The organism is Nonomuraea basaltis, from assembly GCF_005893125.1.
In the GTDB taxonomy this organism is placed as follows: Bacteria; Actinomycetota; Actinomycetes; order Streptosporangiales; family Streptosporangiaceae; genus Nonomuraea; species Nonomuraea basaltis.
Window position 1 is genome coordinate 1 of record NZ_VCJS01000105.1, and the last position, 44,233, is coordinate 44,233.

The window sequence follows — 44,233 nt, forward strand, 5'->3', positions numbered from 1 at the left end:
GACCGGATGCTCCTGGGGGTGAGGGACCCCGTCCCCGCATTCCCGGACCACGCACCCGATGCGTGCCGCCCGGATGCGGCGAGCACACGGGCGACCAGAACGCTCAACACCGTTCGGAGCGTTCGGCCGGGCATGAGCAACTCATGCTCAGTCCCTAGAAACGGTTGGACGGGATGGTGCTCGGGCTTGTAGCTTGCAGTTGATCGTGACACCGCCCGAGGAGGTGAGACCCATGAACGCTATGTCGATGTGGGTGCTCCCCCTTCCCGTCACGGTCGGGCGATTGAGGTAGGTGTCGCCGGGAGCGCCTCGCCAACAAGGCACTCCCGAAAGGCAACACCTATGCACTCTCAGCAGGTCACCGCCGAGCCGCCATTGAACGACAGGGTCGAGCGTGACTCCACGGTGGGCGACGTCCCCGGAGTTCACTGGTCGCCGGCCTCCGGCGCCGATCGCGCGCCCCTCATCTTCGATGTGATCATTGCCGGGTGCGGGCCGACCGGTGCGATGCTGGCCGCCGAACTGCGGCTGCACGATGTGCGGGTACTCGTTCTGGAGAAGGAAACCGAGCCCAAGTCGTTCGTCCGCATAGTCGGTCTGCATATTCGCAGTCTCGAGCTGATGGCGATGCGCGGACTGCTGGACCGCATTCTCCAGCATGGAAGACAGCGTCCGGCCGGCGGTTTCTTCGCCGCCATCCCCAAACCCGCGCCCAAGGGCCTGGATTCCGCGCACGCCTATCTGCTGGGCATCCCGCAGCCGGTCATCGAACATCTGCTCGAAGAACATGCGATCGAACTGGGTGCGCAGGTCCGGCGCGGTTGCGCGGTCGCCGGTCTCGAGCAGGACGACGAGGGTGTGACCGTCGAGCTGGCCGACGGGGAACAGCTGCGTTCGCGCTACCTCGTCGGCTGTGACGGCGGGCGCAGTACGGTGCGCAAACTGCTCGGCGTCGGCTTCCCCGGCGAGCCCTCACGGACCGAGACGCTGATGGGCGAGATGGAAGTGGGCGTGCCGCTGGTGGAGATCACCGCCAAGGTGACCGAAATCCGCGAGACCCATCAGCCGTTCTGGCTCCGGCCCTTCGGCGAAGAGGTCTACAGCGTCGTAGTCCCCGCCGCGGGAGTCAGCGACCGCGCGGAACCGCCCACCCTCGAGGATTTCAAACAACAGCTGCGCACCATCGCCGGAACCGATTTCGGCGTGCACTCCCCGCGCTGGTTGTCCCGCTTCGGGGATGCCACCCGGCTGGCCGAACGTTATCGGGTCGGGCGGGTGCTGCTGGCCGGCGATGCGGCACACATCCATCCACCCATCGGCGGACAGGGCCTCAACCTGGGCGTTCAGGACGCATTCAACCTCGGCTGGAAACTGGCCGCACAGATCCGCGGCTGGGCCCCGGAAACACTGCTGGACACCTACCAGGCCGAACGTCATCCGGTCGCCGAGGACGTGCTGGACAACACCCGCGCCCAGATGGAACTGCTGTCCACCGAACCGGGCCCGCAGGCCGTGCGCAGGCTGCTCACCGAACTGATGGACTTCGACGAGGTGAACCGCTATCTGATCGAGAAGATCACCGCGATCGGCATCCGCTACGACTTCGGCGAAGGCCCCGACCTGCTCGGCCGCCGCCTGCGCGACATCGACGTGAAACAGGGCCACCTCTACGGTCTGCTGCATCGCGGCCGCGGCCTGCTGCTGGACCGCACCGAACGCCTGACCGTCGGCGGCTGGTCAGACCGGGTCGATTACCTCGCCGATCCCACTGCGGTACTGGATGTTCCGTGCGTCCTGCTACGCCCCGACGGCCACGTCGCCTGGATCGGCGACGATCAGCAGGACCTGGACGACCACCTCTCCCGCTGGTTCGGCAAGCCCGCCAACTGATTTCGCCTGAGCAACCGAAAAGGCCGTCCTCGCTGCCCGCGCTGGTCGCCGTCCAGCGCGGGCGGTCGTCCTCGATAGCGCCCTTCAGCTTCGGCGGAAGCCGGCCAGTCGGGGAACCGTTACCTAATTACCAACGAATTTAGCGATCTCATCTGGGGAAAGACTGGGTACCGTTACCCAAATCTAGCCTTGACACCCCTTCACGTAACGCCTACGTTAACCGCATCGGGGAGTCGCTTAAAACGATTCAACAGCCCTGGAGTGGTGTGTGAAGACCTCCCACCGCACGCTTGCGACGGCCGTGGCCGTGCTCGCGATGGCGGCCCTTACCTCCTGCGGCTCCGGCTCGGAGCCCGCTGCTGACGGCACTGTCACCTTGTCCTTCATGACAGGCAGCGATCAGTCGACCGTGGACACGTCCAAGGCGCTGGCCAACGCGTTCATGAAGGCCAACCCCACCATCAAGATCGAGATGGAGCACCAGCCGGGAGGCAGCGAGGGCGACAACGTCGTCAAGACGCGGCTGTCCACCGGCGAGATGACGGACGTGTTCTGGTACAACTCCGGCTCGTTGCTGCAGGCGCTCAACCCGAGCCAGACCATGGTCGATCTCACCGGCGACCCCGTCCTGGCCAACGTGCAGCCCGACTACCTGCCCGTGGTCACGCAAGGCGGCAAGGTGTTCGGCGTGCCCGCCACCACGCTCGGTGGCGGCGGCATCCTGTACAACCGCAAGGTCTACGACAAGCTGGGCCTGGAGATCCCCAAGACCTGGGCCGAGTTCATGGCCAACAACGACAAGATCAAAGCGGCCGGGACCACGCCGGTGATCAGCACGTTCAAGGACACGTGGACGTCGCAGATCTTCGTGCTCGCCGATTACTACAACGTTCAGGCGGTGGCACCGACCTTCGCCCAGGACTACACCGCCGGCAAGGCGAAGTTCGCCACCACGCCCGCCGCGCAGGGCGGGTTCCAGCACCTGGCCGATGTGCACGCCAAGGACTACCTCAACAAGGGCTTCGGCTCGGCCACGCTCGACCAGGGCCTGAAGATGCTGGTGGAGGGCAAGGGCGCCCACTACGCGATGATCAGCGCACTGTTGCCGCCGCTGCTGGCGACCTACCCGCAGACGGCCACCGACGTCGGCTTCTTCGGCATCCCCGGCACCGACCCCGCCAAGAGCGGCGCCACCGTCTGGGAGCCCCCCGCCATCTACATCGCCAAGACCACCGAACACCTGGACGCGGCCAAGAAGTTCCTCGCCTTCGTCGCCTCGCCCGCGGGCACAGAGGCCGTGACCGCAGCGGTGCGGCCGTCGGGACCGTATCGCGTCAAGGGGTCCAAGCTGCCCGAAGACGCCATCCAGGTCGCCAAGGACCTGCAGGGCTACATCGACAAGGGCGCCACCGCACCCGCGCTGGAGTTCCTGTCGCCCATCAAGGGCCCGTCCCTGGAGCAGATCACCGTCGCCGTCGGCTCCGGGCTGACCCCGCCCGCCGAGGGCGCCGCCCAGTACGACAAGGACGTGGAGAAGCAGGCCAAGCAGCTGGGGCTCGCGGGGTGGTGACCAAGCAGCATGCCGGGCCCCACACGGGGCCCGGCGCGCCGCCGGAGCAGCGGCACGCCCGCCCGACGGCCAAGCGCACGTCGGCCTACCCGTACGCGCTGTACCTGCCGGCCGCCGTCGTGTACCTGGTGATCTTCCTGGTGCCGACGGTGATGGCCTTCTACTTCGCGCTGACCCGCTGGACCCTGTTCGACAGCACCTTCGTGGGCCTGCAGAACTTCCGCGACTTCCTCGCCGAGCAGAACCTGCGCATCGGCTTTCAGAACACGATCATCTACGCCGTGGTCACCAGCGGGCTGAAGGTCGTCCTCGGGTTGCTGCTGGGCGTGCTGCTCACCTCCAGGCTGCGGCTGCGCGGCTTCCTGCGGTCCGTGGTGTTCTTCCCGGTGCTGGTGTCCACGGTCGCGGTCGGCTTCACCTTCAGCGCGCTGCTGCGGCCGGACACCGGCCTGGTCAACAAGGCGCTCGCCCTGGTCGGGATCGACGGCCCCGACTGGCTCGGCGACGCGAACACGGCGCTGCTGTCGGTGGCGCTGGTGGACGTGTGGAAGGGCGTGGGACTGGCCACCGTCATCTACATCGCCGGCATCATGTCGATTCCCCGTGACTACTACCAGGCGGTCGCGGTCGACGGGGGCACCGCCTGGCACCGCTTCCGGCACGTCACGCTGCCGCTGAGCTGGCCGGCGACCTACTCGGTGATCATCTTGTCCTTCATCGGCGGGCTGCGCTCGTTCGACCTGATCTGGACGATGACCCGCGGCGGGCCCGGCTTCACCAGCGACACCATCGCCTCGATCATCTACAAGCAGTACCAGGCCGGCTTCTTCGGCCTGTCCACCGCCGGCAACGTGCTGCTGTTCCTGGTCGTCACCGCCATCGTCGTCCCGCTCAACTACTTCCTCGGCAAGAGGCAGGTCGCCGTATGAGAGCGCTCAAGAGGTTCGGCGCGGAGGGCGTCGCGCTGGTGGTGGCCACCGCGATCTTCCTGGTGCCGTTCTCGTTCATGCTGCTGACCGCGGTCAAGGATCAGGCGCAGTCCGCGGACCTGGACTTCGCCTGGCCGGGCGACTGGCGGCTGGTGGAGAACATCGTCGAGGTCGTCGAGGCGCGCGACTACGTGCTGCTGCGCGCCTTCGTCAACTCCACCGTCCTCACCGTCGTGTCGGTCGCGCTGATCGTCGTGTTCGCCGCGATGGCCGCGTTCGTGCTGCAGCGCCGGGCCGGGAGGATCGGCAAGCTCGCCGACTTCCTCGTGCTGTCCGGGCTGATCATCCCGCCCGCGATCGTGCCGACCATCTGGCTGCTGCAGGGGCTCGGCCTGTTCAAGACGCTGCCCGGGCTGATCCTGGTCGAGGTCGCGTTCGGGCTGTCGTACGCGGTGCTGCTGTTCCGCGCGTTCATCGCAGCCATCCCCCGCGAACTGGACGAGGCAGCCCAGATCGACGGCTGCACCGGGCTCACCCTCTTCTTCCGCGTCATCTTCCCGCTGCTGCGGCCGGTCACCATCACCGTCGTCCTGACCACGTCGGTGGCCGTCTTCAACGACTTCGTCAACCCGCTCTACTTCCTGCCCGGCGACGACAACGCCACCGTGCAGGTCACCCTCTACAGCTTCCAGAGCCAGTACAACACCCAGTGGAACCTGCTGTTCATGGACATCGTCCTGATCACGATCCCGCCGCTGCTGGCCTTCGTCTTCTTCAACCGCAAGATCGTCGCCGGCATGACCGCCGGCGCCATCAAGGGATGACATGACCTTCCTGAACGTCGAACCGGTCACCTTCGAACATCATCGGGACCCTCTCGGCATCGGCGAGCATGCCCCGCGCCTGTCATGGATCACTCTGACCGACATTCCGGGCTGGCTGCAGCGGGCGTACGAGATCGAGCTCAGCGACGGAACCTCCACCGGCCTCGTCGAGTCGGGGGAGTCGGTGCTCGTCGCCTGGCCGGGCGGACCACTGGGATCGCGCGAGCGGCGCGGCGCGCGAGTGCGCGTGTACGGCGCCGACGGCTCGGCCGGCGACTGGAGCGCGTGGTCCTGGGCCGAAACGGGACTGCTCGACCCGGCCGATTGGCAGGCGAGGGCGGCGGCGCCACCGTGGGACCTGCTCGCCGATTCCGACGGCCCGGCGCCGCTGCTGCGCCGCGACTTCACCCTTCGCGGCCCCGTCGAGCGCGCTCGCCTGTACATCACCGCCCACGGCACGTACGAGGCCGAGATCAACGGCCAGGTCGTCGGCGACGACGTGCTCGCCCCCGGCTGGACCAGCTACCACCACCGCCTGCGCTACCGCACCCACGACGTCACCGGCCTGCTGCGTGAGGGCCCCAACACGATCGGCGCCACCCTCGCCGACGGCTGGTACCGCGGCCGCATCGGCTTCGCCGGCGGCAGGTCCGCCGTCTACGGCGACCGTATCTCCCTGATCGCCCAGCTGGAGATCACCTACTCCGACGGCACGACGGACATGGTCGTCACCGACGGCGCCTGGCGCTGCGCGCCCGGTCCGGTCACGGCCGCGAGTCTCTACGACGGCGAAACCCATGACGCCCGCCTGCTCCCCGACGGCTGGTCACGGCCCGGCTTCAGCGCTCCCACCTGGCTGCCCGCCGAGGTCCTCCATCACGATGCCGCCCTTCTGGTCTCCCCGACCGGGCCGCCCGTACGCCGCACCGAACTCCTTCACCCGGTGAGCGTCCTCACCGGCCCGAACGGCGAGACCATCCTCGACTTCGGGCAGAACATCGCCGGACGGCTGCGCATCCGCGTCCAGGGTCCGGCCGGGCACACCATCTCGCTGCGTCACGCCGAAGTCCTGGACAATGGCGCCCTGGCGCTACGACCCCTGCGCCACGCCGCGGCGCACGACCGCTACATCCTTCGCGGCGACGCCGAGCCCGAAACCTGGGAGCCGCGCTTCACGGTCCACGGCTTCCGCTACGCGCAGATCGACGGATGGCCCGGCGAACTGGACCCGGCCGACGTGCAGGCCGTCGTCTGCAACACCGACATGCGGCCCATCGGCGACTTCAACTGCTCCGACCCGCTGCTCAACCGCCTGCACGACAACGTCCGCTGGAGCATGCGCGGCAACTACGTCGACCTGCCCACCGACTGCCCGCAGCGCGACGAGCGCCTCGGCTGGACCGGCGACCTCCAGGTCTTCGCCCCCACCGCGGCCTTCCTGTACGACTGCGCAGGACCGTTGACGTCCTGGCTCGCCGACCTCAGCGCCGAGCACCGCCGCCACGGCACCGTCCCCGTCTTCGTGCCCTGGATCGCGCTCGAGCCGATCCCCGACATACTGCCGACGGCCGCCTGGGGCGACGCGGCGGTCGTGGTGCCCTGGACGATCTACCAGCGCACCGGCGACCTCGGTCTGCTGCGCGCCCAGTACCCGAGCATGAGCACCTGGGTGGACCAGATCGCCGGCCTGGCCGGCGAGAGCTTCCTGTGGGACACCGGCCCCCAGCTCGGCGACTGGCTCGACCCGGCCGCCCCGCCCGAACGGCCCTTCGAGGCGCAGACCGACCCGGCTCTGGTCGCCACCGCCTACCTGGCGTACTCCGCCGGGCTGGTCGCCGACACCGCCGAACTGCTCGGCCGCACCGCCGACGTCGCCCGCTACCGGGAGCTGACCGAACGCGTCCGGGCCGCCTTCGACACCGCGTACGCGACCTGCGACGGCAAGGTGAGCAGCGACTCGCAGACCGCCTACGCCCTCGCTCTGCGATTCGGGCTCCTCGACGGCGCGGAACGTCGCGCCCATGCCGGCGAACGCCTGGCCGAGCTGGTGCGGGCGAACGGTCACCGCATCGGCACCGGCTTCGTCGGCACCCCGCTCATCTGCGACGCGCTCACCGACGCCGGCGCCATCGAGGACGCCTACCGGCTGCTGCTGCAGACCGAGTGCCCGTCCTGGCTGTACGCGGTCACCATGGGCGCCACCACGATCTGGGAACGCTGGGACAGCATGCTGCCTGACGGCACGGTCAACCCCGGCGAGATGACCTCCTTCAACCACTACGCGCTCGGCGCCGTCGCCGACTGGATGCACCGCACCATCGCCGGCCTGGCCCCGGCCGCCCCGGGTTATCGCCGGCTCGTCATCCGCCCCTGCCCTGGTGGCGGCCTCACCCACGCCCGCGCCGCGCTCGACACCCCGTACGGACGGGCCGAGGTCAGCTGGAAACGAACCGGCGACCAGCTGACGCTCGTCGTGGTGCTGCCCGCGAACACCACCGCCGCCGTCCATCTGCCCACCGAACCGGACACCGCCGTCGAGGTGGGGGCGGGACGTCATGTCTTCCAGTGCGTGCCAGGAAAGGCGGCCCGGTGATCAAGAATCACGACTTTCAGCACAACGGGCGGACGCTGCGCTCCACGCTGCACATTCCCGACGCCGGAGGCGCAGCCCGCCGCCCCACGGTGGTGTTCGTCCACGGGTTCTCCAACAACCGGATGGAGAACCGCTCGTTCGTCCTGATGTCGCGGCTGCTGGAGGCCGCCGGCGTCGCATCCGTCCGGTTCGACCTGTCCGGGCACGGGGAGAGCGACGGCGACTTCTTCGACGTCACCATCACCGGCGAGATCGCCGAAACCCGGTCCGTCGTGCGGGCCGTGCGCTCCTTCGACTTCGCCGACCCCGACCGTATCGGCCTGGCCGGGATGAGCATGGGCGGTGTCGTCGCGGGCATCGTGGCCGCCGAAGAGCCGGGAATCCGAGCCGTGTGCCTATGGTCGCCGGCCGCCGTAGCCCCCTTCGAAGTGGGCGCCGGCTATCTCAAGGGCCGCGACATCGCCGCCGAGATCAGCGAGAAGGGCTACTTCGACGCCGACAGCCATCGGATGAGCAAGGCCCTGGTCGACGACATCGCCAACCTCGACGTCTACAGCCGGTCCTGCACGTATGGCGGGCCCGTGCGCATCATCCACGGCGACAAGGACGACATCGCCCCGCTCGCCTACGCCCGCCGCTACCTCGATCACTACGACGGCAACGCGGAACTGGAAGTCGTCGAAGGCGCCGACCACGGCTGGGCCACCGTCCCCCACCGCACCCGGCTGCACCAGTCCACCTTGCAGTTCCTCCGTGACAACCTGGAGCCCTCCGCATGAGCTGGTGGCCAAGCTGGACCTGGACACCAAGACCCGGATCCCGGCTGGTCAGGACACCTGGACGTGGCGATGCCGGTCCCGTGCAGACCATCACCAAGGCTTGAATTCGCCCTTGGTTAGCCTTCGAAATGCCCGGACAGCGTACTCAAGCAACTCCACTCCGCCTGACCGAGGCCCCACCCCGAGGCGCGCCGCTTCGGCTGTGTCCGGTCGTGCGGCGAGTCGGAGCAGCGCGCCCTGGGGGCTCAGAACGTGGAAGGAAGGGCGGGAAGCGACCCGGACGAGCCGGTGATCGCGGGGAGCACGGCCCATCAGGTCGCCGAGAAAGTCAAGGATGTGTCGGCGTTGGGGAAACACCCAAGTAGCCCACGGGGCTCCCACCGCCGGGTCGCCCACTGAAGGGATACCAGTATGAGGATGCGATTCACGCCCGCCAAGAGCCTTCAGGCTGCAGGATCCTCAACGCTCCGCTCAGCTCTGGCGCTCAACCTGATGTGGATCGGGCGGCTCAAGTTCGAAGACTACGAGGTCGACAATATCCGCTCCCTGGTCACCTCAAATCCGCTGTTCTCGCCGCTCGTCAACAAGCTGGGCGAAAAGAGACTGGCAAGGCTCATCGGCGTGACCGAGATCGCGGTGGGTTCACTGATCGCAGCGAAGCCGCTCAGCCCCCGGGCCTCGGCACTCGGCAGCCTCGGAGCTGTCGGAATATTCGCCACCACACTCAGTTTCCTGGCCATGACGCCAGGGGTCTGGCAGGAAAACCATGGGGCTCCGAAGCTCTCCATGGTGGGACAGTTCCTGGTTAAAGACAGCGTGCTTCTGGGGGCCTCCTTGGTAACCCTCGCCGAGTCATTGCAAGCCGCCCAGCGCCGATAGTCCAGCTATCCCTGGCATCGGAGCGGGGGCAGGAGCATAGGAACGAACAATGGCCTTGTACAGCCGTGATCGCGGCCAACCGCTGCTGCCTGCAGTAGCGCGATCGCAACCGATGAAGAATCCCGCATCAGGTGCCCCGGACCTCGAGCTCAGCACCGGGCAGCGCCGATCAGGCCCGCCGGGGCGGCAGGCTGGGGCAGTCGCAGCACCTGCGTGACACCCCAAGCCCTGGAGGAGTAACCGCCGGATGAGGTGCGCCACGCACTGAGCAGGCCACGATGCCATCAGGGTGCGGCACCGGGTCAGCGTCTGCGGCCCGCTGAGCGACCACCGGAGTCTTTGATGTCGTACGACAACCTGCTGATCGTGCTGGCGGTAGCCGCCGGCGTCCCGTTCCTCCTCGCCACGATGCCCCGCCTACCCGTACCCGGCGCGGTCCTTGAGATCGTGGCAGGTGTCGTCCTTGGCCCGGCAGTGTTGAACGTGGTAGCGGCGGACACCGCCGTCCAATCATTGTCGATCATCGGCCTGGGCTTCCTTCTGTTCCTGGCCGGACTTGAGATCGACATCCAACAACTGCGCGGGCCGCGGGCGCGACTGGTCGGCGTCGGTCTCGTCGGCACGGTCGCGCTGGCCGCAATCGTCGGCTTGTTGCTGCACCTAGCGGGGCTGGCCGAGAGCCCGGTGCTGATCGGCACTGCTCTGGTGGCCACGTCACTTGGGTTGCTGGTTCCCATCTTGAAGGACGTCGGCGCGATCGATCGGCCGGTTGGCCGGCTGACCATCGGCGGAGCCTCGGCCGGTGAGATCAGCGCTGTCGTGCTGCTCTCGCTGTTCTTCTCCGAGCATTCGCCGGGCCTGGGCTCCAAGGTGCTGCTGCTCCTCAGCCTTGCCGGGCTGGCGGTACTCATTGTGGTGGCGTCAATGCAGGCGGGGCGCTCCATGTCGCTGTCCCGGGCCGTGGAGAAGCTGGCGGACACAAGTGCGCAAGTCCGGGTCCGCTTGTCGATGCTCCTGGTCGTCGGAATGTCTGCGGTGGCCCTGCATCTCGGGTTCGAGGCCATCCTCGGTGCCTTCGTCGCGGGAGCCGTGCTCCGGTTGATCGACCCCGACGCGGGACAGACCCACCCGCAGTTTCACATCAAACTCGAGGGCCTGGGCTACGGATTCCTCGTCCCGGTGTTCTTCGTGACGAGCGGCATCCAGTTCAATCTCGGCGCCCTGTTCGCCGACGCTGGGACGATGTTGCGGGTGCCGATGTTCCTGGCCGCGCTTCTCCTGGTTCGCGGACTTCCCGCACTGGCCTACCGCGCTGCCGGTCTCTCGCGCGCGGAGGTCATGGCCAGCGGACTCCTGCAGGCCACATCGCTGCCGGTCATCGTGGCCGCGGTAACGATCGGCCTGAAGCTGGACGCCATCAGTCCGGAAAACGCCGCCGCGCTGGTGGCAGCGGGCCTCCTGTCGGTGGTCGTGTTCCCCTTGATGGCCTTGCGGCTGCTGGGCAGTTCCCACCATCCCCGCCGGCGGCGCCCGATCAAGTCGCCCAGCGCAGGGCATTGACGTGCCTGGTGTTCCCGCGCCGCCTACAGCCGCCCACGCCGAACATGACCATGTGCGACGCGGACCGGACGCACGGAGTTGAAGACTCCTCACCTCACCGAGATCAGGCGGTGGCCGTACTGGCTCCCTGCCTTCACGGCACAGATCACGAAGTGGGAGGGGCGGGGGACTGGCACGGCCTCTCAGCCCTCGTCGGCACGGGGAATCATCTCTGGGGAGGGCGTACTAGTCGAGGCGGGAGACCTGGTAGTGGGTGATGTACCAGCCCGCGCCGGTACGCTTCACCAGCACGCCGAGGTAGACGCTCAGGGTGGGGCGGTCGGTGAACGAGAAGTCGACGGCCAGGTAACCGAGTACGAGGTCGTCGGCGGGGGCTCTGGTCTCCAGGATGCGGTACGCGGCCGTCAGGCCGAGTGGCTGGGAGTCGTAGTAGGCGGCGATGTCCGGTCTTCCGACGCTGTAGGGGTGTAGCCCCTGGAAGATCGCGTCCTCGGTGAACTGGGCTGCGACCTGCTGCGGTTCGTGGGCGTCGACGGCGGCCTTCCACCGGTCGAGGACATCGCTGAGGATGGCTTCCCTGTCGGTGTTGCCGTCCAACACGGTTCTCCTGTTGACGAGATCGAGGTTGGAGTCAGTGGCCGGCGCTCATGCCGCCGTCGACGTGCAGGATCTCTCCGGTGACAAAGGGGGCGTTCTCCAGGTAGACGACCGCCTCCACGATGTCGCTCGGCTCGCCCAGCCGGCGCACCGGTTGCAGCGCCGCGAGGGCCTCATGGGTCTCCTCGGGATGCATGGGGGTCCTGATGGTGCCCGGTGCGACGGCGTTGACGCGGATGCCGCGCGTGGCGTACTCGATGGCGAGGGACTTGGTGGCGGACTGCAGGCCGCCCTTGGTCAACGAGGCCAGTACGGACGGGACCCGCGAGTCGGCGTTGTCAACCAGGCTGGTGGTGACGTTGACGACGTGGCCGCCGCCCTGCGCGAGCATGCGCTCGATGGCGAGCTGGGTGATGCGGAAGAAGCCGGTGAGGTTCACTCCGGTCACGGCGGCGTAGTCGTCGAGGGTGTAGTCGGTGAACGGCTTGGCGACGAAGATGCCCGCGTTGTTGACGATGGTGTCCACCCGGCCGAACCGCTCGATGCCGGCGGCCATCACACGTTCGGCGGTGGCGGGGTCGGCGATCTCGCCCTGGACGGTGAGAACGCTCGGGTCGTCGGAGGGTGGGATGGCACGTGAGGTGGCGACGACGGCGTAGCCCAGGTTGCGATACGCCTTGACGAGGCCGGCGCCGATGCCCTTCGAGGCGCCGGTGATGAGGGCGACCTTCTGGTGCTGAGTGCTCATGATGACCTTCCCCAGGAGGGTGGTGGATCTCGACCGGCCCGATAACTAGAGAACCAGTCGTCTATTTGCATGTGACCGTCGGCCGCTCATCGCTTCATTGCGCGGACCGGATCGCCGCGAGGAGGTCGGTCGTCGTCACGATGGCGTGTGCGTAGGTCGGCCCATTCAGCTCGTGAGCCGCATGCAGCATCTCCGCGGTGAAAGCCGCGGTCGCGTCCCGGACGAGGGTCACGTGGTATCCGAGCTCCATGGCGTACCTGCCGGTCGACTCGATGCAGGTATTGGCGAGCACGCCGACGACGATGACATGCGTGATGCCGTGCTGCCGGAGCAGCAGGTCAAGATCAGTATTGGCGAACCCGCTCTGAGCCCAATGCTCCTTGACGACGACGTCGCCGTCATCGGGGACGAGATCGGGGTGCCATTCACCGCCCCAGCTGCCTTTTGCGAAGGAGTGGCGCTCCTGGATCCCGTGCTGGGTGGGATTGGGATGGCTCCAGTCGTCGTAGTCCCCGGGTTGCCACTGTCGATGCGGAACGACGAACACCCGGATCCCCGTCTCCCGTGCCGCGGTGACCATCGCGCGTAGGTGGTCGAGGAGCCCCACGCGCTGGGCGACCTCCTTCAACCGAGGCCAGATCTTCCCGCCCTCGGACAAGAAGTCGTTATAGGGATCGACCAGCAGGACACCGGTCCGGCTGATCTCATAGGTGGTCATCACGCAGTCGGTTCCGTGTCGGGATTGTTCACCGCAGCCGACTCGCTGCGTGCGGCGACGTTTCCATCGGCGTGTTCCTGCTCACGCCGATGGACGTACCCCGGCCCGGGCCAGCGCAGGGGAGTGCGTCAAAGTCTTGGCAAGGTCTTTGTCCGCCTCGCCATCGTCCAACAGGCGGAGGTCGAGACGCTGCTGACCCGCCCGATGCCGGCCTTGCGCGCGCACCCTGTGGCTGCTGCTGAATGAGAGCGCCCGCCCGGCGACGCTGACCTACCTGATCCGGGGCCCAGGCCGATGGGCCGGTTCTGGCGCCTGCCCGCCGAACAACCTGCAACGGATCTACGTGCCGACTCCGGCATCATCCCGGAAGACGTCGCACGGACGGAAGAGGGCCTCGCCGGCGGAAGGTGCGATCGAACGTGCTCTCGGGTTTCCGGTTGGAATGGCCGATCACGGACGATCTCGTCACGCTGCGTGCGGGCGGGCGTGCCGGCCTGTGGCACCGGCGCCGGCTTGACCGACGGGCGGCTGACCGATCTGGTGATCGCGGCGGGCGGAGCCGCCACAAGGTGCTGGAACACGGTGGAGGCGGCACGACGCTTGGAGCCGGCCGTTCCTGCCACCCCGCCGACCAGGCGCTGGTGGTATATACGGGTGATGAACGAGCCGGACGCTGAAGTGGTTCAGCCTGCGATGCTCGAACGTCGAGTGGATCCAGCCCGTTACGGGGGTGTGGTCCGGCCGGACAAGACCGTGCGGTGGGCGGCGGACGAGCTCAAGCAGGTCAGGCAGATGCGTGGGCGATCCCCGGATACGTGGCCCACGCCGACCGCCTTACCCGAGTCGCTGGACCAACTCGCCAAGTGGCTGACCGAGCTGGGATGGGACGATCTCACCTGCCTGGCTCGCCGGGAAGAACTGGCGGTCTATCGGACATTGTCGGCCGTCCAACCGGGCTTGTTCGCTGACCAGATCGTCCACGCCTTGGCCGCGTTACGCCACAGCCTCATGGAGTGCAGGCGGTATGAGGAAGCACTCGAGGTTGTCGAGGAGCTCCTGCGGCTGTCGGATACCAGCCGATCTGCACAGGCAGAGGCCCCGGATGCGCGCTACTGGCGGACGCTGCTCCTCGCCAAGCTCGGCCGCGACCAGGAGGCGGTGGAGTCCGCGGCCGAGGCGGTGACCGAGACCCGCGGACGGCTACAGCACGCTGGAGCCACATCGGCGAGCCTCGAGCTCATCCACGCACTGACGGCCTATGCGGATCGCCTGGACAAGGTCGGCCGCGTCGCCGAAGCCGCCGAGGTGAGCGCCGAGGTCATGGCGGCTTGGTGGCAACAGGCCGACTCGACGGTTCAATTCCTCCAGACGCTGGACCTGTGCAGCGAACGGCTCGTCCGGAGCGGGCAGACCGAACAGGCGCACGCGTGCATCGTCGAGGCGATGGGAAAGATGCGGCGCCGTAAGCGTGACACTTACCAGGCAAGGGCCTGGCACAACCTCGGGGTCCGCCTGATCGCGCTGGGGGCGCCGGAAGCAGCGCTGACCGCCTGCGAGGAAGCGGTACAGCTCTACCGCGACAGCGCGCGCGCTCATCAGGAGTGGCACCGGGAGCTGGAGGCGGAGGACGACTGGGACGACGATCAACGCTACTCCGAGGCGTACCTGCTCAAGCGGCGACGCGAGGAGCTGAAGTCCTCGCGGAAGGAGGTCCGTCGAGCCCAGCAGGACCTGCACGACGCCCTGCTCACCTTGAGCGCCTGCCTGCAGCAGCTCGACCACATCGACGAGGCGGCGGCGGCCGGCTCCGAAGCTGCCACACTCCGCGACTAGGGCTTCAGAAGCAGGTCAGCCAGTCGTTGATGATGGCGATCTGAACGGTGGCCTCATAGCGGACGGCGAGCTTGTCGTACCTGGTCGCGACGGCGCGGTAGCGTTTGATCGGATAATTTCGCATCCTGTTCGGCAGCGCGCGGATTCCCCTCTCCAAGCTCGTGATGGCTGAACGATGTGTGCGCCGCGGCAACTGATCAGGCTCCTTTCCCGGAGCTGGTCTCCGCGGACGGGTCGCGTATCGGTGCCAGGAGGATGAGGCGGCTGCCGACTGCTGCGGCGGCGAGGCTGGCAACGGTGCAGACGAGGTAGACGTTGGGTGAAGTCGGACACGGTCGGCGGAAGCGTGTACCAGCGAACACGATCCAACGGGCGAGGACACTCAGGGTGGCAAGGTGCTCCTACGCCTGCCAGGGTGTCCGTACCTGCGTGTTCGGCTCTTCGGCCCCGGCACGCGGATGTCACGGCGTCCCGGCGGCGCTTTCTAGGAGGTTCTTAAGTACGGCGAGGTTCTGGGCGACGGCTTGTCTGACGTTGGCGGTCGCGAGGGCGGAGACGACGCGCAGCAGTCCGCGGCCTTCCAGCCGTATCTCGTTGGTCAGTCTGGTGGCTCCTTCGTTGGGCTCGAGCGTGTAGGTGGAGGTGCCCTCCAGGTCGCCGAAGCCGCCGGTGACGGCCAGCAGCCGGTCGGGTTCGTAGCGGGAGATCTCAAGGGTCTCCTGCATGGGTCTGGGCAGCGTGCGCGTCTGGAGGTAGACGGTTCCCTGGGCGGGCGAGCCGGGCGAGACCTTCTGGGTCTCGGCGATGGCGTAGTTCCAGCGGGGCAGGTTCTCCAGGTCCGCCAGATACTTGAACACCTCGCCCGCCGGACGGTTGATCACTAGGTCATTGTGGAACCGCATGGTGACACATCCTGTTCTCCGGGGAGCTGGCCCGGCTCCATGAGCGGACTCTTGGATTGGGTTTGTGGCAGAGATGGCGGACTCGGGTGCCAAGGGGTTCAGCGGCTGCCTGCCCGTGAGACTCTGACGTCGCCATAGGGATCTGCGCACATACGGACCTGACCGTAATTAGGTTATTGATCTATGTCAATCGCCACGGTCGGCGCGGGCAAAGCCTACGACCGCATCATCGGCCTGGTCCTGCAGGAGATCGCCGTGGACCGCTGCATCACCAAGGCACCGGGAGGCGGTGAGTGCGGCGGGGTGGGCCGAGGATGGTAGTGATCTCGGCGATGGCTTCCACAGCGGCAGGCCGGCTCTGGGACGTCGACACCGGCGTGTGGACCACCGGGAGCTTGCCCCGGTCGGTGAGAGATTCGGTTTTGCCAAACGAGATCAGCCGCGCCACGGTGGCGCTGTGGCCGACCGCTTACCGGTTCAAGCGCGGTCACCGCATCCGCGTCCAGGTCTCCAGCGGGGCCTTCCCCCGCTACGCTCGTAAACCCGGCACCGGCGAACCCCACGCCACCGCCACCACCCTGAAGGCGGCCGACCAAGACGTCTACCACGACCACGCACATCCTTCCGCGGTGCTCCTGCCGGTGCGTGCTGCATCGTGAACGGAAGTTCAACGTCAGTGTCGATGTTCCGCGATGGCGAGTGCTGGGGCTGGAGGAGACGGCGGACGGCACCGTGGAGCCGGCGTCGTGGTCGGCGGCCACGCTACGCCGGACTGGACAGCGACGAGCAGTTCGATGATGGATGAATATCGGAGGCGGATCATGATCGGTTGGCTGTCTTTGGCGGGCGGTGTGCTGCTCGTCGGCATGGGGGCACTGTGGACCCTGCAGGGACTCGGTGTCGTCGGTGGAAGCGTGATGAGCGGCGCGACGCAGTGGGCCGTGATCGGCCCGATCGTCGCGGTGCTCGGGATCTGGCTGGTGGTTCGTGGGGTGCGGCGGGTGCGTGCCGGCAACCGACGCAGGGAGGGCGGCAGCAGCCGATGAGCGATCGGCGGCGGGCGGCCGAGGCGGACGGGCTTCGTCGAGGTGCCGATGCGGGCGGTTACGGACTCATCGTGATGGTGATCTGGTCCGGTGCTGCGTCCAGGAGGATCAGGAATCCTGCTATCCCGACGATCCAGCGCAGTGTTGTGCGGGATCCAGAGGAGAGCTTGTTCTGCCACCGTTCAAACCGTTCACGCATTCGTTCGCCCAGGGCCGCCCATGCGACAAAGAGCAGGATACCTGGGATCACCATGATGGTCACGTACACGGCGAGGAGCGGCGACCATTGGACGGCGGGCGGGTTGGCCGAGGTCATGATGCCGATCGCGCCGAAGTACGGCACGGCGGTGGCGAACTCGAACAGCCAGGTCCCCAGCCCCAACAGCAGCATCGAGCGCATGGTGAAGGACCGAGCCCGGATGGATGCACGTTCGGGGTTCTTGTCGGGGATGAAGTAGCTCCCCGCGATGAGCGCTGCGCCGAGGACGGCCTGTCCCCAGGCCCACACGGTGTCATCGACAATTGGCACGACAGCGCCCAGGCCGAGCATGAGCAGTACGCCCAAGGCGAAGTACGCGATCGCGACCGATCCGAGGTACACGCCAAGCAGCGCGCCCACGCGGTGCGGCCTGGCCAGCAGCAGATAGAGAGCTATCCCGATCACGGTGGGACTCAGCGTATCGAGCAGGGCCAGTCCGAGCACCGCGCCGATCGTCTCGATCGACAAAGCTGTCTCCTTCCGGGAGCCGACAAGCCGTAACAACACGCCCGTGTTAGTTAAAATAGCACATGCGTGTTAACATATGAACGTGCCACGACTCGTTGATCATGACCAGCGCCGGGCCGAGCTCGGCGAGGCCGCCATCCGGGTGATCCTCCGCGAAGGCCTTGCCGGCGTGACCGTCCGCGGAGTCGCCGCCGAAGCCGGCTGGTCCACCGGGTCCCTGCGGCATTACTTCCGCAATCAGCACGAATTGCAGGCCTACGTCGTACAAGCCACCACCGACACCCTCCGCCGACGGGTCCTCCCACGCGTTCAGCGGCCCCGCACTGCAAGTTCGGTGGTCGAAGGGATCGCCACGATCGTGGAGGAGATGCTGCCGCTCGATGCCGGGCGGCTCGAGGAATACGCGCTGTGGTCAGCGGTCGTGGAATGGGAACGTCAACACCCTCCAGAAGGAGGCTCTGTGACGTGGAACGACCAACGGGCGCTGTACCGCCAATGCATCGCCTCCCTGCGCGGATTCGAGGCGACCCGCGAACCGAGCCAGGCCACGCTCGCGCACCCTGATGCCCAGGTCGAGCTCTGGGCGGCGCTCCTGCACACGTTCGTCGACGGACTCGCCGCCCAGATCACGAACACACCCGGCGAAGTATCCGCCGACACTGCCGCACAACTGCTGCGTTCACTGCTGCAAGCCGTACCTCGTGCACGGGCAGATCAATGTGCGCACCAACCGCGAGCGGAAAGCGCAGCGCAGGCTGCACAGGTTCAACGATGTCGGGATTGACGGGTTAAACATGTGTCCAGGTGTTCCGAGCCCGAACAACTTCGCCCCCGGGGAGCTCAAGAAGTACTGACTTTCGACAGGGGTTCCGGTTGACGATCGGCGGATGACCCACCCGGTCCGCCCCCGACATGCTCGCCGCCATGAACACGTACTTTCCAGGACGGTGGATCGGCGGCGCGACGCTCGTGCTGGGGCCGGTCGTCATGTGCGCCGGATACCTGCTGCGCTACCTGAGCACGATCACCGCCCTCACCCCACAGCAGCAGGCGTGGGCCGAGGCGCAGCCGTTCGCCGCCTACGGCCAGCTCCTCGCCTACACCTCGGAGCCCGCCCTGCTCACCCTCTCCTACGCGGTCTTCGCCCTGGGGGCGGTGCTGCTCTTCCCCGCCTTCGTCGCTCTGGCCCAGCGGGTCGGTGGCGGCCTCGCCTTCTGGGGCGCCACCCTGCTGGTCGCCGGGCTCTTCTCCCGCCTGTACTCCGCCGGCGCCGACCAGACCGCCTTCCAGCTCACCGAGGTCATCGGCCTGGACCAGGCGACGAATGCGATCATGAACGAGTACGTGGACATTTCCTACGGCCCGTGGCGGGGGAAGGTCTGGGCCTCGGTCGGCCAGTACGCGGGCTCGCTCCTGCTGGCCGTCGCCGCCTGGCGCTCGGGCGTCTTCGGCACCGCCCGGGCCTTGATGCTGCTCCTGGCGGGAGGCACCTGGATGGGCGTACTCAAGGCCGCCTCGATCCCCGATGCGCTGGTCACCGCCCTGCTCTGCGTGGCCCTGGTCCCGCTGGGCGTGCGGATGCTGCGGGACCGGCTGCCGGTTCCGGCCGGGCGTCCGAGGGTGCTGAGCTGGTGAGCTTCATGGGGGCGCGGACTGGGCCGAACGCGGCCACAGATGGGTCCCGCCCTTTCGAGCCACAACTGCGCGCTCAGCTGACGGCAGCGCCGAACCACTTGGGCAGCTGGCTGAGCAGCTTCTGCTGGTCTTCGCCGACCCACGCCACGTGGCCGTCCGGCCGCACCAGCGCCGCGGGCACGTCCAGTTCCTCGCTGTCGTCGACGACGTGGTCGACCCGGTCTGCCCAGCCCGCCACCGAGAGCCGGCCGGTCTGGTCGAGCAGCAGCCCGCGACCCCCGTGCATCAGCTCGTAGAGGCGACCCCGCTTCAGCTCCACGTCCCGCATCCGCCGGCCGAGCAGTTCATGCCCCTCGCCGAAGTCGTAGCGCACCCCGATCGCAGTGATCTTCTCGATCAGGTACCGGTTCACCTCCTCGAAGTCCATCAGTTCCGACACCACTTGGCGCAGTGCCTGGGGACCCGGCTCGGTGGACATCAGCACGGTTTGCGCGCGGGTGTTGTCCAGCACGTCGGCGGCCACCGGGTGCCGTTCGGTGTGGTAGCTGTCCAGCAGCCCTTCCGGTGCCCAGCCGTTGACCTCGGCGGCCAGTTTCCAGCCCAGGTTGAACGCGTCCTGGATGCCGAGGTTGAGCCCCTGCCCGCCCAGCGGGGGGTGAACATGCGCCGCGTCGCCGGCCAGCAGCACCCGGCCGACCCGGTAGCGCTCGGCCAGCCGGGTGGCGTCGCCGAACCGGGACAGCCAGCGCGGTGAGTGCACGCCGAAGTCGGTGCCCGCGAAGGCCCGCAGCTGCTGCTTGAACTCCTCGAGGGTCGGCGGAACCGTGCGGTCCTCGGCCACCCCCTCGGCGGGCACGACGACGCGGTACACTCCGTCCCCGAGAGGCCCGGCGCCGAACTGCAGCTGGGTCTTGCGGACTTCCGCGACGATGGCGGCGACCGTCGCCGGATCCTCGGTCACCTCCATCTCGCCCAGCAGCGTCTCCACCTTGGCGGGCTCACCGGGGAAGCCGACGCCGAGCAGCTTGCGCACCGTGCTGCGGCCGCCGTCGCAACCGACGAGGTAGCGCGAGCGCAACTGCGTGCCGCCGGCCAGCTCGACGGTCACCCCGTCCTCATCCTGGCTCAGCCCGACCAGCTCGCAGCCACGCCGGATCTCGACGCCGACCTCGGCGGCGTGCTCGGCCAGCAGGCGCTCGGTGATGGTCTGCGGGATACCGAGGATGTACGAGTGTGCGGTGTCCAGCCGGTCCGGCCACGGCTTGAGGATGCCGGCGAAGTAGCCGCCAATCTTGTACTGCTTGCCGTGCGCGAGGAACCGCTCCAGCAGACCGCGCTGGTCCATCACCTCGATGCTGCGCACGTGCAGGCCGAGCGCGCGGACATACCTGGTCGGCTCCGCCTCCTTCTCCAGCACGAGCGCGTGCACGCCGTGCAGCCGTAACTCGCTGGCCAGCATCAAGCCGGTCGGTCCGCCGCCGGCAACGATCACGTCAATCATGAAACCCCCATTCAACAAGCGACAAACGCACACGTACTTCGCGAACCCCTGATTGCCGCAGGGTCTGGCCTCGGCGGACGATTCTGCAGCACGACCCGGGTCTTGCCGCAAGCCCCCCGGTGCGCTATATGTTGAGAGTGGCAAGGAGTGGGTAATCTCCTTGCCTTTGTCTTTTGCCGTCCGCTGTGGATGCGACGGTGACCTTGCCAGCGCCCGCGAGCTGATCACCCACGCGGTCGAGGTCACGGAACGAGTCAGCGGGAACGCCGACCACCGCGTTCAACGCCACCGGCGTTGCCCTCTACCAGGTGAGCATCTCCCAGGTCCTCGGCGACAACGGCACGGCGATTGAACACGCCCGGACCGTCGCCCCAGGCGACATCCCGACCGCCGAACGCCGTGGCCGCTACCAGACGTCCAGCGCCCTTGGCACGTGCGTATCCGCAACGCTCTGGATCGCATCCATGCCGGCCTCGGGCAAGCTGGCCGATCACCTCGGCACGTCGGACAACCAAGGGCAGTGTCTCCTAGGTGGGGTCAATGACCTGGCGGCTCCTCACAACTTAGGGAATCTGGGAGTCCCACCAGGCGAGCACTCGTGTCCCGAACAGCGTCAGCCACTTCGATGGCTCCCCCGCCGGCGCGTCGACCTCGAACCACACCCGCCCGGGGTGCCGGCGGGCCTGGAGCCAGGTGCCGTCCGGCTGCCTGGCGGCACGGATGAGCTCGATCGCGTCAGCCATGCGCGGGTCCGGCGTAGCGCCGTCCAGCAGTGAAACCTGGCGAAAGTACTCGGCTGCGTTGAGCACGTTGTAGAACCCGCGGAGCGGGTAGGCGAAACGGTCCACCCACGGTGCCACCGGTTCGCCCGTCGAGAGACGGCGGAAAAGCCCGCGCTGCAGGAGGTACTCCTCGCCTGAGCGCCGGGCAGCGCGCGTCGCGTCCGTGCCTCCGGTCGCGACGTCGTAGGCGAGCAGCCCCTTGAGGGAGTTGAGCGTCGAGTGGAACGACGATCGCGTTGAGCCCTCGATCCACTCGCAGTTCCAACCGCCGTCGGGCAGTCGATGCTCGAGGAGCCAGTCGACGATGCCGGTGATGTCGGCGCCGAGCCACAGACCGTTCGCGACCGTCCAGGCGTTGATGCAGCAGTCGACCTCGCCACCCCAGTACGGCAGGTTCTCGTACTCCCAGCGGCTGTTCTCGGCGAGAAGCTCGGCCGTGCGGCGTTCGCGCAGGACCGCGGACTCGAGGCCCCACTCCCGCAACGAGTTGAGCGTCCACGTTGTCGCCGTCCAGGGCTGCCCGGCATCCTCTGCCGCTTCAGGACCGTGAAAGTCGAAATCGGCGGGGAAGAACGCGCCGCCCGCCCACTGGCCATCAGGGCCCTGGAGCGCGAGGAGGCGCGCCCCGAAGCCCTCAGCCGCGATCCTTGCCCGCGTTGCTCCCCAAACCTCGGGCGGATCGCGCACAAGATCGCGCTCGACCTGCCAGCGCAATGCCGGATCAGAGTCGCGGAGCCACGCGATCAAGACCTTGGTCACCATGGCGCGACTTTAGCCCGGAGATTCCACGGGCGGCAGTGGGGTAGACGCGGAAAGTGCTCCTGATCTGGAGATGATGTGATCAAGCGCCATGACGGATCGAGGTCCGGCTCCAGAAGATGGAGTGCGGTGACCAGGAGGGGGACCGCGGCAGTCAGGGTGAGAGCGAGGTGAGCCGCGGGTTGTCGCAACATTGTCACGGCGGGTTCACGTTCCTTGGTTCGCAGCGCCGAACCAGGTGGTCAGCGCTTTGTGCAGACCGTGGTGCACCGGCTGCTCCGATCGGTGGAGGGGCTCGGCCCAGGCCACGTAGCCATCGGGGCGGATCAGCAAGGCGGCCGCGGGGGCGGGCGGGGCGCAGCAGCTGCGCGATCCGCATGGGTCCGTCACCGGTGCCCAACTGGAAGTCGGGCAGCCAGCGACCGACCAGCGGATGTGGCGGCGAGGCGTCGTCGCCCATGTCGTAGCGGATGTCCGTGCCGGCCATGAGGTCGGCGATGCGGCGGCGGTTACTGTCGTCGTCGAGTAGTTCGCTGAGCGCTGCCGAAGGCACCCGCGTCGAGGGCTGCGGACAGGCCCGGGTAGTACGCCGCGTCGATCAGGTGGGTGAGCAGTGCGCTGTAGCGGCCGAGTCCCGTCATGCCCGTCTCATCCGCGCCGCCCCCCAATCCGTGGGCGAGCGAGGCGGCGCTGACGGCGTACGCGGACAGGGTACGAACCGTTGCCTTGATTGGCTAAGCGGACCTGAGCGGGGATGTGTTTCGGATCATCTGGTCGGGCTGTTTTCGTGCCGGGATTGCTGAGTCGTCGGGTGGGTGGCGCCCGGGAATTGTCGGTGGCGGTGTGTAGCGTCGCGTGCGCACGATGATGTCACGGGTTCCGGTGCCGGGGAGAGGGGCGGGTGCGCATGGCGGTGATGGTGGCGACCGCGACCTGTACCGGGCACCGGGCCGTTGTGGAGGCAACCGGGCAGGTGCTGACCGGGCCGCTGCTGGCCGAGCGGGTGGCCTGGCTGACCGCGCTGACCCGGGCCATGACCGCCGGGATCGTTGCCGGGCGGTGGAATGCGCGGGATCTGGACGTGCTGGCCGCCGGGGTCGGGGTGGACGGGCGGGTGTTGCCGGTCAAGGGGTGGATGGCCATCCGCAGGCTGGCCTGGGGGTGCGCTGCCGGGATACCCGGTGGCGGGGTGAGCGGCGGCGGGGTGTATGTCTCGGATCGGGTGCGGCGGTGTGCCGAGGAGCAGGCGGCCCGCATGTTGCGGGCGGCGCTGCACCGGCGGGGCGTCGTGGCGGCGATCCTGGCCACCTGGCCGCAGAACCCGCAGCGGCGTAGCGAGACGGAGTGGAAGGCGTTGCCTGCGGCGCTGCCGCAGGGGGTCACCCCGGCGGAGATCCGTAACCGCACCCGGCAGGTCCGTGCCGTGCTGGAGCGCGAGGGCGTGTTGCCGGGTGACCTCACCGAGGTGGAGGAGCCGCCCCGGGTTGCCGCCCAGGCGGTGCTGGCGGCGGCCGACCGGCAACTGGTCACCCTGACCCGCACCAGCGACACCAGCGCCATGTTGCGGGTGCAGTTGCCGCTGAACTCCTCGCCCACCTCACCCAAGGATTGGGCGTGGCACGCCATCGTGTTCACGCTGCCGCCCACCGTGGCGCCGGAGGCCAAACTCTGCACCCCCACGGTGCGCATCGTCCACGGCAAGGTGCGCATCGATCTGCCGTTCCAGACCCCGATCCCATCCGCCCCGGCCACCGGCCACACCGTGGCCCTGGGCCTGGACTGGGGCGTGAACACCCTCCTGACCGGCACCATCGCCCGGCTCCGCGACGCCCGGCTAGGCGAGGGCCGGGTGTGCACCGACGGGCGGATGCTGCGCTACGACGCCACCGCGATCTCGGCCAAGCTGCACCGACTGCGCGGCCAGCGCGAACACCTGGCCACCAAACGCGACCACTGCGCGGCGCTGCTGTCCGGGCTGGATGCGGCCACTGCCGACGATGCATGTGATGCTGCTGCCACTGCCCCCACTGCCGTCGATACACCCGATGCCGGTGATGTCCGCCGCGCCGCGTTGGAGCGCGGGCACCGGGTGCTGGCGGTGGAGCATGAGCGGGTGTGCGCCCGGATCGGCCCTCCGCTCCCGAAGGTGGCCCCAGCCCCAAAGTAGCGATGAGTTAGATCACGGTTGCGGTTCGCGGTCGTCACGAATCGCGTGTACCGGGGCGTAGGGGGTGTTCCCCGTTCGATCGTGTTGCCCTGTTCTCGGGGGTCGGTCGGGCGAAGGGAGCGGCGGGGATGCGTCGAGAATGGGAGCCGGAGGAGCTGATCGAGGCCTGGACGCTGCTGGATGACGACTGGGACCTGGTCGGGAACAAGACGGGCGCGACACGTCTGGGCTTCGGTGTGTTGCTGAAATTCTTCGAGCAGGAGGGCCGGTTCCCTCGGCACGCGGGCGAGGTACCCAAGGCTGCCGTCGACTACGTGGCGGGGCAGGTGAAGGTCGATCCGGCGCTGTTCGCGGAGTATCGGTGGTCGGGGTCGACGATTGAGTACCACCGGGCGCAGGTGCGGGAGGCCCTGGGCTTCCGGGAATCGACCCGGGCGGATGAGGACGTGCTGGCCGGGTGGCTGGCGGACAAGATCTGTCCGATGGTGTTCACCGACGAGGGGCTGCGGGCGGCTCTGCTGTCCCGCTGCCGGACGTTGAAGATCGAACCGCCGGGCAGGCCGGACCGGATCGTGGGTGCGGGCAGGGCGCGGTTCGAGCGGGAGTTCTGCCTGCACGTGCTGAACGGGTTGTCGGCGGACTCGGCGCGGTCGCTGTGGGAGCTGGCCACCGGCGAGGACGGGTTCCTGCAGGAGCTCGCGCCCCGGCTCGCCCAAGTCCGGCCGTCGAAGGAGCTGCTCGGTGTGTATTTCGAGCAGCTCCGCAACGGCATGCGTGAACTGGCTCGCGCGGGACTCGCGCACGGCGACCTTTCGCCGTACAACGTCCTCGCGCAGGACGAGCGGATCGTGATGATCGACCTGCCCCAGGTCGTCGACATCGTCGGCAACCCGAAGGGCATGGACTTCCTGATGCGCGACTGCCACAACATGGCCACCTGGTTCACGAACCGTGGGCTCGAGATCGACGAACAGGAGCTGTTTGCCGACCTGCTCACGATGGTGTTCTGATCGCCTTATGCACGACAACACACTCGGACACCGACAGGTCTATCCGGAACCTACAGCGGTGCGGCGAAGTCGGTGACGACCAGTGGCTGACCGAGACCGTGGGCGAGGGGCTGGTGGCAGCCTTTAGTCTGTACCTGGACGGCGCCGCCTGGATCACCCTCCTCCCGGCGAACTGATCAGTGCCCTGAAGGCCGCTGGCTCTCATTCCGGCTCGGGGCCTCGTCGGCTCCTCCTAAGTAGCTCTGCGCAGTGTTCCGATTTCGTCACGCTGCGATCACGTCACAGCGAAGCCCTTTACTACACGGCCTTGCCTTAGGCGAGTGGCTCCGTGGTATCCGGCCACGGAGCCTTCGCGAAAACCCGTTGGCGGACCACAGCGACCGCTGCTACCTTTCTGGAGGCCGTGCGAGAGAACGAGGAGGTGGTACCCGTGAACGCAGTATCGACATGGGTGCTCCCCTCTGGGGTCACGGTCGGGCGATAGGTCGTCCGGGAGCGCCGTTCAAGCGCACTCCCGAAAGGCACGACCTTGCGATTCACTTCTGAACAGCGCCTCGACGACGGCGTCGTCGAACGCGAATTCACCCTCGGTGAGATCCCCGGCATCCTGTGGACGCCCTCATCCGCGTCCGCACCGGTCCCGCTGATCCTGCTCGGCCACCCCCCGCTCGGGCTGCGCAAGATGTACCCCCGGCTGGTGGTGCGGGCCCGGCAGGCCGCGGCGGATGGCTTCGCCGCCGCCACCATCGAGCTCCCCGGGAGCGGTGACCGGCCCCGTTTGGCCGGTGCCGAGCAGGCCGGCGCCGACCTGCGCCGGGCTATGGAGGCCGGCGAGCCGGTCGGTGACGAGATCATCGACGCCCTCATCCTCCCGCTGGTCGACAAGGCGGTCCCGGAATGGCAGGCCACCTTGGACGCCCTCCTGTCGCTGCCCGAGATCGGCGGCCCGGTCGGGTACTCGGGGGGAGTGATCTCCATCGGCATCCGGCTTGCGGTGGTTGAGCCGCGCATCGTGGCCGCCGGCTTCTTCGCCGGGAGTTTCGTGCCTCGCACCATGTTCGAGGAAGCCCGACAGGTCACCATTCCGCTGCATGTCCTGCTGCAGTGGGATGACAAAGGGAACGACAGGCAGGCGGCCCTGGACCTGTTCGACGCCTTCGGCTCCAAGGAGAAAACGCTGCACGCCAACATGGGCGGGCACACCGGTGTCCCGCAGTTCGCAGGGGAGGATGCGGCCGGGTTCTTCGCCCGGCATCTGCGCTAGCCGCAGGCCAGGGCCCGCCGCCAGGCCAGCAGCAGGGGGTAGGCGGCGCCGGCCAGCACGCCGCTCATCGAGGACAAGCCTCGGCCCTCCTCGATAGCGGTGGCCCGCAGATACACAACCGCCCCGACCGGCCGGTACCGGCCGGTCGGGGCGGCGGGCTACTTGCTCATCAGAGAGGAAATCCACAGGCATGAGCAGGAACGCTAGGGCGCTCGGCCAGGGCAAACAGCCGTCGTCACCGAATCGTCGTCAAGATCGACTCTCTAGCGCCAAAACTCCGGTCCGATCCTCCCCGGAGACCACCTTGGGGTCGTGGTCATATTCCAACGAGACTTCTCGATAAGCGCTGAGCCGCAGGTCGGCTGAGTGTCGGGGGTGCAGCAGGTCGAGTCGGTCTCGATTCGACATACTGGCAAGTAGTAACGGAATGTTCTCGTAAGGTCACCATCTGTGCAGCATGAGTATCTATCTGGCGAGCAGGTAAGCCGGTACGGCCGGTTTGTGGCGGATCCGACGCCCGAGGAACTGGAGAGGTTCTTCTTCCTGGATGAGGCCGCGCTGGCGCAGGCGCGGAGGCGGCGGTGTGGAAAATCGGCTCGGCTGGTCGCTGCAGTGGGGGACGGTGCGGATGCTCGGCACGTTCCTGACCGACACCGGGCCCGCCGAGGTGCCGGAGGTGGTGATCCGCTACGTGGCCGAGCAACTGGGCATCGAGGACTGGACGGTCGTCAAGCGCTACGGCGACCGGTGGCAGACCCCCTACGATCACGCGGCGCAGATCCGGAAGCTGCTGAAGTACCGGGAGTTCGGCGAGGCCGAGGTGACGGCGTTCATCGCCTCGCGGGTGGCCAAGACACGCGATTCCAAGCGGGAGCTGTTCGACCGGGCGGTGCTGTGGCTGATTGAGAACCGGGTGCTGCTGCCGGGCATCACGACGGTGTCACGGCTGGTGACCGAGGTACGGCGGGAGGGGCTGACCGCGATCAACCGGGCGCTGGTGGAGGCGGCGCCGCGGCACATGCGCGGGGAGCTGGTGGCCACGCTCACTGTGCCCGAGGGCAAGAAGGTGTCGGTGCTGGAGTGGAGTCGCGAGGCCACGCTGCTGGCGACGGTGCGGCAGCTGGAGGGTGTCGCGGTCGATGACGCGTTGCTGCTGTTCGACCTGCTGATGTCGACGAAGCTGCTGTCGCAGGCCAGCCGGGCCGGGGACAAGGAGAAGCTGCGGAATCTGCCGCGGCTGCGGGTGGCGGCATCCCGGCTGGCGACCGCGTGGGCGATCGTGCGCGATACCCCGCCGACCCGTGTCGGCGATGATGGCGGGTCCAAGGTCACCACGGCGAGCGAGGTGGTGAGCGCGGTGGTGCAGGTGGTCAGCCGGGAGCAGTTGGAGGCGGCGCTGGCCACGATTGCGGAGCTGCTGCCGCTGCCGACGGATGAGGACGACGGCGATCTGGAGTGGCGGGCGGAGCTGGTGGAGCACTACGGCACCGTCAAGCCGTTCATCGAGCAGCTGGCCTCGGTCATCCCGTGGGGGGCGACGGCGGCTGGCTCGCCGATCGTCGCCGCGGTGAAGGCGCTGCCGAAGCTGACGGCGGCGCGCAAGCCGGGCCGCGAGCACATCAAGGGGTTCGAGGAGCTGGTGACCGGGTCGTGGCGGCGGCTGGTGTTCGGTAACCCCGCGCTGCAGGCGCCGCTGATCGACAGGCCCGCCTATGTCTTCGCCATCCTGGAGGCCCTGCATCTGGCCCTGCGCCGCCGCGATGTGTACGCGGTGGGCGCGGACAAGTGGGGCAACCCGCGGGCCAGGCTGATCGAGGAGCGGCTGTGGGTTCGCGAGCGCGACTCGGTGCTGACGGCGCTGGACTTGCAGGCCGATCCGCGTGCTCATCTGCGGGAGCTGGCTGACCTGGTCGACGACGCCTACACTCAGGTCGCGGCCGGGCTGTCGGCGAATGCGGCGGTGAATATCAAGGGCGGCAAGCTGCAGCTGTCGCGGCTGGAGGCCGCCCCGCTGCCGGAGGGGTTCAAGGCCGTGCACGACGCGGTGGCCGCGATGCTGCCGCGCATCGACTACCCCGAGCTGCTGCTGGAGACGCACGCCAAGACCGGCATGTTCGACTGCATGCGCCACATCTCCGGCTCGCACCTGCGCCGCGATGACCTCGATATCACCCTGGCCGCGCTCACCGTGGCCAGGTCCTGCAACGTGGGCCTGGTGCCGGTGATCAAAGAGGGGATGCCGGCGCTGGCCGAGCACCGGCTGCTGGGCGTGGAGAAGGGCTACTTTCACGGCGAAGGCATCGCCGCGGCCTCGGCCTGCCTGGTCGACAAGCAGGCGGGCATCGACATCACCGCCGACTGGGCCGGCGGGCTGGTGGCCTCGGTGGACGGCATGCGCTTCGTCGTGCCGGTCCGCTCCCTGCACGCCCGGCCCTCGCCGCTCTACTGGGGGATCGGCAAGCGCGCACGCGGCTCGACCTGGCTAAACACCGTCTCGGACAAGGTGATGAGGCTCGGCGGGTTGCTGGTGCCCGGCACGCTGCGCGACTCGCTGTTCATCCTGAACGCCATTCACCGCCTGGACGCCGCCGAGCACCCCGAGGTGATCACGACCGATCAGGGCAGCTATAGCGACGTCGTGTATGGCCTGTTCGCGATCTGCGGTTATCAGTTCGCGCCGCGGCACGCCGACATCACCGACACCCAGCTGTGGTGGGTCGACACTGCGATGCTGGAGGGCACCCTGACCCGCGATCACAGGTCCGGCAACGCGTGGGGCGCCTTCAACACTCTGGGCCTGCGCCGGGTGTCGCTGCCGGCCATCGTGCAGCACTGGGACGACATGGTGCGGGTGGCCGGCTCGCTGGCCACCAATCAGGTCCGCGCCTACGACTTGATCCGGATGATGATGGCCGACGGCCGCCTGACCGGTCTCGGGAACGCCTTTGCCCACTACGGCCGGATCTTCAAATCGCTCCACCTGCTTCAGGTCATCCACGTCGAGGAGTACCGCAGGGTGATCGGAGCCCAGCTCAACATCGGCGAGTCCCGCCACACCCTGGCCCGCCGCGTCTTCTTTGGCAACCTCGGCCGCCTGACCAGGGGCTATGAACGCGGCATGGAGGACCAGGTGGGCGCGCTCGGCCTCGGGCTGAACGCCATAATCTGGTGGAATTCGCTCTATATCGATGCGGCGGTCAAGAAGCTGGACAGCGGCGCGCTGGGCATCAAGGGTGGGCAAGTCACCCCAGAGATCCGCGCCCATGTGCTGCCTCTGCTGTTCGAGCACATCAACTTCCACGGCTTCTACCCGTTCAACCGCCCCGAGGTCGGCGGAGAACTTCGCGAGCTTCACAACCCGGCCGCCGCAGAAGACGACAGGTAGCATGCCGGAGATCGCGAGAGCCGCTGGCGTCGGGGGCGCGGGGGTCAGAGTGCGGCGGAGCGAAAACGTACGCTAAAGCCTGCCCTCGCAACTCGACATCTGACGGTGTCGAGGACCCCCTTCTCGGTCGACGTCACCAGGGTAAGTAACTCTGTGTGACGGTTGGCATCCGGGAAGCCTCGGTCCGGAATTTGATGCTTCAGGGTGAGCTTGCATTCGGTACCTGGGTACAGGTTTGCCGTCGAGGTATAACACAAGACATCGCCCCTGACCTGGGACGGCCCCCTCCGCCTGCACCTTGCCCACTGCCGAGCAGCCGCTTCGCGTGGCCGAGTTCGACGCGTTGTTCGCCGACGCGGTGCAGGGCATGGTCAGTGCGGAGCCCGCGGGTGCGAGGGAGCTGGGCGGTGCCCAGACGTCGGCCTGGCCATACTGCGTGCGCCGGCGGATCGCCCGGACAGGCGGCGCGCCGCCGCCATGTCCGGGTGATGTCAGCAGGCGCTACTGAGGCGGGAGGAAGGGCGAGCCGAACGCCGCCTCGGCGACCTGGTTGCAGACCGGGTACCAGTTCCAGTCGCAGTTGATGTTCATGGAGACCAGGCGTCGGGCGTCGGGGGTGCCCATGGTGAAACTGGCGGTGCCCAGCTCCAAGCCAGCCACGATGTGGAGGGTGCGGCCGTTGGCCAGCGTCCATTGGCTCACGCCGGTGCCGTAGCGGGTGTTGGGCATCCAGTCCCTGGTGGGGACCGTGCTCCACATCGTGCGATGCTGCGCGGGCGGCAATAGCGAGCCGGTGATCATCGCGTTGGTGAACCGGAGCATGTCGCTGGTGGTCGAGACGGCGCCGCCGGCGGCCCATCCCCAGGTGGTCCTGTCGGTGACGTCGACCGGATCGGAATCGGGGCCTTCCAAGAGTGACTCGTAGTTGTCGGGCGTGAGGCTGTCCGGGTCGATGCCGTCCTTGAAGAACTGTCTCGTATAGATCCTGGCGTGCGGTCCCCGGACCCGCTGCTCGGCGAAGGGTCGCGCGTAGGTGCCGGTCAGTCCGAGCGGCTGGACGACCGTTCTGTCGACCTCGTCCTCGTAGCTACGCCCTGTCGCCTTCTCGATGATCGCCCCGACGAGGTGGTAGCCGCCGTTGCTGTAGGCGAAGTCCGCACCCGGTGCGTACAACGGCGGAATGGCCATCTGGAGCTTCAGCAGCTGCTCGACGGTCCAGACGTCGTAGCGATGCGCGGCGAACCCGGGCCGGGTGTGATACTTGCGCGCGATCTCGGCACTCAGCCCGGTGATCCCCAGGCCGCTGGTGTGGGTGAGCAGCTGCCCGATGGTGATCTGACGGCCGTCGTTGCCGTTGCCTCGCACCACGCCGGGCAGCCACTCCTCCACGGTGTCGGCGAGGCTCAGCCTGCCCTCGGCCTCCAGCGTCAGCATCGCGGCGGCGGTGAACGCCTTGGCGGCGCTGCCGACGTTGAACTGCTCCCCGGGTTCGCGGCGGCGGCCGGTGCCCAGGTCGGCCACTCCGGCCGAGCCGAACCAGGCTCCGTTCTCGTCCTGAATCTCGGCGACGACGCCGGGCGTGCCGTACTCGGCCACCGCACGCTCCAGCGCCTTCTGTACGTCTTCGCGCCTGGCGTTCGTGGAATCGGTCATGGTGCACTCCTTGTGGACGGGATTTCGCTTCACACGATGGGGTGCGCCCGTGACGTACGGGTGATAGACGCGTGACAGACCGCGCTGGTTCTGTAAGCGGCAACCGGCGCCCCTTCAAACTGCCGAAGTCACCGCGCCTGCCAGCCGGTCGATGGCTTCCTGCCGGGGTAGCCGCGTGCCCCTTTGGTACGCCGCGTCGTACACGGCCGGGCCGAGCCGTACGCTCAAGGCGGCGGCGAGCTCGCGGACCTCGGGGTCTCCGTGGTCGAAGGCGCCACGGATCGCCTGGCTCATGCCGAGCGTGGTGGCGGCGCCGCCCGGGTCTCCCTCGAGGGAGAGCAACGTGGCCAGCCGCTGAGCGGCGGCGGCCAGGTCGTGCTGCCCGGCCGCTGTCCGGACGACGTCGGGAAGGAGGTCGCGGGCCCGCTTCGCGTCTCGGGCCGTCAGCCGGTTCGCCATCCGGGCGGGGAGCACGAAGCCGTCGAGCGCGTTGGCGGTCGGGAGAAAAGGGCTCTCCTGTGCGATCCGCTCGATGCGGTCGAGTTCTCGGTCGGCCCGCTCCACATCGCCGGAGCGCCGGTAGAGCTCGACCAGAGCGGCCATGACCTCAATCTGCTGCGGCTGACGCCCCTTCTCCCAGGCCGCCCGCTCGGCGATCTCGAGGTCTCGCCTGGCACCGGCCAGATCTCCCGCCCGCATCCGTTCCTGCGCGAGGGCGATGCGATGAGTGATCTCATGATGGGAGGTCAGCGCGATGCTGTGCTCGTAGAGGGCGATCGCGCCGTCGTGGTCACCACGAACGGAGCGCGCTCGTGCCACCTGGGTCAGGACGATGGCCGTCAACAGCCGGTCGCCGGTCCTTTCCAGCAGGTGGTGCGCCATGTCCAGCGCCGTCGCGGCGGCTTCCCAGTCGCCGCGCTCATGACCGATCATCGCCTCCATGAAGAAGGTGCAGGCGATGACCCAAGAGTCGGAGCGGCTGCGCGCCCTGGCCGTCTCGCGTTCGACCAGGTCGTCCTGGCGGGTGAGGTGTCCGATGACGAGCGTCGCCAGCAACACCGTGGGATAGCGCTCCAGCGCGCCAGTGCGCGCGCCCTCCTCGATGAGTGCCTTCGCCCGGTCGGGGGTGACGTCCGGCGCGTCGTCCCCCAGCGCGTGCATGATGTCGAAGGCGGCGCGGGCGTCAGGGGAAAGCACGTCGCCGAATTCCAGCACCCGGGCGACGAACGCCTCGCTGCGCGGTTCGTAGCGCACCATCGTCCAGTACCAGTACAGCGCGGCGAGGATCCGCGCCGCGGTCATGGCGTCGTCCTCGTCGATGGCCGTACGCAGCGCGTGGACGATGTTGTCGTATTCGGTGTCGAACACCCGCAGCGACGCCTCCTGCTCGTGGGAGCGCAGCAGCGGTTCGTGATCCTCGGCGAGGTCGGCGAAGTGTCGCGTGAACCGAGCCCGCGTCGTGTCCCGTTCGTCGGCGAGGTCGAGCTTTCCCCCGGCGTAGGCGCGGATGGTCTCCAGCATCCGGTAGCCGCTCCCGGTCCGCTCCACGATGGACTTGTCGACCAGGGAGTCGAGCACATAGGCGATGTCCCCCGGCGGCAACGTCTGGTCTGAGCAGATCGCTTCGATGGCGGCGGCGCCCGTTCGTGCGGGAAATATCGCGATACGGCGGGCGAGGGTCCTTTCCTGGTCGGTCAGGAGATCCCAGCTCCATTCGATGACGGCGTGCAGGGTTCGCTGACGGGGCTGGGCGCTTCGATTACCTGAAGCCAGGAGGCGGAACCGGTCGTCAAGCCGCCGGGCGATCTGATCGGCCTCCATGGTGCGCAGCCGGGCGGCGGCCAATTCCAGGGCGAGGGGCAGCCCGTCGAGGCGCCGCACGATGTCGGTGACCGTCTTCTCGTCCAGCGCTACGCCGGGCCGTACCGCCGTCGCGCGGTCGGTGAAGAGCCGGACGGCGGCCGGCTGAGGCAGCGGGCCGAGCCGGTAGAGCGCCTCGCCGATGATGCCGAGGGGCTCCCTGCTGGTCGACAGAATCGTCAGGTACGGCTGCCGCTCCAGCAACCGGCCGGCGAACTCGGCGGCCTCCGCCACGAGATGCTCGCAGTTGTCCAGCACCAGGACGGCCTCGGTGCCGCCGAGCAGCTCGGCCACCCGAGTCACCGGATCCGCCGACCCCCCGCCGAGCGGCCACGCGCCCGGGGAGCTCAGCGCGCCCAGAACGGCCTCGGCCAAGACGTCGGTCCCGGATACGTCGGTCCCGGATAGGGAAACGAGCCAGACGCGGCCACGGCGGTGGGTGCGGTGACGGGAGGCGGTTTCCACAGCGAGCCTGGTCTTGCCGGTGCCGCCTGGGCCGACGACGGTCACCAGGCGGGAGCTCTCCAGCAGCCCGCCGAGCGTCTTGAGCTCGTCGTCGCGGCCGACGAAGCTGGTCAGCGGCGCGGGCAGCCAGCCGGGCTCCGGCTCCGCGCGTGCCCTCGGCGCCTCGCGCTCACCGCGCAGCACCGCCAGATGGGCGCTCCGCAGCTCTTCGGAGGGGTCGATGCCGAGCTGGTCGGCGAGGGTGCCCCGGATCCGCTCGAACACGCGCAGGGCGTCCGACTGCCGACCTGCGGCGTGGAGAGCGCGCATGTGCAGGGCGGCCAGTCGTTCACGCAGAGGGTTCGCGGCGCAGACCGCCTCCAGGTCGGGGAGGATGTCGGCGTGCCGGCCCAGCCGCAGCCCGGCCTCGAACCGGTCCTGCGCCGCTGCGATGCGCAGTTCCTCCAGCCGGGTGGCGGCTGTGGCGGCGAAGGGGGCGTCGAGCACGTCCGCCAGCGCCGGGCCCTGCCACAGCGCGAGCGCGTCATCGAGGAGCGCGGCGGCCACGTCCGGACGGTCAGCGGCGAGCTCCCGGCGAGCGCGGACGGCGAGCTCCTCGAACCGGTTGACATCCACGTCCTTGGCCTGCAACCGGTAGCCGGTGGCCACGGACTCGATCGCCAGGCTGCCCAGGGCCTTGCGCAGCCGGTACACCAGGGCGCGCAGCGCGTTGGGGGCCCCCGCGGGCGGGTGCTCTCCCCACAGGGCGTCGACCAGCGACTCCGCCTGCACGACCTGCCCCGCCGAGAGGGCCAGGCGCGCGAGCAGGCGCCGGAGTCTGGGGCCGCCCAGGTCGATCGGGGTGCCGTCGTCGGCGTACACCTGGACCGGACCAAGCACCGCAACCCGCATGCACGCCCCCTTCCGCAACCCGTCTCAGACTAGACGGGTGCGACATCGCGGTAGGCGACGGCCTACGACGATCTGCCCCACCACTAGTGTTGGGCACTCACCGAACGTCTTCGAGAGGGTCATCACTGGCGGCAACCTGGGGAAACAGGCTAGGTGCGGGCCTTAAGAGAAAGCGGTCCAGATCCGCTGCCCCGCCCGGTTATGATCTTTCTCACAGTCGAGGGGTCTCATCGGGAGGGGAACCGTGACGGCGGAGCCTGACCAGGAGGCGCTGGCCGTGTTCTGCGCCGCCCTGCCGCAATTACGCACACTGCTGCGCGGCCCCGCGTCGAGCGAGCGCCGCGCAGTCGTGGCGAAGACGTTGCGGGCCGCCCGTCGCGGCGAGCCGATCGACCGGCTCCTGACCCAGCTGGGCATCGGGGCCACACCCGAGCCGGAGGAGCGCGAATCCACCCGCTCCAGGCTGCCCACGCCGCTGGACTCCGAGCGAAGCCCGGTCGTCGGCGGCTACGTGTGCCCCATGGGCACCTGCAACCGCGTCGAACGCCGCGAAGCCGACGCCGAACTGCCCAACTGCGAGATCCACGAGCAGGCCCTGCGTTTCATGGCCGGGGGCTGAGATCGCGGCATGACGGGCTTCCTCGCCGAACTCGGCAAAAAGGTCGCGGAGCGGTGGGTCGCGCTGCTCGTACTGCCCGGACTGGTGTTCACGGCCGTCGCCACGACGGCGGTGGTGCTCGGGCACCGGAGCTGGGCGGACACCGGGCTGCTGTGGCGCAAGTCGATCGAGTTCACCAGGTTGCTCGGCGGCCCGCAGCAGGCCGACCTGGCGCGGACCGCGGTGCTGCTGGCCGCCCTGCTCGCCGTGTCGGCGGCGGCCGGATTCGTCGCGCGAGCACTCGGCACGCCCGTCGAGCACCTGCTGGCCGGGCGGTGGCCGGTCTTCGCGCGCCCGCTGGCGAGGGCGCTCACCGAGCGGCGGAAGCGGGCCTGGAACAAGCTCAGGCAGAAGTACCGGGACGCCGAGGACGAGGGCGAGCACGGCCGTCTCGGCGAGCTCGCCGAGGCCAGGAACGCGGTCGCGCTCACCGAGCCACGCCGGCCGACCTGGATCGGCGACCGGTTGCACGCTCCCGCGACGAGGGTGCGTAAGCAGTACGGCGTGGACCTGACCGCCGCTTGGCCGCGGCTGTGGCTGCTGCTGCCCGACTCGGCGCGCGAGCCGCTCACAGAGAGCAGGCAGCGTTTCGACGAGGCGACCGCCCTGGGCGGGTGGGCCGCGCTGCATGCGGCGCTCGGCGTGGTGTGGTGGCCGAGCGCGGTCATCGGGCTGTGCGCCGGGCTTGTCGCGTGGCGGCGGGCGAGGGTGGCCGCCGAGGTGTACGCCGAGCTGATCGAGGCCACCGTGGACGTCTACCTGGACGACCTGCTGGAGCGGTTCGACGACGAGACCCGGCCGATCCGGCCGGGACGCGGAAAGACGGTCAGCGAGAGGTTCAGAAAAGCCACCTGATTGCGAGGCGACGATGCGTGACCAACTGCTCAGCGCCCTCCGCGCCCGGCTCGCCTCAGTGTCCGGGACCCGCGACGCCGCCGGCGTCCTCGACCCCGAGGCCCTGGCCGAGGCCGAGCGGCTGCTCGAATTCCTCGCCACGCCGGAGGGCGCGGACCAGGAGGTGCTGCACGCGGTCGGCCTGCTGCACTGGCTGCGCGCGGCGGTCCTGCCTGGCGCACCGGGCCAGGAGGCGTGGGGCCGGGCGGTGGTCCTGCTGACGCCCATCTATCTGGCCGAGCCGGACGCCCTGCCCGGCCAGGTGCGGGCCTCGTTCGCCGAAGCGTTCGGCACGGACGAGCCGGTGGGGGAAGAGCGGGCGCACGCGTTCGCCGAGGCGCTGTCGAACCTCGCTATGTTCCTCCTCGAACGTTTCACGCGGTTCCAGCGCCGCCTCGACGGCGAGACGGCGGTCGTGCTGCTGCGCCGGGCCGCCCACGACCTTCCGCCCGAACACCCCTCCCACGCGCCGGTCCTGTGCAATCTCGGGTACGCGCTCCTGCTGAACGACTCGCTGGTCCCGGAAGAGGAGAGCCCCGAGCCGCCGAACATCGACGAGGCCGTCGCGGTGCTCAGGCAGTCGTTCCAGAACACTCCACGGGAGCACTGGAACCACGCCCGCTGCGCCAACGGCCTGGCCCTGGCGGTGCGGGCCAAGGCCATCGCGTCCCGGGACACGGCCATGCTGGCCGAGGCCATCGACCTGTTCCGGCTCGCCGTGGCGACGGCGACGGGGGCGGCCGAGGACCTTCCGCAGGTCCTCACCGACCTGGGCTCCTCTCTGCTGCTCCGGATGGACATCACGGGCGAGGCCGATCCCGCCGTACTCGACGAGGCCGTCGCCGCCCTGGGCAGAGCCGTACGGGATACGCCCGAGCACACCGCCGAGCGGCGCGCCCGGCTGCGGCTGCTGGCCAGGGCCGAGCTGATGCGGACGCCGAAGCCGGCCCCCGCCCCCACCGTCGCTCTCAGCCCGGAGGCGCGGCGCCGCATGACCGAACTGACCGACCTGTTCCGGCGGACGATCCCGGCCACCAGCGGCGACGCCTCGGACGAACCCGACAACTGGTTCGCCGTCGCCACCCGGCTGATCGGCATCGCCCCGTCCGACGGGCAAGGCCACTTCGCGCAGCTCATGGACCTCATGGCGAGTTTCCTGCGCGATCCCTCCGGCACCGACCTGGATGAAATGGCGCTCGAGCTGGTACAACGGCGATCCCGTCACCTGGCCCCCGACGATCGGCTCGACGCGATGCTGACGCGAATCTTCGCCCAGGACGAGTCGCCGCAGGCGCCCGTGGACACGGCGAGTCTCGACGAACTTCTCGGACTGCACGAACGCGTGCTGCGGGAGCTGCCGGACGACAGTCCCGAACGCTCCGCGCTGATGGTGCACCAGACCATGACGCGGCTGGCCCTGCTACGGTCCCGCCCCGGCGAGCCGAGCGGGCCCGGGCAGGCCGAGGAGATGATCGCCCTGCTCTCCCAGACGATGGAGACGTTGCCGTCGTTGATGAGCACGCTCCACCTGTCCGCCAGCACAGTGGCCGACATGTCCGCGATGAGCAACGCGCTGCTGTCCCCGTTCGAGTCCCTCGCACTGATCGAGGACACCCTGAAACGCAACCGCGAGCGGCTCGCCGGGCTGCCGGAGGGGCACCCGGAGCACACGGCGACGCTGAAGACCCTCGCCCACACGCTGTTCCAGCAGTACCAACTCGCTTACGACGAAACGGCCTATCAGGAGGCCGCCGGCCTGGCCCGCCGCGTCGTCTCTGCGGATCCCGGACAGGCCGCGCGGCTCATGGTGGCGTGGGGGGCGGCGGCGCGGATCCGGGCCATGGCGGCGGGGATGGTCTCCCCGGACGAGGACGACCTGCGGCCGAGCGGCCTGGCCCGCATGTCCTCGGACGAGGCCGTGTCCGCGATCGCCCAAAGCGACGTGCCGGCGGCACTCGAAGCGCTCGAGGATGGCCGCGCGCTGCTGCTCTCCAGCGCGATCAACGCCCGCAGGGAGCTGGCGAATCTGCGGGCGGCCGACTCCGATCTGGCCGAGCGTTTCGTCGCCCTGCGCGAGCGGATGCGCGCAGTGGCCTCCGATCCAGGCCATGAGCCGACGCCGGAGGAATTCGCGCGCCTGCGTGACCTGGCCGGGGAATGGAGCGGGCTGGCCGGCCGGATCCAGGCTCTGCCCGAGTTCGGGCGGTTCCTGATGCCGCTGCCGCTAGGCATGCCCGACCTGGGGCCAGTCGCCGCTGAAGGGCCGGTGGTGACCGTCAACGTCAATCCGCGCCGCTGCGACGCGCTGGCCCTGTGCGCCGACGGCGTGCGCCTGGTGCCGCTGCCGGGCCTGCGGGCCGCCGAGCTCATCGAGCAGGCCGGGGCGTTCCACGCCGCGATCGCCACCGTGCAGGCCGGTCCCGGTCCGCTGGGCGGGCAGGCACAGCAGGTGCTGCTCGACACCCTCGGCTGGTTGTGGGACGTGCTGGCCGAGCCGGTGCTGACGGAGCTGGGTCTCACCGGGCCGCCCGAGGACGGGGTGTGGCCCCGGCTGTGGTGGTCGCCGACGGGGCCGCTCAACTCCCTTCCGCTGCACGCTGCCGGGCATCACGCGATCGCGGGCGCGTCGGTCCTCGATCGGGTGGTGTCCTCGTACACGCCGACCCTGCGGGCCCTGCTGCACAGCCGTTCCCGTCCCGTGCCGGCCCGCCGCGCCGGCTTGACCGTGGCCATGCCGCAGACCCCCGGCCATGCCGCGCTGCCGGAGACGGCGGGCGAGGCCGTCGAGGTCACCACCGGGCTCCGGGGCCTCATGCTGATCGGCGCGCAGGCGTCGCGCGCCGCCGTGCTGGCCGCGCTGCCCGAGGCGACCGTCGCGCATTTCGCCTGTCATGCCGGCAGTGACCCGTACGACCCGTCGGCGAGCCGCCTGCTGCTGCACGACGGGCCTCTGAGCGTCACCGAGATCAGCCGGCTCGACCTCGACGACGCCGAACTGGCCTACCTCTCGGCCTGCGCGACCGCACGCGGCGGCGCCAGGCTGGCCGACGAGGCGATCCACCTGGCCTCCGCCTTCCAGCTGGCCGGCTACGCCCAGGCCGTGGCCACGCTGTGGGAGATCGGCGACCACGTCGCGGCGGCGATGGCCGCCGACTTCCATCGCGAGGTCCGCATGACCATCGAGTCGCCGGTTCGGATCCCCGGCGCGCTCGCGCTGCACACGGCCACCCGCCGCATGCGCGCGGCCCTGCCGGGGCAGCCGTCGGCCTGGGCGGCGTTCCTGCACTCGGGGGCGTGACCCTCTTCGCGGCGGGCTATGGGGGTCGCTTCGCGAGGAGCGCGGTGACCGCCGCCGTTTCGGCCTCGTTGCCGATCTTCTGGAACAGGGCCACGGCATTCGTCCACGCGGCGCCAGCCGCCTGGGGGCGGCCCGCCGCGGCATGGACCTGCCCGAGGATCTTCAGGCTCTGCGCCTCCTGGTACGGACTGCCGAGGTCGCGCCACATGGCCAGGGCGGCAGAGGTGTTCTCTCGGGCCGCGTCGTACCGCCCCTCGCGCAGTTCCAGCTCGCCCAGGCCGCGCAGGGACAGCGCCTCGTCGAAGGTGGAGTTTCCCCGGCGCGCCAGGCTCAGGCTGGTCTCCAGCACCTGGCGGGCCCGGGGATCGGAGGAGGCCAGGTGGGTGATGCCGAGGTTGACCTGGAGGTTGATCTCGCCTGCCCGGTTGCCCAGTTGCCTGGCGAGCGCGATGCCGCCGGCCAGGTGCTCCTGCGCCTCGGCGTACCGTCCCTGCTCGCGCCGGACGACGCCGAGCAGGGCCAGCAGCCTGGCGAGCTGGTGTGTGAGGCCCGCCCCGGCCGCGAGCCGCATCCCGCGCTCCAGTTCCTCGCCGGCCTGCTCGAACTGGGTCAGCACCCGATGGCAGAACCCCATTAGGTAGCCCGCTTCGGCCTGGCCCAGCGCGTAGCCGTGGGCACGGGCCTTGGCGCCGGCCTCCGCCCCTGCCTCCATCGCCTGCGCGGGGTCGCCGAGGGCCAGGTGCGCCCCGCTGATGAGGACGAGCGCGTCGACCTCGCCGGTCAGGTCACCCAGCTCGCGGAAGGGCCGCAGCGCCGCATGGGCCTCTTCCAGCGCCATGGCGTCGGCGTTGACCGGGCTGAACCGGCTCCACTGGGCGAGGTTACGCAGCATGACGGCCTGACCGCGCCGGTCACCGCTCCGCTCGCAGGTGGTCAGCCCGGTTCGGGTGGCGGACTCCCAGTCGTCGTAGTGGTCGCTGAGGTCGTGGAAGTTGACGGCGGCGTTGGCCAGTTCCCAGCACAGGCCGGCGAGATCGAGCCCGGCCGCCTGCTGTACGGCAGCGCGCAGGGCCGCCCGTTCGGCTGAGAACCAGGCGAGAGGTTCGGCGAGCAGGCCGCCGGTCAGCTCGGGCGGCGGCAATCGCCGTGGCGCGTCACCGCGACGGGGCTCGAAGATCCTGCCGGGCAGTCGCCTGTCGGCCTGTTCGGCCAGTCCGAGCCAGGTGGCGAGCGCGCGGATCACGGCCGCCCGTGCCGCGCCGGGGGGCTCCTCCTCGTCCGCGCGTTCCTTGGCGTGCAGGCGGACCAGGTCGTGGAAGCGGTAGCGGGGCTGGCCGGTGGCGTCGATGCCGGCGTCGTCGAGGAGCCTGGCCTCGACCAGCGCCGCCAAATGCGCGTCCGTCTGCTCGTGGCCGGCGTCGAGCAGAGCGGCCGCTGCCCAGCCGGCGAAATCCGGGGTCGTGAGTGTTCCGAGCAGCCGGTAGAGCCGTCTGGCGCCGGTGGCGAGCCCTTCGTAGCTGAGGCCCAGTGAAGCCCGTACTCCGAGGTCGCCGACGTTCAGCTCGTCCAGGCGGCGGCGCTCGTCGTCCAGGAGGCGCGCCATCCTGCCCAGTGGCCAGAGCGGGTGCGCGGCGAGCCGCGCCCCGGCGATCCTGATCCCGAGCGGCAGGTGGCCGCACAGGCGCGCGATCTCGGCCGCCGCCGCGGGATCCAGAGCCAGGCGCTCGGCCCCCACCACGTGGGCGAGCAGGCCCAGAGCCTGGTCCGGCTCCAGGACGGCCAGGTCGAGATGGTGAGCGCCCTCCAAACCCGCCAGTCGCACCCGGCTGGTGATCAGCACCGCGCAGCCGGGGGTGCCCGGCAGCAGCGGGCGCACCTGCTGCTCGCCTGCTGCGTTGTCGAGCAGGATGAGCATCCGCTTGCCGGCCAGGCGGGTACGGTACATCGCGGCGCGTTCCTCCACCCCCTCGGGCACGCTGGAGCCGTCGACGCCGAGCACCCGCAGGAAACGCTCCAACACCTCAGCAGGATCCAGGGGAGCGTCGATGCCGCGCAGGTTGACCTGGAGCTGGCCGTCGAGGAACGCTTCGGCCAGCTCGTGCGCCGCGTGCACGGCAAGGGTGGTCTTGCCGACGCCGCCCATCCCGGCGATGGCGCAGACCACGACCGCGCGGGCCGCGCCGGCTGTCCGCAGCAGCTCGCCCAGCACGCCCACCTCGTGGGCCCGCCCAGTGAAGTCGCCGATGCCGGCCGAGAGCTGGCGCGGGACCAGCCGCGACGGCTGGGCCGCGGCCAGCGCCTCCTCGCCGCGCAGCATCGCCTCGTGCAGCCGCTGCAGCGGCGCGCCCGGCTCGACGCCGAACTCCGCGTCCAGCATGGCGCGGGTCTCCCGGTAGGTCGCCAGCGCCTCGGCCTGGCGGCCGCCGCGATACAGGGCGAGCATGAGGTGCCCGCGCAGCTCCTCGCGGTACGGGTGCGCGCGGACCAGATCATGCAGCTCGGCGACGAGCTCCGCGTGCCGGCCCAGGGCCAGCTCCGCCTCCGCCCACCGCTCCTGAGCGCCCAGCCGCGCCTGCTCCAGCCGCGCCGCCTCCTCGGCGATCTCCGCGCAGTCGAGGAACTCCACGAAGGCGGGGCCGCGCTACAGCAGTAGCGCCTCGCGCAGGCGGCGGCCGGCCACGACGACGTCGCCCGCGGCCAGCGCCTCGCTGCCGGCTGCGGCCAGCTCGCGGAATCGGGTGGCGTCGAGCTCGTTCCCGGTGATGACGGCGTATCCCACTGCGCGGCCGGGCAGGCGTTCGGCGCCCAGCACGCGGCGGATGTGATGGACGTATTGCTGAAGGTTGCGGCGCGCGGAGGGCGGCGGCTGATCGCCCCAGATGGAGGCGACGAGCGAGTCCGTCGAGACGCTCTGCCCCGCCCGTGCCAGCAGCAGGGCCAGCAGCAGTCGCGGCTTGTGCCCCGTGCGGACGTACACCGGCTCACCGTTGTCGGTGACCAGCAAAGGCCCTAAGACCTGGAATTCCACTTGATGTCCCCCGCGCCGATCTGGTCCGGACGACACGCAGAATCCTGTGTCGCGTGGCGCGCTGTCAAGAGCGGATGACGGTGGGTGTTGTACCGCAAATGTACCGCTGCTTCATACCGTCGGCCCTTGATCGGCATGTCCCTCCAGAAGGAGTCGTCCCAGTGGCAATGAAACGTTGGTTGACCAGGATCCTCATGGCCACCGCGGTGGCCGGCGCGATGACCGTGCCGCTCGCCTCGCCGGCGTACGCGGACTATGACACGGCCGTTGGCTGTATCGGCTCGATCCCCTTCGTCGAGTGCTCCACCAAACCGGGCATCAATCCGCACAACTCGGCGGGGTGGGTCTGGGCACGGATCTGGACCACGCCGGTGTGCGCCGGCTGGTGGTGGTTGTACGACTCCTACAGCGGCAAGCGGGTGCGTTCCGGCAGCTTCACCAGCTACGGGTACAAGAACTTCTTCATCGGGAACCTGGCAGTCCGCCCCCACACGTACCAGCTGATCCTGAAGGTTCCCGCCGGCTGCACGATCGGCAGAGCAGAGCTGCGGAACTGGACCTGACCGGCACCAGAGCGTGGAGAGCCGAGCAGGGGCGCTCTCCACGCTCACTCCGCCGTCGCGGACCTGGTCACGACTTCCGGGCGTCGATCATGTTTCGACGTTCTTGTGATCAGACGCGTCATTCGCCGTGGCCGCCACCACCGGCTTGGTCTCCTGGCTCCTCATGAACCAGCCGGAACGACGAGATCACTCGTTCGTCGGATGCCGGAAGAATCAGTCGCGGCCAGCCTACTTGCCTGACGTGGCTTAACGACCTGTCCGCAGTGAGTTCAGCCGGACTGAAGGACATTCATCGGAACACACGCAAGTTCGGTTGGTGAGACCTGAAAACACGGGGAGTTCGCCGGAGTCGAGGCATCATGCCCAGGAGGGATCACGGATGGGTTGTCTGATCGAGCTCGTCGGCAAGTATGGTTACGTAGGCGAGTAACGACAGCGTCTGTCGGTCAGCTGCGACAGCGATCGTTCAGCGCGGGAAACGATGTCGGTGAGAAGAAGCAGCGCTCTTGGGCTTGCGGTGGGACGATGAGTGTGCTCCGCAGGATGAGGGGGCGCTGGGCCGGCCTGGACACCGGCAGCGGTCCGGACCGGGCCAAGCTGGCCGCTAGAGAGACGGTCCAAGCCAACGAGCTGGACCCGGCAGGGCGTCCTGGGCCGCTATTGCGGTAGGAAACTGACCGCAATTATCTCTAGCCTCCCGGCATGGAGATGACTAAGCAAGATCCCGAACCCCGGGGTGAGAACACCGTTAACGGATTCGTTGTCGTTGACGGAGCCGCGCCTTTCATCGACTTCCTCGTCGCTGTCTTTGACGCGAATGAGCGG

At 68.9% G+C, this 44,233-nt stretch carries 36 protein-coding genes and 2 pseudogenes; 23 read left to right on the forward strand and 15 right to left on the reverse strand.

Annotated features, from left to right (window positions below):
* Nucleotides 1-465: 465 nt before the first annotated feature.
* The 8 genes from rox (EJK15_RS38000) to EJK15_RS38035 all read left to right on the forward strand — a co-directional run bounded on the left by rox (EJK15_RS38000) (nucleotide 466) and on the right by EJK15_RS38035 (nucleotide 11,024).
* Complete coding sequence (gene rox / locus EJK15_RS38000) at nucleotides 466-1,890, forward strand: rifampin monooxygenase (protein ID WP_206061354.1); 1,425 nt, start codon at nucleotides 466-468, stop codon at nucleotides 1,888-1,890.
* A 268-nt stretch (nucleotides 1,891-2,158) separates the two neighbouring features.
* The gene (locus EJK15_RS38005) at nucleotides 2,159-3,460 is read left to right on the forward strand and encodes an ABC transporter substrate-binding protein (protein ID WP_206061348.1); all 1,302 of its coding nucleotides are present in this window, start codon (nucleotides 2,159-2,161) and stop codon (nucleotides 3,458-3,460) included.
* Entirely contained in the window at nucleotides 3,457-4,389 is a 933-nt protein-coding gene (locus EJK15_RS38010) for a carbohydrate ABC transporter permease (RefSeq protein ID WP_206061349.1), read from the forward strand. Before EJK15_RS38005 ends, EJK15_RS38010 begins: the two co-directional genes overlap by 4 nt.
* Nucleotides 4,386-5,213, forward strand: a complete 828-nt coding sequence (locus tag EJK15_RS38015) for a carbohydrate ABC transporter permease (protein ID WP_138715316.1) — start codon at nucleotides 4,386-4,388, stop codon at nucleotides 5,211-5,213. The genes EJK15_RS38010 and EJK15_RS38015 overlap by 4 nt, the downstream gene beginning before the upstream one ends.
* 1 nt (nucleotide 5,214) lies before the next feature.
* On the forward strand, nucleotides 5,215-7,806 hold the full coding sequence (locus EJK15_RS38020) for a glycoside hydrolase family 78 protein (protein WP_138715317.1): 2,592 nt from the start codon (nucleotides 5,215-5,217) through the stop codon (nucleotides 7,804-7,806).
* Nucleotides 7,803-8,585 carry an alpha/beta hydrolase family protein gene (locus EJK15_RS38025; protein WP_171074757.1) on the forward strand — a complete coding sequence of 261 codons (783 nt, stop codon included), beginning with the start codon at nucleotides 7,803-7,805 and terminating at the stop codon, nucleotides 8,583-8,585. Before EJK15_RS38020 ends, EJK15_RS38025 begins: the two co-directional genes overlap by 4 nt.
* Nucleotides 8,586-8,996: 411 nt before the next feature.
* Nucleotides 8,997-9,464 carry a YkgB family protein gene (locus EJK15_RS38030; RefSeq protein ID WP_138715319.1) on the forward strand — a complete coding sequence of 156 codons (468 nt, stop codon included), beginning with the start codon at nucleotides 8,997-8,999 and terminating at the stop codon, nucleotides 9,462-9,464.
* 342 nt (nucleotides 9,465-9,806) lie between these two features.
* Nucleotides 9,807-11,024: a cation:proton antiporter gene (locus EJK15_RS38035; protein ID WP_206061350.1), complete on the forward strand. Its 1,218-nt coding sequence runs from the start codon at nucleotides 9,807-9,809 to the stop codon at nucleotides 11,022-11,024.
* 225 nt (nucleotides 11,025-11,249) lie between these two features.
* Here EJK15_RS38035 and EJK15_RS38040 read toward each other — a convergent pair whose 3' ends face one another.
* The 3 genes from EJK15_RS38040 to EJK15_RS38050 all read right to left on the reverse strand — a co-directional run bounded on the left by EJK15_RS38040 (nucleotide 11,250) and on the right by EJK15_RS38050 (nucleotide 13,087).
* Nucleotides 11,250-11,621: a YybH family protein gene (locus EJK15_RS38040; RefSeq protein ID WP_138715321.1), complete on the reverse strand. Its 372-nt coding sequence runs from the start codon at nucleotides 11,619-11,621 to the stop codon at nucleotides 11,250-11,252.
* Between the two features lie 34 nt (nucleotides 11,622-11,655).
* Nucleotides 11,656-12,369, reverse strand: a complete 714-nt coding sequence (locus tag EJK15_RS38045; RefSeq protein WP_138715322.1) for an SDR family NAD(P)-dependent oxidoreductase — start codon at nucleotides 12,367-12,369, stop codon at nucleotides 11,656-11,658.
* A 94-nt stretch (nucleotides 12,370-12,463) separates the two neighbouring features.
* Nucleotides 12,464-13,087, reverse strand: coding sequence for a cysteine hydrolase family protein (locus tag EJK15_RS38050; RefSeq protein ID WP_138715323.1), 624 nt, complete (start codon nucleotides 13,085-13,087; stop codon nucleotides 12,464-12,466).
* Nucleotides 13,088-13,561: 474 nt separating this feature from the next.
* Here EJK15_RS38050 and EJK15_RS38055 point away from each other — a divergent pair, with 474 nt between their 5' ends.
* Complete coding sequence (locus EJK15_RS38055; RefSeq protein ID WP_138715324.1) at nucleotides 13,562-14,920, forward strand: tetratricopeptide repeat protein; 1,359 nt, start codon at nucleotides 13,562-13,564, stop codon at nucleotides 14,918-14,920.
* Nucleotides 14,921-14,924: 4 nt separating this feature from the next.
* Here the strand turns inward: EJK15_RS38055 and EJK15_RS38060 are convergent, their stop codons facing one another.
* Nucleotides 14,925-15,077, reverse strand: a complete 153-nt coding sequence (locus EJK15_RS38060; protein ID WP_206061351.1) for a hypothetical protein — start codon at nucleotides 15,075-15,077, stop codon at nucleotides 14,925-14,927.
* 304 nt (nucleotides 15,078-15,381) lie between these two features.
* Nucleotides 15,382-15,801, reverse strand: coding sequence for an SRPBCC family protein (locus EJK15_RS38065; protein WP_171074758.1), 420 nt, complete (start codon nucleotides 15,799-15,801; stop codon nucleotides 15,382-15,384).
* 231 nt (nucleotides 15,802-16,032) lie between these two features.
* On the opposite strand from EJK15_RS38065, the pseudogene EJK15_RS38070 reads away from it, so the two are divergent.
* The 3 genes and pseudogenes from EJK15_RS38070 to EJK15_RS38080 form a co-directional block, all read left to right on the forward strand.
* Nucleotides 16,033-16,125: pseudogene (locus EJK15_RS38070) on the forward strand (IS5/IS1182 family transposase); the annotation flags it as partial.
* Nucleotides 16,126-16,142: 17 nt separating this feature from the next.
* On the forward strand, nucleotides 16,143-16,481 hold the full coding sequence (locus EJK15_RS38075) for a CocE/NonD family hydrolase C-terminal non-catalytic domain-containing protein (RefSeq protein ID WP_240777471.1): 339 nt from the start codon (nucleotides 16,143-16,145) through the stop codon (nucleotides 16,479-16,481).
* A gap of 87 nt (nucleotides 16,482-16,568) precedes the next feature.
* The gene (locus EJK15_RS38080; RefSeq protein ID WP_206061353.1) at nucleotides 16,569-16,868 is read left to right on the forward strand and encodes a hypothetical protein; all 300 of its coding nucleotides are present in this window, start codon (nucleotides 16,569-16,571) and stop codon (nucleotides 16,866-16,868) included.
* Between the two features lie 58 nt (nucleotides 16,869-16,926).
* Here the strand turns inward: EJK15_RS38080 and EJK15_RS38085 are convergent, their stop codons facing one another.
* Nucleotides 16,927-17,595 carry a GAP family protein gene (locus tag EJK15_RS38085; RefSeq protein WP_171074759.1) on the reverse strand — a complete coding sequence of 223 codons (669 nt, stop codon included), beginning with the start codon at nucleotides 17,593-17,595 and terminating at the stop codon, nucleotides 16,927-16,929.
* 82 nt (nucleotides 17,596-17,677) lie between these two features.
* Here EJK15_RS38085 and EJK15_RS38090 point away from each other — a divergent pair, with 82 nt between their 5' ends.
* Nucleotides 17,678-18,379 carry a TetR/AcrR family transcriptional regulator gene (locus EJK15_RS38090; protein ID WP_171074760.1) on the forward strand — a complete coding sequence of 234 codons (702 nt, stop codon included), beginning with the start codon at nucleotides 17,678-17,680 and terminating at the stop codon, nucleotides 18,377-18,379.
* Between the two features lie 140 nt (nucleotides 18,380-18,519).
* Entirely contained in the window at nucleotides 18,520-19,230 is a 711-nt protein-coding gene (locus EJK15_RS38095; protein ID WP_138715328.1) for a hypothetical protein, read from the forward strand.
* Between the two features lie 73 nt (nucleotides 19,231-19,303).
* On the opposite strand, the gene rox (EJK15_RS38100) is transcribed toward EJK15_RS38095, so the two are convergent.
* From rox (EJK15_RS38100) to EJK15_RS76590, 4 genes are all read right to left on the reverse strand, one after another.
* Nucleotides 19,304-20,731: a rifampin monooxygenase gene (gene rox, locus EJK15_RS38100; RefSeq protein ID WP_138715329.1), complete on the reverse strand. Its 1,428-nt coding sequence runs from the start codon at nucleotides 20,729-20,731 to the stop codon at nucleotides 19,304-19,306.
* A gap of 563 nt (nucleotides 20,732-21,294) precedes the next feature.
* Nucleotides 21,295-22,275 (reverse strand): prenyltransferase/squalene oxidase repeat-containing protein, encoded by a 981-nt coding sequence (locus EJK15_RS38105; protein WP_138715330.1) that lies wholly within the window; start codon nucleotides 22,273-22,275, stop codon nucleotides 21,295-21,297.
* A gap of 204 nt (nucleotides 22,276-22,479) precedes the next feature.
* Nucleotides 22,480-22,662 carry an aromatic-ring hydroxylase C-terminal domain-containing protein gene (locus EJK15_RS77820; protein WP_420847123.1) on the reverse strand — a complete coding sequence of 61 codons (183 nt, stop codon included), beginning with the start codon at nucleotides 22,660-22,662 and terminating at the stop codon, nucleotides 22,480-22,482.
* 119 nt (nucleotides 22,663-22,781) lie between these two features.
* On the reverse strand, nucleotides 22,782-22,913 hold the full coding sequence (locus EJK15_RS76590; protein ID WP_276615473.1) for a hypothetical protein: 132 nt from the start codon (nucleotides 22,911-22,913) through the stop codon (nucleotides 22,782-22,784).
* Nucleotides 22,914-23,173: 260 nt separating this feature from the next.
* Between EJK15_RS76590 and EJK15_RS38110 the strand changes: the two genes are divergently transcribed.
* The 5 genes from EJK15_RS38110 (at nucleotide 23,174) to EJK15_RS38130 (ending at nucleotide 30,606) form a co-directional block, all read left to right on the forward strand.
* Nucleotides 23,174-24,439, forward strand: a complete 1,266-nt coding sequence (locus EJK15_RS38110) for a hypothetical protein (RefSeq protein WP_138715331.1) — start codon at nucleotides 23,174-23,176, stop codon at nucleotides 24,437-24,439.
* A gap of 128 nt (nucleotides 24,440-24,567) precedes the next feature.
* A complete protein-coding gene (locus tag EJK15_RS75090; RefSeq protein ID WP_138715332.1) occupies nucleotides 24,568-25,449 on the forward strand; it encodes an RIO1 family regulatory kinase/ATPase domain-containing protein in 882 nt (293 codons plus the stop codon).
* A gap of 529 nt (nucleotides 25,450-25,978) precedes the next feature.
* Nucleotides 25,979-26,713 (forward strand): alpha/beta hydrolase, encoded by a 735-nt coding sequence (locus tag EJK15_RS38120; RefSeq protein WP_138715333.1) that lies wholly within the window; start codon nucleotides 25,979-25,981, stop codon nucleotides 26,711-26,713.
* Between the two features lie 583 nt (nucleotides 26,714-27,296).
* Nucleotides 27,297-30,098 (forward strand): Tn3 family transposase, encoded by a 2,802-nt coding sequence (locus EJK15_RS38125; RefSeq protein ID WP_171074761.1) that lies wholly within the window; start codon nucleotides 27,297-27,299, stop codon nucleotides 30,096-30,098.
* A gap of 325 nt (nucleotides 30,099-30,423) precedes the next feature.
* Nucleotides 30,424-30,606 carry a hypothetical protein gene (locus EJK15_RS38130; protein WP_171074756.1) on the forward strand — a complete coding sequence of 61 codons (183 nt, stop codon included), beginning with the start codon at nucleotides 30,424-30,426 and terminating at the stop codon, nucleotides 30,604-30,606.
* On the opposite strand, the gene EJK15_RS38135 is transcribed toward EJK15_RS38130, so the two are convergent.
* Both EJK15_RS38135 and EJK15_RS38140 read right to left on the reverse strand, forming a co-directional pair.
* Entirely contained in the window at nucleotides 30,600-31,751 is a 1,152-nt protein-coding gene (locus EJK15_RS38135) for a serine hydrolase domain-containing protein (RefSeq protein WP_138715336.1), read from the reverse strand. The two genes, EJK15_RS38130 and EJK15_RS38135, sit on opposite strands and share 7 nt — an antisense overlap.
* A gap of 114 nt (nucleotides 31,752-31,865) precedes the next feature.
* Nucleotides 31,866-34,967 carry an AfsR/SARP family transcriptional regulator gene (locus EJK15_RS38140; RefSeq protein ID WP_138715337.1) on the reverse strand — a complete coding sequence of 1,034 codons (3,102 nt, stop codon included), beginning with the start codon at nucleotides 34,965-34,967 and terminating at the stop codon, nucleotides 31,866-31,868.
* Nucleotides 34,968-35,211: 244 nt separating this feature from the next.
* Here EJK15_RS38140 and EJK15_RS38145 point away from each other — a divergent pair, with 244 nt between their 5' ends.
* Genes EJK15_RS38145 through EJK15_RS38155 form a run of 3 tightly spaced genes read left to right on the forward strand, consistent with a single transcriptional unit; the run spans nucleotide 35,212 to nucleotide 39,817 of the window.
* A complete protein-coding gene (locus EJK15_RS38145; protein ID WP_138715338.1) occupies nucleotides 35,212-35,586 on the forward strand; it encodes a hypothetical protein in 375 nt (124 codons plus the stop codon).
* Nucleotides 35,587-35,595: 9 nt separating this feature from the next.
* On the forward strand, nucleotides 35,596-36,480 hold the full coding sequence (locus EJK15_RS38150; RefSeq protein ID WP_138715339.1) for a hypothetical protein: 885 nt from the start codon (nucleotides 35,596-35,598) through the stop codon (nucleotides 36,478-36,480).
* 13 nt (nucleotides 36,481-36,493) lie between these two features.
* Entirely contained in the window at nucleotides 36,494-39,817 is a 3,324-nt protein-coding gene (locus tag EJK15_RS38155; RefSeq protein WP_138715340.1) for a CHAT domain-containing tetratricopeptide repeat protein, read from the forward strand.
* 16 nt (nucleotides 39,818-39,833) lie between these two features.
* Here the strand turns inward: EJK15_RS38155 and EJK15_RS38160 are convergent, their stop codons facing one another.
* The 3 genes and pseudogenes from EJK15_RS38160 to EJK15_RS38165 all read right to left on the reverse strand — a co-directional run bounded on the left by EJK15_RS38160 (nucleotide 39,834) and on the right by EJK15_RS38165 (nucleotide 42,845).
* Entirely contained in the window at nucleotides 39,834-42,134 is a 2,301-nt protein-coding gene (locus EJK15_RS38160; RefSeq protein WP_338089909.1) for an ATP-binding protein, read from the reverse strand.
* Nucleotides 42,135-42,140: 6 nt separating this feature from the next.
* Nucleotides 42,141-42,446: pseudogene (locus tag EJK15_RS77225) on the reverse strand (AfsR/SARP family transcriptional regulator); the annotation flags it as partial.
* A 12-nt stretch (nucleotides 42,447-42,458) separates the two neighbouring features.
* Complete coding sequence (locus tag EJK15_RS38165; protein WP_171074762.1) at nucleotides 42,459-42,845, reverse strand: AfsR/SARP family transcriptional regulator; 387 nt, start codon at nucleotides 42,843-42,845, stop codon at nucleotides 42,459-42,461.
* 167 nt (nucleotides 42,846-43,012) lie between these two features.
* Between EJK15_RS38165 and EJK15_RS38170 the strand changes: the two genes are divergently transcribed.
* The gene (locus tag EJK15_RS38170) at nucleotides 43,013-43,408 is read left to right on the forward strand and encodes a hypothetical protein (RefSeq protein ID WP_138715343.1); all 396 of its coding nucleotides are present in this window, start codon (nucleotides 43,013-43,015) and stop codon (nucleotides 43,406-43,408) included.
* Nucleotides 43,409-44,233: the final 825 nt, after the last annotated feature.

Excerpts from the sequence above, each read along its gene's own strand:
- EJK15_RS76590 (WP_276615473.1), bottom strand. The coding sequence starts at position 22,913 with ATGACGGGACTCGGCCGCTACAGCGCACTGCTCACCCACCTGATCGAC.
- EJK15_RS75090 (WP_138715332.1), top strand. The coding sequence starts at position 24,568 with ATGCGTCGAGAATGGGAGCCGGAGGAGCTGATCGAGGCCTGGACGCTG.
- EJK15_RS38035 (WP_206061350.1), top strand. The coding sequence starts at position 9,807 with ATGTCGTACGACAACCTGCTGATCGTGCTGGCGGTAGCCGCCGGCGTC.
- EJK15_RS38095 (WP_138715328.1), top strand. The coding sequence starts at position 18,520 with ATGAACACGTACTTTCCAGGACGGTGGATCGGCGGCGCGACGCTCGTG.
- EJK15_RS38155 (WP_138715340.1), top strand. The coding sequence starts at position 36,494 with ATGCGTGACCAACTGCTCAGCGCCCTCCGCGCCCGGCTCGCCTCAGTG.
- EJK15_RS38140 (WP_138715337.1), bottom strand. The coding sequence starts at position 34,967 with ATGCGGGTTGCGGTGCTTGGTCCGGTCCAGGTGTACGCCGACGACGGC.
- rox (WP_138715329.1), bottom strand. The coding sequence starts at position 20,731 with ATGATTGACGTGATCGTTGCCGGCGGCGGACCGACCGGCTTGATGCTG.
- EJK15_RS38045 (WP_138715322.1), bottom strand. The coding sequence starts at position 12,369 with ATGAGCACTCAGCACCAGAAGGTCGCCCTCATCACCGGCGCCTCGAAG.
- EJK15_RS38105 (WP_138715330.1), bottom strand. The coding sequence starts at position 22,275 with ATGGTGACCAAGGTCTTGATCGCGTGGCTCCGCGACTCTGATCCGGCA.
- EJK15_RS38020 (WP_138715317.1), top strand. The coding sequence starts at position 5,215 with ATGACCTTCCTGAACGTCGAACCGGTCACCTTCGAACATCATCGGGAC.
- EJK15_RS38135 (WP_138715336.1), bottom strand. The coding sequence starts at position 31,751 with ATGACCGATTCCACGAACGCCAGGCGCGAAGACGTACAGAAGGCGCTG.
- EJK15_RS38030 (WP_138715319.1), top strand. The coding sequence starts at position 8,997 with ATGAGGATGCGATTCACGCCCGCCAAGAGCCTTCAGGCTGCAGGATCC.
- EJK15_RS38150 (WP_138715339.1), top strand. The coding sequence starts at position 35,596 with ATGACGGGCTTCCTCGCCGAACTCGGCAAAAAGGTCGCGGAGCGGTGG.
- EJK15_RS38050 (WP_138715323.1), bottom strand. The coding sequence starts at position 13,087 with ATGACCACCTATGAGATCAGCCGGACCGGTGTCCTGCTGGTCGATCCC.
- EJK15_RS38170 (WP_138715343.1), top strand. The coding sequence starts at position 43,013 with ATGAAACGTTGGTTGACCAGGATCCTCATGGCCACCGCGGTGGCCGGC.
- EJK15_RS38015 (WP_138715316.1), top strand. The coding sequence starts at position 4,386 with ATGAGAGCGCTCAAGAGGTTCGGCGCGGAGGGCGTCGCGCTGGTGGTG.
- EJK15_RS38160 (WP_338089909.1), bottom strand. The coding sequence starts at position 42,134 with ATGCTGCGCGGCGAGGAGGCGCTGGCCGCGGCCCAGCCGTCGCGGCTG.